Below are 56,004 nucleotides of genomic sequence, written 5' to 3' on the forward strand. Positions count from 1 at the left end.
CGCTGCGGCGCACCGGATCGAGCAGCCGCTCGGGATCCTCGCCGCCCTCGCCGGTGTTGGATTTGCCGCCCAGCCGGTTCATCGCGATGGCCAGGGTCTCGTGCGCCTCGGCGGAGATCGAGCCGTAGCTCATCGCGCCGGTGGCGAAGCGCTTGACAATCGAGCTGACCGGCTCCACCTCGTCGATGGGGATCGGGGTGATGGACTCGGTGTTGAACTTCAGCAGCCCGCGCAGGGTTTTCAGCTCGGAGGCCTGGTCGTCGACGGCCTTGGTGTACTCCTTGAACACGTCGTAGCGGCGGGTCCGGGTGGAGTGCTGCAGGCGGAACACGGTCTGCGGGTCGAACAGGTGCGGCGGTCCTTCGCGGCGCCACTGGTATTCCCCGCCTACCTCCAGCTCGTTGGGCTGGCTCGCCCCGGAGTGCTCCGGATAGGCGCGGGAATGGCGGGCCGCGGCCTCGGCGGCGACAACGTCCAGCTCGATGCCCGAGAGCTTGGTGGTGGTTCCGGTGAAGTACTGGTCGACCACGCGCTGGGAGAGCCCCACGGCCTCGAAGGTCTGCGCCCCGCAGTAGGAGGACACCGTGGAGATGCCCATCTTGCTCATGATCTTCAGCACCCCCTTGCCCAGGGACTTGATCAGATTCGCGGCGGCGGCCTGCCCGGTGATGCCCGGCAGCGACCCTTCCTCGGCCAGCTGCTCGACGCTTTCCAGCGCGAGGTACGGGTTGATGGCGCTGGCGCCGTAGCCGATGAGCAGCGCGATGTGGTGGACCTCGCGGGCGTCGCCGGACTCGATGATCAGCGACACGCGGGTGCGGGTCGAGCTCTTGAGCAGGTGGTGGTGCACCGCGGAGGTCAGCAGCAGGGATGGGATCGGAGCCCAGGCCGCGGAGGAATCGCGGTCCGAGAGCACGATGTAGCGCACCCCGCGGTTCACCGCCGCGGAGACCTTTTCGCAGATTTCCTGCAGCCGGGCGCGCAGTTCGGACTCGCCGCCGGCCGGGCGGTAGAGCCCGCGGACCTTCAGCGAGTACTTGGCACCCGACGCGTCGCGCAGGTTCACGATCTTCGCGACCTGGTCGTTGGTCAGCACCGGGTAGTCCAGATCGATCTGGGTCTGCGCCACGCGGTCCAGGGAGAGCAGGTTGCCGTCGGGTCCGATGGAGGTGCGCATCGAGGTGACCAGCTCCTCGCGGATTGCATCCAGCGGCGGGTTGGTGACCTGGGCGAAGGACTGCGTGAAGTAGTCGAAGAGCAGCCGCGGGCGCTGCGAGATCGCGGCGATCGGGCTGTCGGTGCCCATGGCGCCCAGCGGCTCGGCGCCGGTGGTGGCCATCGGGGCCAGCAGCATGCGCAGCTCCTCGGCGGTGTAGCCGAAGGTCAGCTGGCGCTGCAGCACGGAGGCCGAATTGTGGCGCACATGCTCCAGGTCCGGGAAGTCCTCCAGGGACTTGATATTCGTCCCGACCCATTCGCGCCACGGCTTCGCGGCGGCGACCTCGGCCTTGATCTCGGCGTCATCCACGATGCGTCCGGCATTCAGGTCCAGGGCGAACATCTTGCCCGGGGCCACGCGGCCCTTGGAGACGATATGCTCCTCGGCGATGTCGATGACGCCGACCTCGCTGGCGAGCACCACCAGGTCATCGTCGGTGACCCACCAGCGCGCCGGGCGCAGCCCGTTGCGGTCCAGCACCGCGCCGGCCAGCTGGCCGTCGGTGAAGCAGACCGCCGCCGGACCGTCCCACGGTTCGATGAGCATCGAGTGGTACTGGTAGAAGGCGCGCAGGTCGGCATCCATCTGGGTATCGTTTTCCCAGGGCTGCGGGATCATCATCATGATCGCCTCGGTGACCTTGCGCCCCGAGAGCATCAGCATCTCCGCGACCTCGTCGAAGCTCGCGGAGTCCGAGGCGCCGGGGGTGCAGATCGGGAAGAGCTCCTCGGGCACCTCGCCGAGCAGCTCGGATTCCAGCGTCGACTGGCGGGCGCGCATCCAGTTGCGGTTGCCCTTGACGGTGTTGATCTCGCCGTTGTGCGCGATGGTGCGGAAGGGCTGGGCCAGCGGCCACGACGGGAAGGTGTTCGTGGAGAAGCGCGAGTGCACGATGGCGCAGCGGCTGGTGAAGCGCTCGTCGGACAGATCCGGGAAGAACGGCTCGAGCTGCGCGGTGGAAACCATGCCCTTGTAGACGATGGACTGCGCGGAGAAGGAGGCGAAGTAGACGCCGATCTTATTGTGCGCGCGGCGGCGGATGCGCCAGGCCGCCGCGTCCAGGGCCCGGGAGTCGAGCTCGCCGGAGGCCGCGCTGGAGGCGACGAAGAATTGGGTGATATGCGGCATGACCGCACGGGCGGAGGCGCCGAGCACTTCCGGATTCACCGGGACGGTGCGCCAGCCGAGCACGGTCAGCGACTCTTCGGCGGCGAGCTCTTCGAGTTCGGCCTTGGCGAACTCCAGCTCGTTCTGCGCCGCGGGGAGGAAGCCCATGCCGACCGCGTAGCGCCCGGGGGCGGGCAGCTCGAATTCGGTGACGGCGCGCAGGAAGGCATCGGGCAGGTGCAGCAGGATGCCCGCTCCGTCGCCGGTCCCCTCGTCGGCGCCGATGGCCCCGCGGTGTTCCAGGCGGCGCAGCGCGGTCAGCGCGTGGCTGACGATCTCATGAGTTGGGTGGTTCTTCAGCGATGCAATCATCGCCAGTCCGCAGGCATCCTTTTCGGCGCTCGGGTCGTATAGACCCTGCGCCGGCGGAATTGCCGCGAATCGGGTATAGGGCGAGGGGGCGGCCTCGCCAAATCCGGGCGAGGCGTTCAACTGGACTCCGGTCATGCTCATGAGCGTGCCTTTCGTGGTTCATGCGGCGGAAAAAGGCGAACCGGGTCCCACCTTGGGGATTCTCGAAGGTGCGTCAGCCACCGGTCGCCTTAACCTCGTGGCCAGCTGCGCCGCCGGCGGGGTATGGCCGAGCGGGTGCGCTGCTTCGAAGGTTGAAGGATCCACCGCGTTGTGGTTCCTGCGCCTCGCCCGGGTCATGGGGTGTGGACTCCCGGAGAGGTGCGTAGATTCACCTTACGCCCCCTATGTTTCCCGCTTTCGCGCGGTTTTGTTTCGAAAATGTTAAAACGGTCACGCGCAGCGCCAGCTAAAAAGCAGGTTTATTCGCGGCGGCGCTGGCCGTTTCCATGGTTTCGTCCGGGGTTGTGCCGATTTTAAATGTTTCGCGCAGATTGCGTACCGCCCGCCCAAGGGGCAAAAAAGTCCTGCGTTAACGCCGAAACGGGGACCGAAAAAACACGCGCTGGTGTTTTTCGATCCCCGTTTCAGGTGCGGATGCAGCTCCGCGATCAGCCCGGCGGGTGCTCGTCGTCCTTCGTGATCTGCTGCTCTGAGTTGCTCTGCGACGTGCCGTTCGACGGAGCGTCGGTGCCCGCCGCCGCGGCGCGGGCCGCCGGCTCGCGCCCGGGCAGGAAGAGCGAATCCTTGCCTTCGCCACGCAGCTTCGCCAGCACGTAGGCCAGCGCCAGGGAGCCGAAGACGACCAGGGCGATGGCCAGCCACTGGTGGATGCGCAGGGACAGCGGGCCGATGCTGATGATCTCCGCCGCGTCCAGGCGCAGCGACTCGGTGAAGGTCCGGCCGATGCCGTACCAAATCACATAGCAGCAGAACAACGCTGTGCGGCGCAGCGCGAACTTCTTATCCAAGGCCAGCAGCACCACCACGCCCAGCAGGTTCCACAGCGACTCATAGAGGAAGGTCGGGTGGAAGAGCGTCTCGGCGGGCAGCGAGGCCGGGAAATTGTAGTGCTCCGGGTCGATCTCAAGTCCCCAGGGCAGGGTGGTCGGCGCGCCGAAGAGCTCCTGGTTGAACCAGTTGCCCCAGCGGCCCACGGCTTGGGCCAGCAGCACGCCGGGGGCGACGGCGTCGATGAAGGCCGAGAGCCGCACCCCGGTCCGCCGGCAGCCGATCCAGGCGCCGACGATGCCCAGCGAGACCGCACCCATAATGCCCAGTCCGCCCAGCCACAGCTGCGGGATCTCGGCGAAGTGCGATTGCTGCCCGCCGAGCCCGAAGTAGTACATCGGGTCGGTGATCAGCACATGGTAGAGCCGGCCGCCGACGATGCCGAAAGGGATCGCCCAGATGACGATGTCCCAGAGCATGTCCGAGTCGCCGCCACGGGCACGCATGCGCCGCCCGGTGAGCCACAGCGCCAGTACGATGCCCAGCAAAATGCACAGCGCGTAGGCGTGGATGGTCAGCGGGCCCAGGGAGAGCTTGGAAAATTCCTCGGGCGGAGACGGGATGGAGACCGGGAGCATGCCTAGGCCCGTCCGCTCAGCTCCGCGGCGAGGCGGCCCACGGCGGGCACTCCCCCGTCACGCAGCGCGGCGACCAGCGCGGTGCCCACGATGACCCCGTCGGCGTAGCCGCCGATCTCGGTGACGTGTTCGCGGCGCGAAACGCCGAGTCCGACGCAGGCGTTCGCGGCGCCGGCGGCATGGGCGGCGTCCACCACTGCCTGCGCGGCGGAGGAAACCTCGCTGCGCGCACCGGTGACACCCATCAGCGAAACGCAGTAGACGAACCCGGAGGAGGCCGCGACGGTTTGCTTCACGCGCGCCTCGGTGGAGCTCGGTGCGATCAGGAACACCCGTTCCAGGTCGTACTTCTCGCTTGCGGCCTGCCATTCGGCGGCCTCATCGGGCACCAGGTCCGGGGTGATCAGCCCGGCCCCGCCGGCCTCGGCGAAGCGCCGGGCGAACTCGTCCACGCCCAGGCGCAGCACCGGGTTCCAGTAGGTCATCACCATCACCGCGGCGTCGGTGCGTTCGGTGATTCCGCGCACGATGTCGAAGATCTGCGCGACGCGGAAGCCATTGGCCAGCGCGTGGTTGGTCGCTTCCTGGATGACCAGCCCGTCCATCACCGGGTCCGAGTAGGGGATGCCCATCTCGATGACATCCACCCCGTTTTCGGCCAGCGCGACGGCCGCCTCGATGCTGGTTTCCACGTCCGGGAAGCCCGCGGGCAGGTAGCCGATCAGCGCCGGGCGGCCTTCGGCACGCGCCGCGGCGATCTTTTCTGCACTAGTGACACGCGACATTTACTTGCCCTCCGGGGTGTTCTCGGCGGCCTCGGAATCGAGCATGCCGAACCATTGCGCGGCGGTGGACACGTCTTTGTCCCCACGGCCGGACAGGTTTGCGATGATGATGGTTTCCTCGGGGACCGCGCCCGCTGCGAGCTTGCGCGCAGCCAGGCGGATGGTTCCGGCCAGCGCGTGCGCGGATTCGATCGCCGGCAGGATGCCCTCGGTGCGGCACAGGATCTTGAACGCATCCATGGCCTCGGTGTCGGTGACCGGTTCGTAGCGCACGCGGCCGATGTCGGCCAGGTAGGCGTGCTCCGGGCCGACGCCCGGGTAGTCCAGGCCCGCGGAGATCGAGTGCGACTCGATGGTCTGCCCATCGTCGTCCTGCATCAGGTAGCTCTTCGCCCCGTGCAGCACCCCGGGCTTGCCCAGCGTGATGGTCGCCGCGTGGCGGTCGGTGTCCACGCCGTCGCCGCCGGCCTCGAAACCGTAGAGCTCCACCTCCTTGTCGTCCAGGAAGCCGTGGAAGATGCCGATGGCGTTCGATCCGCCGCCGATGCACGCGGTGACCGCATCGGGCAGGCGCCCGGCCTGCGCGATGATCTGCTCGCGGGCTTCCTCGCCGATGACCTCATGGAAGTAGCGCACCATGGCAGGGAACGGTGCCCCGCCGGCGGCGGTGCCCAGCAGGTAGTGCGTATTGCCCACGTTGGCGACCCAGTCGCGCAGCGCCTCGTTGATCGCGTCCTTCAGGGTCTGGGAGCCGACGGTCACCGGGATCACCGTGGCGCCGAGCAGCTGCATGCGCGCGACGTTCAGCGCCTGCCGGCGGGTGTCTTCGGCGCCCATGTAGACTACGCATTCCAGGCCCATCAGGGCCGCGGCGGTGGCCGAGGCGACGCCGTGCTGGCCGGCTCCGGTCTCCGCGATGATGCGGGTCTTGCCCATGCGCTTGGCCAGCAGCGCCTGGCCGAGCACGTTGTTGATCTTGTGGCTGCCGGTGTGGTTCAGGTCCTCGCGCTTGAGGAACACGCGCACCCCGCCGCAGGCTTCGGTGGAGAAGCGCTTCGCCTCGGTCAGCAGCGAGGGGCGGCCCGAGTAGCTGCGGTTCAGCTCCTTGACCTCTTCGATGAACGCCGGGTCGGCCTTGGCCGCCTCGAAAGTCTCGTTCAGCTCGTCCATGGCCGCCATAAGCGATTCGGGCATCCAGCGTCCACCGTACTGCCCAAAGTACGGTCCGCTGGCATGTTTCAGCGAGTCATCCGATGCGTTCATCGATTCCCTCTTCTCTTGAATTTTTTAGCGGTGCCCGGCCAGGAAGCAGACCCTGGCCGGGCACCGAAGATCTGGGTCCGGTTCGCCTAGCGCGCCGGCTTGGCTGCGGTACCCGCCGCGATGAACTCCGCGACGGTGGCTTGCGGGTCGGCGTGCTTGACCAGCGCCTCTCCGACGAGGATCGCGTCCGCCCCGGCCGCAGCGTAGATTTCCACCTGTTCGGCCGATTCGACACCCGACTCGGCAATGAGCACCGCGTCGCTTGGCAGCAACGGGGCCAACGCGCCGAAGGTAGCCACGTCCACCTCGAGGGTCTTCAGGTTGCGCACGTTCACTCCGATGATCTTCGCCCCGGCCTTCACGGCCCGCGCGATTTCTTCCTCGGTGTGCGTCTCCACCAGCGCGTTCATTCCCAGCTTGTGGGTCAATTCTAGGAAAGCGGAGAGCGTTTGATCATCCAGCGCCGCAACAATGAGCAATACGAGGTCCGCGCCGTGCGCCCGGGCCTCATAGATCTGGTACTCGTCGACGGTGAAATCCTTGCGCAGCAGCGGAATCGAGACCGCCTCGCGGACCGCGTCCAAATCGGCCAGCGAACCGCCGAAGCGCCGCTGTTCGGTGAGCACGGAGATCACCGAGGCGCCGCCGGCGGCGTACTCAGCGGCGAGCACCGCAGGTTCGGGGATCTGCGCCAGCGCGCCCTTGGACGGGGACTTGCGCTTCACCTCGGAGATCACCCGCAGCGTGGTGTCGCGCGCGGCGGAACCGGCCTGGCCGCCGAGGGCCGCGAAGCCATCGCGAGCCTCCGGCATGGCGGCCGCGGCGGCCTTGACCTGCGCGAGGCTGGTGATGGCGCGACGGGCGCCCAGGTCTTCCCGGACGCCCGCGATGATGTCATCAAGAACAGTCAATTTAGTGTGCTGCTCCGCTGCGCGAACCGCCCACGCCGAAGCCGGCCTTCTTCATGATCCAGCCGACGATCAGGCCGAGCACCATAATGCCCGCGCCCGCGTAGACGATGGCCGCGTTGTGGAACGCGAAGGCGACGCCGCCGACGATCGAACCGACGATCATGGTGCCGACGCAGGCCCAGGCTGCGATCGAGTTGCCGTGGCCGATTTCTTCGTTGTAGACCGGGTCGATCTCGGTGTTCTGCGACATTGCTGGATGTCTCCCTTTTGCTCTTCAGGTTGCGCGCCGCCCCGGCGGACCGGTCGGCGCGATGGACTTCGCTTACTATTCTGCCACTTGGACTTGATGATGGCCTATTCCACGGCGCTTCGTTGCGTCCCGGTGGGCCGAATCACCTATTGCTGGCCGCTGGTGGGATCCTCACCCTTGGAGAGCTGCTCCCAGTCGGAGATCCCGCGCGATTGCGCGTCCTTGGCCGCGGGGGCCACGGAGACCTCCCGGTCGTACTTCGAGTTCTTCTTCCACCCGCCGCAATAGATCAGCACCAAAATTCCCTGCAGCACGATGATCGCCCCGGCCACCACGGTCAGCGAAGGCCAGAGCGAAACGGTGTACTGCCCGGCGCCGCTGGTCAGCCCGGTGGCCTCGGCCACCGCGCCGGCGGCCGCCGCCTGCGGGTTGGTGACCGCATTGACTCCGGCGGCGATCACCGCGATGCCGGCCAGGAGGGTGATCAGCCCGATCAGGTAGCGGGCGATCTTCCCGGCGATCAGCAGCGCAAGCGCCCCGGCGAGCACCGCCACGCAGAGCGCGGTGACCGAGGCGGCGGCGGTGGACCCGTCGACGATGATCTCCGGGACCTGCACGGTGCCGGATTCGACCTGGACCACCACCCAGGTGCGGGTGGCAGTCCACAGCCCGGCCAGGGCCCCGAGGATGCCGAGCAGTGCGGTATTGCGGGCGGTGAGATGTTTTTTCACTTGGTTCCACCAGTTTCGGTATTGGCTGGGCGCATCGAGCCGGCGGCCCACACCGCGCGCAGCGGGGCGGCGGCCTTGTTGACGGTTTCCAGGGCTTCGTCGGCGAAATTCGAATCGTTCACGATGCCGCCGCCAGCCTGGACGTAGGCGCGGTGATCCTTGAGCAGCGCGGAGCGGATCGCGATGGCCATGTCCATGTCCCCGGCGAAGTCCAGGTAGCCCACCACGCCGCCGTACACCCCGCGGCGGTAGGGCTCGTACTCATCGAGCAGCTGCAGCGCCCGGGGTTTGGGCGCCCCGGAGAGCGTGCCGGCCGGGAAGGTGGAGGCGAGCACATCGTAGGCGTCGACGTCCTCCCGGGCCTTGCCGACCACGTTGGAGACCAGGTGCATGATGTGGCTGAAGCGCTCCACCTCCATGAACTGGGTGACCTCCACGGTGCCGGCCTGGCACACGCGGGAGAGGTCGTTGCGCGAGAGGTCCACCAGCATCAGGTGCTCGGCGCGTTCCTTCTCGTCGGCCAGCAGCGACTTCTCGTGCAGCTGGTCTTCCTCGTAGTTCGCCCCGCGCGGGCGGGAGCCGGCGATCGGGTGGGTGACCACATGCGAATCGTTGACCGTGACCAGCGCCTCCGGGGAGGAGCCGACGATCTGGAAGGGTTCGCCGTCCTCGTTCTCGAAGTTGAACAGGTACATGTAGGGGCTCGGGTTGGTCGCGCGCAGCACCCGGTAGACGTCCAGCGCATCCGCCTTGGTCTCCAGCTCGAAGCGGCGCGAAACGACGATCTGGAAGACCTCGCCGTCGACGATGGCCACCTTCGCCTTCGCCAGCGCCTCCAAATACTCGTTTTCGGCCCAGGAATGGCTGACCGCTTCCATCAGCGTCTCGCGCGGCACGTCGGTGCCCTGCAGGGTGATGGCCGTCGAGTCCAGCGGGGTGCCGAGCTGGTCGAGCATCTTCTGCAGGCGTTCCACCGCGGCATCGTAGGCCGCCTCGGCGTGCTCTTCGCGGCCATCGAAGTTGATCGCATTGGCGATCAGCGTCACGGTGCCCTCGGTGGCATCGTGCGCGGCCATGTCGGCGACCAGGTTCATGCTCAGTTCGGGGATGTTCAGGTCATCAACCGGCGGATTGGGCAGGCGCTCCCAGTGGCGCACGCACTCCCAGCCGACGAAGCCGACCATGCCCCCGGTCAGCGGCGGCATGCCCGGGACCGGTTCGGTATGCAGCGCGCGCACGGTGTCGCGCAGGACATCCACGCTCACCCCGCCGGTGGGCAGCCCCTCGGGCACATGGCCCTGCCAGTAGGCCTCTCCCCCGCGGGTGCTCAGCGTCGCGGGCGAGTTCACCCCCACGAACGAGTACCGGCTCCACACCCCGCCGGGGGCGGCGGACTCCATCAGGAAGGTGCCGGGGCGGCCGCCGGCCAGCGAACGGTACAAGCCGATCGGGGTCAGCGAATCGGCCAGCACCGAGATGGTGACCGGAATGACGCGGCGGTTGGGTGCCATGGCCAAAAAGGCCTCGCGGGACGGGGAAATCTTGCCTAGGGTTTTCATTCAGCTTCTTTTCAAACGCGTAAACTTTGCGGACGCCCGATGCTTGCCGGGGCGCTCGTGGGCTGCGAGCCCGGACTATTCGGGACGGTGGCCGACGGTGGCGGGCAGCTGGCGGTCGGTAAAGCAGGACTCGGTGCCGGTATGGCAGGCGGCTCCCACCTGGTCGACCATCAGCAGCAGCGCGTCGCCGTCGCAGTCCAGGGCGGCGGACTTCAGGTACTGCCCATGCCCCGAGGTATCTCCCTTGCGCCAGTATTCCTGGCGGGAGCGCGAGTAGAAGGTGACTCGCCCGGTGGACAGCGTGCGGCGCAGCGCCTCGTCGTCCATCCAGCCGAGCATGAGCACCAGTCCGGTGTCATGCTGCTGCACGATCGCGGCGAATAACCCGTTCGCATCGCGCTTCAAGCGCTGCGCGATCTGCGGGTCGAGATTTTCTGATTCGGGGCTCGGATTCGAGCCGCTCTGAGAAGTAGACATCCCCTTTAGCATACTGGGTATCCCGCCTTCATCTCCCGAGCGTGACGCACCGCTTAGAGCCAATCGCAACCGCTTGGCGACACCCGCAGATGATTGCACCCATCAATCGCCGACCCGTGCTAGTTTCAGAGGTGATGCACCTAGTACAAGCTTCCAGATTGGCGTTGGCCGAGACCCTGCTAGCAGCGGGCCCCACCGCCGACACTCTGTGCGCCGGTTGGCAGACCCGCCACCTCGCCGCGCACTTGGTCCTCCGCGAAAATTCTCTGCTCAGTGCCGGTGTCGTGCTGAAGCCGCTCGCTTCGAAACTCGATGTGCGTCTGCAAGAGCTCGCCGAGGACGCGCAAACCCCCGAACGGTATGCGGCCGTGGTGCGCCGTTTCCGTGCCGGACCCAAGGGCTACTCCCCTTTTTCCTTCGAAAAGCTGGACAAAGCGCTGAACCTGAACGAGTTCTTCATCCACACCGAAGACGTGCGCCGCGCGCGCACCCAGTGGGCGCCCCGGGTACTGGACAAGGAGTACACGGAGCTGCTGTGGCAATCGCTGATCAAGACCTCGCGCCTGTTCTTCCGCAAGGCCCCCGTAGGCATCATCCTGTGCCGTCCGGATGGGCAACGCCATGTGGCGAAGAAGGCTCCAAACGCCGTCTCCATCAATGGCCCGGTCACCGAGCTGATGATGTACGCCTCCGGACGCACCGATGAAGCCCTGGTCACCTTCGAAGCCGGTCAAAGCGCGCTGCAGATTATCCGCGGCTACCACCCTTCGATCTAGCGCTCGGCACCACTCTGGGCTCAGCCTGACGGCCTCGGGTTATCCACACATTTCGCGCATACCCCTCCCAATAACGGCGCGAGGGGTCTAGGATATCGCTCAAACGCGATCCTCGACATGCTCGGAGAGTTCTCATGAACACTCGGAAAAATGCAGTGGCACAATCTGTCGTTTTGGCTTGTGCATTGACGGTTACGGCCTGCGCGGGCGGCGCCTCCCCGCCGGACCCCACGGAGTCTTCTAGCCCGGTGGTGCAAGAATCGAAAACCACCACGCCAAGCCCGTCGCCGACGAAGCCGGAATACGAGCCGGCAACCGCAAAAGGGCCCGCGAAAAATGTTCCGAAACCGCAGATGCCAGAGCTGGCCAAAAAGCAAAATGAAGAAGGCGCCATTGCTTTCGTCAACCACTACTTCGAGGTAATGAACTATTCACTGGAGACATACACAGTCGATGAATTGATTGAGATTACGATGCGTTCATGTCAACTTTGCGGTGATAATTTTATTGATCCCGTTCGGAGTCACGCGAAAAAGAAATACTGGCAAGTTTCAGGTGACTACGAAACCAATGTGTACGGCGTAAAACTTACAGTGACGGACGAGGCCCTAGTCGAGTTCGGAGCAAAAACAAACAGTGTCAAGGTATATTCCTCAACGAATAATATCATTGCGGAGAGCCCAGCAATGGAGGACGAAAGTCTAGGTATAGCTACACTTCATTGGAAAGATCGTTGGATGATGAATGACGTTACCTTTTCCGAGTGATACGCAATGAAAAACACTACACTATTGATTCTTACACTCTTTGCTGCACAACTATTAAGTGGAGTTCCACAAGTTACAACAGCGAAAAGTGCATGCTCTGACTTGATAAAATTCATAAAAGACCACGGCGAAACTATTGAAAATACATGCCCCGAAACAATCCCCGAAAAAGATCGTTTTTACGTCAACGACGACGATAGACAAAAGCGGATAAACAACCGACCTAAGCCGTTGTACGAGATTGAATATCTAGATCCATGCTCTTTCGGGCTTGAACGTTTCCGGGGATGTCGTCAAAATCCAGATGCCCTGCCTTGTGAAGATGGTTCCTCTCCCTATACTCGAATCATTCGCTTTGTCGAGGGCCCAAGGAATGGCGAACAGATAATTACCAATGGACTATGCCCGGAACAAGAGACGCCTCCTGACCTTCCCAATGCAGAATTAAGGGAGCAGCAAATCATAGTCACCCCTTCAAAATTTAGAAGTTTCCCAATAGCTGCGTCAATGCTGAAAAGTGAACCCACCAAATTTTCGCTACGTAACGGGCACTCACACTTTTGGGCAGTCTCTGGCGTTCAAAATTTCCGCATAAACATGAGCGGGCGTCCCGTCGCAGTAAAAGCAATTCCCGTCAGATGGAATTGGAATTATGGTGATGGAGAAACCCGGAACCTGGATTTCCCAGGCGAGCCAGCACCGGAGCATACTCTTCGAGATGAAACACCGACGAGCCATTCCTACACGGAAACTGGCACCTACGGTGTCGGGCTCACCACGTTGTTCCGCGGGGAATTCAGCGTCGATGGCGGCCCGTGGCAGGCGATCCCGGGACAAGCCGCAGTGCCCAGCGACCCTATCGAAATTGACGTCTGGCGAACCAAGAAGCAACTCATCGCTACGGATTAGCGTTTGCCGAGGCTGCGATCTTGCGGGTACAAAAATGGGCCAGTTCAAAATGAACTGACCCATTAGTTGTCTAAAATGCCTAGCGTACCGGATAGCCCGCTTCGCGGATCTTCTCCTTGACCTTGGCGATCATGTCGGTGGGACCGAAGTGGAAGATCGAAGCAGCCAACACCGCATCGGCTCCGGCTTCGATTGCCGGCGGGAAGTCCTCCGGCTTTCCTGCACCGCCGGAGGCGATCAGCGGAACCTTCACGGCCGCGCGGACGGCGCGAATCATTTCCAGATCGAACCCGTCCTTGGTGCCGTCGGCATCGATCGAGTTCAGCAGGATCTCGCCTACGCCGCGTTCGGCTGCATCCTTGGCCCACGCAACCGCGCACATGCCGGTGCCCGTGCGTCCACCATGCGTGGTGACCTCATAGCCCGAAGCGATCGACGGGTCGTTGGTCCGACGGGCGTCCAGGGAAAGCACCAAGACCTGTGAACCGAAGCGTTCGGTAATCTCGTTGATCACGTCTGGCCGAGCCACTGCCGCGGTGTTGATCGATGCCTTGTCTGCGCCGTTGCGCAGCAGACGATCAACATCCTCCGCCGCGCGCACGCCGCCGCCAACGGTCAACGGGATGAAAACCTCTTCGGCCGTATGGCGAACAACCTCGAAGGTTGTCTCCCGGTCCGAGCTGGAAGCGGTCACGTCGAGGAAGGTGAGTTCATCGGCGCCAGCCAAGTTGTAACGCCGGGCAAGTTCCACCGGGTCCCCGGCATCGCGAAGGCCCTCGAAATTAACGCCCTTGACGACGCGTCCGGCATCGACGTCGAGGCATGGAATAACACGGATTGCTACGCTCATGAGCTATATCTCCTAGGTTGGCGTAACTAGATGCGGCAGGCGTGGATCTGGCTGACCAGAATCGCGCGAGCGCCAACGTCGTACAGCTCATCCATGATGTTGTTGGTTTGCGACTTCTTGACCATCGCGCGCACGGCGCACCAGTCCGAGTTCGCCAGGTCGGAAACAGTTGGAGATTCCAGCCCGGGAGTCAGCGCGCAGGCCTCTTCAACCTGAACGCGGCGAATGTCGTAGTCAAGCATGACGTACTGGCGGGCGACCAGCACGCCGGACAGGCGGCGGATCAGCAGGTCGAGACCGGCAGGCTTGTGGCCGACTCGTCCGATGAGCACCGCTTCGGACTGGAGAAGGACGTCGCCGAAGATTTCCATCCCGGCGGCCTTGATGGTGTTTCCGGTTTCAACCACATCGGCGATCGCATCGGCCACACCGAGACGCACTGAGGACTCCACCGCACCATCCAGGCGGACGACGCTCGCATCGATCCCCTGCTTCTTCAGGTAGTGGTCCAGGAGAATGTCATAGCTGGTGGCGATGCGCTTGCCATTGAGCTCTTCAACGGAGTTGAACGCTCCGACCGGGGCCGCAAAGCGGAAGGCGGACTTGCCGATGCCAAGGGATAGCTGCTCCTCGACGTCGTCGTCGACGTCTGCGTCGAGGTACAGGTCACGACCGGTGATTCCGACGTCAAGGATGCCGCGGCCTACATAGACGGCGATATCGCGCGGACGCAGGTAGAAGAATTCAACGTTGTTCTCTTCATCGACCAGCACCAGTTCGCGGGTGTCTCGGCGCTGGAGATAGCCGGCTTCCTTGAACATGGTGGAGGCGATTTCGGAGAGGGCGCCTTTGTTGGGCAGGGCTACGCGTAGCATTTATTTACTCGTTTCATGAGTGTGGCGCCGGGCGATAAGCCAAAAACAAGCGCCAAGGATTTGATTGGCCGTTGTTACTGCCGCCGAGCGGTGCCTGCGACCGGGTACGGTGACCCGGTCGCAGCAGCGCGACGGCTATAGATGCTTGTAAACGTCGGCCAAGGACAGACCCTTGGCAATCATCAAAACCTGCAAGTGGTAGAGCAGCTGGGAGATTTCCTCGGCTGTTTCCTCGTCACTTTCGTACTCGGCGGCCATCCAAACTTCGGCGGCCTCCTCGACAACTTTCTTGCCGATGCCGTGGACACCGGAATCAAGTTCGGTGATGGTACGAGAGCCTTCCGGGCGGGTTTGGGCCTTGAGCGACAGTTCGCTGAAGAGCTCGTCAAAAGTTTTCACGTCTACAAGACTAGCGTTTTTCCGGCCGACGCCCGAATTTTCCACGCCGATTGTGACGTCCGAAGCGGCCATTAGCGCAGTGCTGCGACGGTCATCACAGCGGCCGAGAAGGCTTCGTAGCCCTTATCCTCGCTGGAGTCTTCCAGGCCGGCGCGGTCCAGCGCCTGCTGCTCGTCGTCGCAGGTGAGTACGCCGAAACCTACCGGCACGCCGGTGTTCACCGAAACGTCGGTCAGCCCGTTGGTTGCGGCCAGGCAGACATAGTCGAAGTGCGGGGTTCCGCCGCGAATCACCACGCCGAGGGCGATGATCGCATCGTAGGACTTGGCCAGTGCGCTGGCGGCCACCGGAAGTTCGAAGGTGCCTGGCACGCGGACCAGGCGCGGATTCTCGATCCCCGCGTCGCGCGCGGCACGCTGTGCGCCGTCGATCAGGCCGTTCATGATGACCTCGTGCCAGCTGGCGGCAACGATCGCGACCTTCAGTCCGGACAGGTTCAGCGCCTTGAGCTCGTCGGCGACGTTTGTCGGGGCTCCATGCTTGCTCATGTGATATTCCTTAAGGTTTGCGTTGCAGTTCTAGAAGCTGGTTTTGGTGTTCGGCAGTTGCAGGTCATGGCCGAACCGCGCCTGCTTGGTGCGCAGGTAGCTTTCGTTTTCGCTGCGTGGGGCGATGCGGCTGGGCACCAATTCGGTAACCTCCACCCCGGCCTGGGCGAGCTTGGCCTGCTTGTCCGGGTTGTTGCTCAGCAGGCGGATCTCATCGATCCCCAGATGCTTCAGGATCGCGGCGACCGCGAAGTATTCGCGCGCATCCGCGGGGAAGCCCAGGTGGAGGTTGGCGTCGAGGGTGTCCACGCCGGTTTCCTGCAGCGCGTAGGTGCGCAGCTTGTTGAACAGGCCAATGCCGCGGCCTTCGTGGCCGCGCACGTACACCAGGTGCCCGCCTTCGGTGGCGATCTGCTCCAGCGCCGCATGCAGCTGTTCGCCGCAATCGCAACGGTAGGACCCGAAGACATCCCCGGTGAGGCATTCGGAGTGGATGCGCACCAGGTTCGTGGCCCCCTCCAGGGTGGGGGCCGGGTGGCTGAGCACGATGTGCTCGTGGCCCTCCACGCTGGCGGCCCGCGCGCTGAAGGTGCCAAAGGGGGTAGGCAGCGAGACGGCTTCGGTCAGCGAGATTTCGTCGTTGACGCGGCGCCAGCGAGCCAGATCGTCGATGCTGACCAGCGGCAGCTCGTGGGTTGCGGCGAAGTCACGCAGGGCATCGAGGCGCATCATCGAGCCGTCGTCGTTGACGATCTCGCCGATCACGCCCACCGGTTCCAGATCAGCACCGCGGCAGAGGTCCACCGCGGCTTCGGTGTGGCCGCGGCGTTCCAGCACGCCTCCGGCAGCGGCGCGCAGCGGGAAGATATGCCCCGGGCGGCTGAGCTGAGCGGCCTCGGCGGCGGGATCTGCCAGCAGCCGGGAGGTGACGGCCCGGTCCGCGGCGGAAATTCCGGTGCTGATTCCGCTGACCGCGTCGCAGGAGACGGTGAATGCGGTGCCTTTGGAATCCTGGTTGATGCCGACCATCGGGGCCAGGCCCAGCTCGTCGGCGCGCTGCGCTTCCAGCGGCACGCAGATGACCCCGGAGGTGTAGCGGATGGTGAAGCCCATCAGCTCGGGGGTGGCAAATTGCGCGGCGAATATGATGTCGCCCTCGTTTTCGCGGTCTTCATCGTCCACCACCACCACGGCCTTGCCTGCGGCCAGGGCGGCCAGCGCGGTGGGGATCGAGTCCAGTTCCTTGCGGGCCATTACTTGCCGCCTCCAAATGCGTTCAGCCGGGCCACGTATTTTGCGAGCACGTCCACCTCGATATTGATGGCGTCGCCGACCTGGCGGGAACCCATGGTCGTTTCCTCCAGCGTGATCGGGATGATGCCGACCTCCACCCAATGGGCTCCGGTGGCGGATGCCGCGGAAACGGCGGTGATGGTCAGCGAGATGCCGTCCAGTGCGATGGAGCCCTTTTCCGCGGTGAGCGGGGCGTATTCATCGGGCAGCGCAATGCGGAAGGTGGTCCACTGGCCGTGGTCTTCGCGGGCCAGCACCGTGCCGACGGTATCAACGTGGCCCTGCACGACGTGGCCGTCGAGCCGGCCGCCGGCCGGGGTGCAGCGTTCCAGGTTCACGATCGAGCCGGCGCGCAGCTGACCGGTGCTGGTGCGGCGCAGGGTTTCGCCCATCACGTCCACGCTCAGCGTTTCGCCCTCCAGTTCGGTGGCGGTCAGGCAGACGCCGTTGACCGCCAGCGAGCCGCCCAGGCCCAGCGCCTCGGTGTGGCCGGGCGCCTTCAAGGTGAGCACGGCAAGGTCTTCGTTCGGGTGGTTTTCGATGCCCAGCACCGTGCCGGTGCCGGTGATGATTCCGGTAAACATTTTTTGGGTCCTTTAAAGTGTGTGGGGTGTGCGCTCGGGCAGCGGTTCCAGATGCATCAGCACATCCGCGCCGAGGCGGGTGAGCGCGTCGGGCTGGTGGGCGTCGAGCCTGAACTGGCGGGCCTGGGACAGGGTGGTCACCGAATCGATATTCACCGAGGTGCCGCCGGCACCGATGATCACCGGTGCCTGGTAGCAGTAGATCTCATCGGCCAGGTCGGCCTCGATGAACGCCGAGGCGATGACCGCACCTCCCTCGATGAGCAGGTGGTTGAAGCCCAGTTCGGTGGCGCGGTGGATCAGGTCGTGGACCTCGTGGGTGCGCAGCTGCTCCCAGCGATCGTCGTAGGCCAAGGCCAGGTCCTCGGGCAATTCCCGGTTGCCCAGCACGAATCGGTAGGGCTGCTGCTCGTGCAGTCCCCCGGCGGCGGTGCGCGCGGTCAGCCGCGGGTCGTCGGCGATGACGGTGTTCGTGCCCACGACGATCGCGTCCACCCGGGAGCGCAGCCCATGCGAATGGTTGCGCGAGGCGTCGCCGGTGATCCACTGGCTGCTGCCGTCGGGGGCGTTGATCCGCCCGTCCAGGGACTGCGCGGTTTTCACGGTGATGAACGGGCGGCCCTGCGCCTTGGCGCGGAACCAGCGGTGATTCAATTCCCAGGCGGCCAGATGCTGCTCGCTTTGGCTGACGGCGACCCCGCGCGAGCGCAGGTAGTCCGCTCCCCCGCTGGCGGTGGCGGTTTCATCGCTCATCGCGTAGTGCACCTGTCCGATGCCGGCGTTGGCGATGGCCTGCGCGCAGGGGCCGGTGCGCCCGCGGTGGTTGCAGGGCTCCAGGGTGACCACCATGGTCAGCTCCGCCGCCTGGCTGCGGTCCATGCGGCCCAGCCTGCGCAGCGCATCGATCTCCGCGTGCGGGTTGCCGGCGCCCAGGTGGAAGCCGGTGGCGATCACGCGTCCGGCCCCGTCGAGCACGCACGCGCCGACCAGCGGATTCGCGCCGCGGGCTCCGCGTTGTGCTGCTTCCAGTGCGGTGCGCAGCGCCTGGTCCAGTTCTCCTTGGCCGATCATGGTTGCCTTCCTTTGATCGTAGGGTCCAGCATTTCGGTTTCGATCTGCGGTTTTTCATCCTTTTTCGCCCTCATCCAGACGAAGAAGCCGACGATGGTGAAACCGCCGTAGAACAGGTACATGAAGGCGCTGGCGTAGTAGCCGGCGGAGAAGAGCAGCGGTACGCCGACCGCGTCCACAGCCACCCAGATGAGCCAGAATTCGACCCAGCCCTTGGCCATGCCATAGGTGGCCAGCAGCGATCCGACGAAGGTCCATGCGTCGGCCCATACCGGATCGTAGGATCCGAGCATCCTGAACAGCGGGGTCACCGCGATGGTGCCGACGATGAGCACGGCGATCATGCCAATGCGTTCATTGCTGGTAGCCCATTTCGGGGTGACCGCGTGGCCGCCGTCCACCCCGTCGCGGGCCTGCTTCCAGCGCACCCAGCCGTAGAAGGAGACCGCGATGAACATGATCTGGCGGCCGGCTTGGCCCCACAGATTGGCGGTGTAGCCGGTGTCGAAGATGCTGCCCAAAAAGACCGTCAGGAGCAGCAGGTTGCCGATAATGCCGACTGGCCAGGCCCAGACCTTGCGGCGCATGCCGCCTAGCGCGCTGGCCAGGCCAAAGATATTGCCCACGACCTCGCGCACCAGAAGTGCCGAGGAGCCGATCGCAATTTGTGAATTAAAAGCTTCAATGAGCCACCGCAGAATATCCATCATTCACCCTTCTCGAAGCGGCGGCTCCGGGGGTGTGCAGTTGATGGGCCTATGGCTAGGCGTTCGTTCGGCTCGCTCGAGCGGAACGGTTGGCTAGGCCATGGCAAATCAAACCCGTGCTTCTCCCATCCAGACTTTAACTGTCGGTACCGGAATTTCACCGGCTCAACCGCTTCCTTGGCTTGTGGCCTTGGTTGCGGGTCGCGGACTATAACCGCCGGTTCGGACTTACACCGACCCCGGAGCACGTATTCGTGTTTACTAGTGACTAGTTTGGCATATTTTAATGGGCGATGCGTGCAAGATTTCTTAATGCGTCGATTTCTGCCGCCGGTTCCGGCGCGGAGTAGACGGCCGAACCGGCGACAAACACATCGGCCCCGGCTTCGGCGGCGCGCAGAATCGTCTCCCGCGAGATGCCCCCATCCACCTGGAGCGCGATCGGCTTGCCGGTTCCGGCGATGGCCGCACGGGTGCGCTTGATCTTGGGCAGCACCAGATCGAGGAACTTCTGCCCGCCGAAACCCGGCTCCACGGTCATCAGCAGCACCATGTCCAGCTCGCCGAGCATATCCAGGTACGGTTCGATGGGGGTGGCCGGGCGCAGGGCCATCGCCGCCTTCGAACCGGCGGCGCGCAGCTCGCGGGCCAAGCGGATCGGCGCCGCGGAGGCCTCCGCATGGAAGGTGACCGAGTCCACCCCCAGCTGGGCGTATTCCGGAGCCCAGCGGTCGGCGTCCTCGATCATCAGGTGCACGTCGATGGGCAGGTCGCTGACCTTTTCAAGCGCATCGACCACGGGCAGCCCGAGGGTCAGATTCGGCACGAAGTGATTGTCCATCACGTCCACGTGCACCGCATCGGCGGTGTGGATGCGCGCCAGTTCGCTGGCTAGGTTCGCGAAGTCAGCGGACAAGATCGACGGATTGATACGCGGGTTGCTCATCGGTGCTCCTTGGGATGGGACGCTGGATTTCGGTGCGCGGGCTACGCGCTTTTGGTGATGATCGCCATGAACATGGCGTCGGTGCCGTGGATATGCGGCCACAGCTGGGCGGTGCTGCCGCCGGCCAGCTCGTGCCCGGCGGCGGGAGTGCCGTCCAGGGCCACGGCGGACACCGCGGCTCCGGTGTCCAGCAGCGTGGCGGCGGGATTCGACTTGAGGAAATCTTCGACCACCAGCCGGGTTTCGGCCATATGCGGCGAGCAGGTCACAAATCCGATGACCCCGCCGACGCGGACCGCGTTGAAGGCGGCGGCAAGCAGTTCGCCTTGCAGGCTGGTCAGCTCCGGGATGTCCCGTGGCTGTTTGCGCCAACGCGATTCCGGGCGGCGGCGCAGCGCACCGAGCCCGGAGCAGGGGGCATCGACCATGATCCGGTCGTAGTCTCCGGCGAAGTCGGCGGTGCCGAACTCGCGGCCGTCCTTGGTGGTGACCATCCAGTAGTCCCCGGGAACCGCGGACATCGACTGCTCGACCAGCCGTGCACGGTGTTCGGTGGGTTCGTTCGCCGTCAGCCGCGCGTCGCGCTGCACCGCCAGCGCGCCGAGCAGCGCGGCCTTGCCGCCGGGGCCGGCGCACAGATCCAGCCAGTACTTGTCTTCGCCGGCCACCGGGAGCTCCACCGCGGCCAGTGCGCGGGCCACCAGCTGGCTTCCGGCGTCCTGCACGCGCACGGTTCCTTCGCGCACTCCGGGCACGCGGGCCACGTCCCCGTGCTTGTAGGTGGCCGAGTCCTCGACCACGGTGCCCGGCTCGGCGCCGGCTTCGAGGGCGGCCTCCAGGGTGCCCAGCCCGGGCAGCGCGACCAGGTTGACCACCGGAGCCAGGTTATCCGCCTGGAGCAGCTCGGGCAGCTCGGCGGCATCCCGGCCGTGGGCGATGAGCGCGCCGCGCAGGGCGCGGACGATCCAGTCCGGGTGGGAATGCTCGATCGACAGCTTTTCGGACTCGCTGCCCGCTGCGGCGGTCAGCAGCGCGATCCACTCTTCGGGTTCTTTCACGCTCACCTTGCGCAGCACCGCGTTGATCAGCCCGGAGGGCCCGGCGCCGATCTGTGCGCGGGCCAGCGACACGGTCTCATCGAGCGCAGCATGCTTGGGCACGCGCATGGCCAGCAGCTGGTGGGCGCCCAGGCGCAGGGCGTCGAGGATCGCCGGGTCCAGCTCGGCCAGCGGGCGGTCCACCAGGGTGGCGAGGATTGCGTCGTAGAAGCCCTGGGAGCGCAGCGCGCCGTAGGCCAATTCGGTGGCGAAACCCGCATCGCGCTTTTCCAGCTGGTGCTCGCGGATCATCTTGGGCAGGACCAGGTTGGCATAGGCGTCCTTGGCGGAGACCTCGCGCAATACCTTGAAGGCCACCAGCCGGGCCGGATCGGCCGCGCGCTTGCGCTGGCCGGGGGCGGACTGGCTGTACTGGCGCGGGCGGTCGCCCTGGCCGCGGTTGCGGGTGCGTCCGGCCTCGTTGCGTCGTGGTTCGTTTATTGGTTCGTGCCCGCTCATGCGAAGCTCACTTTCGTTCCCTGGGTCAATACGCCGCGAGCCCAGTCGGAGGCGTTCATCATTTTTTTGCCTGGAGGCTGGATAGTTGAAAGTTCCAGCGCCCAGGTGCTGGTGCCCACGTAGACCACCGGGTGCTTGCCCGGTTCGATGTGCACCTCGCCGGGTGCCAGCTCGGTCATCTCGCGCCGCTCCCGCAGCGGGCCGAATTTGTAGCGTGCCTGATCCGCGATGGCCCAGGCGCCCGGAAAGGGACTGGTGCCATGGGCGCGGCGCCGGATTTCGGTGGCCGTGCGGGTGAAGTCCAGCTGCGCGTCGACGTCGGTGATTTTCGGTGCGTAGGTGTGCGAGCCGCTTTGCGGTATCGCCAGTCCCTGGCCCGCGTCAAGGGCCTGCAGGGTCTGCACCAGCAAGGTGGAACCGGATTCGCTGAGCCGATCGAGCATGATCCCGGCGGTGTCCAGCTCGCCGATCCGCTCGGTGACCTGCCCGAAGACCGGTCCGGTATCCAGCCCGGTTTCCAGCTGGAAGGTCACCGCGCCGGTGATGTCATCGCCATGGATGATCGAGTGCTGCACCGGGGCGGCACCGCGCCAATCGGGCAGCAGCGAGAAGTGCAGATTGATCCAACCGTGTTTGGGCACGTTCAGCGCGGCGGCCGGAACCAGCCCGCCGAAGGCGACGATGGCTGCGGCGTCCAGGTTGAGCTCCGCCAGCTGCCCGGTGACCTCGGCGTCGATCTTATTCGATTTGATCGTGGGCAGGCCCAGCTGCTCGGCGCGGGCGGCGACCGGCGAGGCGGTGAGCACGCGTTTGCGCCCCAGCGGGGCGTCGGGGCGGGTCAGCACGGCGGCGATGTCGAAACCGGCCGCGTGCAGGTGGCCCAGCGAGGTGACGGCAACCTGCGGGGTGCCGGCGAAGAGGATGCGCATGGGTTAGTTCCCCATTCCGGCGCCGAAGCTGGATCCGAGGAATCCTGCGCGTTGCGCCACGGTGGCGGTGGCTGTCTGTTCGTAGTTGCCGGCGCGCAAGGTGCGCCAGGCGGCTTTCTTCTCTTCGGGGGCCAAGCGGTCCAGGAAGAGGATGCCGTCGAGGTGATCGGTCTCATGCTGTACGCAGCGCGCCAGCATCCCTTCGCCGGCGATGCGGACCGGTTTTCCGAACTTGTCCAAGCCGGTGGCAACCACCTGGCGGCGGCGCGGCACCGGAGCGGAAATACCCGGGATCGAGAGGCAGCCTTCGATTTCGTCGGGCTGGAAGTCCTCGCTCAGTTCGAGCACCGGATTGATGATATGTCCGCGCTGCTTGCCGATTTGGTAGGTGAACACGCGCAGCGAGACCCCGACCTGAGGCGCGGCTAGGCCTGCACCGTCAACGTTTTCCATGGTCTGATCCATGTCGTCGACCAGCTTTTGGATTTCCGGTCCAAACTCGGTCACCTCCTGCGCTGGTGTGCGTAGAACGGGATCGCCGATGATCCGAATTCCCAAAATCGCCATGGTACGTGTGGCTCCCTCTCGGTTGGTCAACTATCGTTCAGTCTCGGGCGGACCGACACTAACCACACCAGTCTACGGTGCGCCGGGCTTCTAGGCATGAGGTGGCGGGGTGATCTCGACCAGCGCGGCTCGTGCCTTGGAGATTTTGAACTGCGCCTCCCAATTGCGGCGCAGCGCATAGAACTTGGACCAATAATCGGGCAAGGCGGCCGGAGGCGCCATGAAAGTCCGGGTACCGCCCTGCCCGAGGGCCACCGCGAGAAGCATCGAATCGGTGCCGTAGGGCCAGGGCTCCCAGCTGCCCGCCTCGGCATCCACCACGTGCTCTTCGGCTTTGGCCGCGGCAGCAAGTTGCATGATGACTTTGTCGTCCGGGGTTTTCACCAACCCCTGGCGATCGGTGCCCTTCGTTTTGTAATCCAGCAGGCACACCTTGCCACCGATGCGGGCGACCAGGTCGATGGTTCCGGCATAACCTACGCTTTCGTTCCAGACGGTCACCTCGGTTGCCAGCGGTTCCACCTGGTATTGCTCCCACCATTTTTCGAAATGCGCCGCGAAGCCCAGCTCGTCGTTGGTCTCGAGGGCCGAGCGCGCAGCAGCTAGCTCATCGGACTTGCCCAGCGCGCGCAACGCAAAATGTTCGGCGTAGTTATGCACGCGGTCCCCACGGTCGGCGGCGGCATCGCGATAGCGTTCTGCGGCGGCCGCGGAGTCGCGCACCAGGGAACGCATCTTGCCCGGTTGCGACAACGCATCGGACAAACGCTGATCTTCGGAGAGGGACTTGGCGGCCATATATCCGGCCCAACCAGAAAGATCCATTTTGTCCATGCCGATCACCGTGGTGATCGACGGGACTGTGGCTTCTGCTCCCACCTGACGGCTGTACATTCGTCCTAGATCGGTTTGAATCGCAAGTTTTGGTGACGTCATGCACACGATCATGGCACGGGCGGCGGACGCTTTGCTCCTAGTCCGCACGAGAATAACTAATTTTCCGCGTAGTTCCGCGGGTTTCCGGGCTTGTGAACCAGATCTCACGCTCTCGATTTGGCAGCTTGCGGAAACTCGTATAGAGTTTTTACTCGTTGGAGCGAACGGAAACGGCGCGAAAACAAGCACTTTTTGCGGACATAGCTCAGCTGGTAGAGCGCAACCTTGCCAAGGTTGAGGTCGCGAGTTCGAACCTCGTTGTCCGCTCGCAGAAAGATTCATCGACTAAGTAAAATTAGTCAGCTCGGCTTCGGCCGAGTATGGTGGGGTGGCCGAGAGGCGAGGCAGCGGCCTGCAAAGCCGTTTACGCGGGTTCGAATCCCGTCCCCACCTCGCAAAGAGGTAAAAATCTTTTTGCGCGATTGGCGCAGCGGTAGCGCGCTTCCCTGACACGGAAGAGGTCACTGGTTCGATCCCAGTATCGCGCACGGAGTTCTGGTTTTCGGACCAAAACTCAAATATGCGGACATAGCTCAGCTGGTAGAGCGCAACCTTGCCAAGGTTGAGGTCGCGAGTTCGAACCTCGTTGTCCGCTCTGAGAAATCAGAGTTTCACTTTGTTTTCTGTCGAGATTCTTCGGAATCCTTCGGCGCGATTGGCGCAGCGGTAGCGCGCTTCCCTGACACGGAAGAGGTCACTGGTTCGATCCCAGTATCGCGCACTGAATATTGGTTTTTACCGGTATTCATGCGGTCATAGCTCAGCTGGTAGAGCGCAACCTTGCCAAGGTTGAGGTCGCGAGTTCGAACCTCGTTGACCGCTCCATAAAAAATGGGAATCACTCCAAGTGATTCCCATTTTTGTTTAACTTCCAGATGAACAACACGCCCGGGAATACCCCAACTCTTCCCTGAGCGGGAATTTCGTTTTAGTGTGGAGACCAGTTGTGGAGCTAAAGGGGTTCCCACCGTCGAATGGAGGTGCAGCATGGCAGGATTTGATGATCTGCGTGGCAAGGCAGAGGAATTCGCAAAGCAGAACCCGGATCAGGTTTCCGAAGGCATCGAAAAGGCCGGCGACTTTGTCGACGACAAGACCGGTGGCAAGTTCGCTGATCAGGTTGACGGGGTCCAGCAGGGCGCCGGAGACTTCCTAGGTGGACTCGGTGGCAACGCCGGGGAAAACGAAGGCGAGAACAACGAGGGCTAATCCCCTTGTGATTTTGCTTTGGCCTTGCCCGAGCATCCTTGAAAGGCACCGGCCGCTGGTCGGTGCCTTTCTGGTTTTAACGTCATCTGCGGGCCGTGACGTGCGGCGATTACCGCAGGGGCAGCCGCAGCCTGTAGAAAATGAGTATGACTCGAAGCACAGCGGCCCATGCCGACGGCATCACCCAGGCGATCATCGCCGGTTTGATCACCACCATGGTGGGATTTGTTGCGTCCTTCGCGGTGGTGCTGGCGGGGTTATTCCAGGTGGGCGCAACCGTTGGGCAGGCGGCCTCCGGTTTGCTGATCCTCTGCCTGTGCGTGGGCCTGAGCACCATCGTGCTGTCCTTGCGCCACCGCGTGCCGATCAGCATTGCGTGGTCCACCCCCGGTGCGGCGATGCTCGCGGCGCTGGCTCCCGGGGCCTTCGGCTTTGCCCAGGCGGTGGGCGCGTTCATCGTCGGCGGCGTGATGATCATGCTCTCCGGGCTGGTTCCGGTGCTGCATCGGCTGCTCACGCGCATTCCGGTGCCGATCGCGCAAGGCATGCTCGCCGGCGTGCTGATTCCGCTGTGCCTGACGCCTTTTACCGCCCTGGGCACGATTCCGGTCCCGGCGCTGGGAATCCTGCTGGTGTTTTTCCTCGGGCTGCGGCTGCTGCCCAAGTTCGCCGTCGCGCTGAGCATGCTGGCCGCGCTCGGCTTCGGGCTGTGGCATATCGCACGCACCGGCTTGTGGGGCCAGCTTGAGCTGCTGCCGCACCTGCAGTGGGTCTCCCCCGAATTCTCCTGGCAGGCGATCGCGAGCATCAGCGTGCCGCTGTTTATCGTGACCATGGCCTCGCAGAATATTCCGGGGGTCGCGGTGCTCGGGTCCTTCGGCTATGCCTTGCCCTGGCGCTCCTCGATGCTGGTCACCGGGGCAGGTTCCTCGCTCGGCGCCTTCTTTGGCGGGCATGCAATTAATCTGGCGGCGATTACCGCGGCGCTCGCGGCGGGCGAGCAGGCCGGAGCGGATGCCTCGCGGCGCTGGCGGGCGGCCACCAGTTCCGGGGTGTTCTATCTCATTTTCGCGGCGCTCAGCGCGCTGATCGTCTCCGTGGCCAGCGCCTCTCCGGAGGGGCTGTTCCAGGCGGCGGCGGGCTTGGCCCTGCTGGCCACGCTGGGCAATTCGCTCCTCGGGGCGGTGGCCGATCCGACCTGGCGGCTGAGCGCACTGGTCACCGTCCTGGTGGCCGCCGGCAATCTCACGCTCTTCGGCATCGGCGGCGCATTTTGGGCGCTGGTGGCCGGGCTGTTAACGCACTTCATCGTCGAGCGCGAGGCTCGACGATGAAGTTGCTGGCGCTGCGCTAGGCCTAGAGGGCCGGCTCGCCGGCCTGCCCCTCGCGGGCCAGGGCGGTCAGCCGGGAGACCGCGCGGTAGTACTTCTTCTGGTAGCCGCCGGACATCATTTCGTCGGTGAACAGCTCGCTGAACGGCTTGCCCGAGGCGATGATCGGCACGTCCTTGTCATACAGCCGGTCCGCGAGCACCACGAAGCGCAGCGCCACCGACTGATCGGTGATGGTGTCCACATTGTGCAGCACCAGCGCGTCGGTTTCCGCCAGCAGCTGGCGGTAGCGCGAGGGGTGGACCTTGTGCAGGTGGGCGACCAGCTCGGCGAAGTCATCAACCGCGAGGGTCTGATCCGCATAGCGTTCGGCCGCGAAGTCCTCGATGGTCTCGTCTTCCAACGGCGCCGGCGCATCGGGCAGGCCACGGTGGCGGAAATCCACCCCGTCCACGCGGTGCACGTCGAACTGCTCGGAGAGGGTCTTTATTTCGCGCTGGAAGTCGACCGCGGCGAAGCGGCCCTCGCCGAGGGCCCCGGGCAGGGTGTTGGAGGTGGCGGCGAGCTTCACTCCGGCATCGGAGAGCTCGCGCATCAGCCGGGACATCAGCACGGTGTCCCCCGGATCGTCGAGCTCGAATTCATCGATGCACACCAGCTTGTACTCGCTGAGCACGTCGACGGTGCGGCGGAAGGAAAGCGCGCCGACCAGATTGGTGTATTCCACGAAGGTGCCGAAGGCCTTCGGGCCGGGGCTGGCATGCCAGAGCGAGGCGAGCAGGTGGGTTTTGCCCACTCCGAAGCCGCCGTCGAGGTAGTAGCCGTTCTTGGTGGCCGTTTTCTTGCCGAAGAGCTTGGAGAACAGGCCGCCGCCGTTGTTCTTGCCCACGGTTTGGGCGAAGTTGCTCAACTTGGTGACCGCTTCGGCCTGCGAGGGCTGGTTCGGGTCCGGGCGGTAGGTATCGAAGGACACCTCGCCGAAACGGTAGGACGGGTGGAAGCCGGCCAGCAGTTCATCGACCGAAAGGTTCGGTGTGGTCTGTGTCAGGTGGATGATCTTGGCCATGCGTTCGAAGGTGTCCTTTAGGTTGGCGTGCGGGTGATCATGCGGGGCCGCTGCCTTGGCCCATCGGCCAGTTTACCTTGGCGGGGGCGCGAAAATGGAGAAGAATGTCGCACCCCACACGAATGCGCAGCCACGGGGACTAGGCTAGAAGGTGAGAATGCGGCCGCCGCTTCGCGCGTCGGCCGGAAACCGAACTATGAGGAACGTGATCGCGCATGTCGCTGCCTGTTGAGCACAACCCAAGTTACGCACAGTATGCCCACCCCGAACGGCTGGTCTCCACCGGTTGGCTGGCCGAGAATCTGGGGGCCGAGAACCTGGTGGTGCTCGAATCCAACGAAGACATCTTGCTGTATTCCACCGGCCATATCCCCGGCGCCCTGAAGATCGATTGGTTCACCGAGCTGAACGATGAGGTCACCCGCGACTACGTCGAAGGCGAGGACTTTGCCGCGCTGATGTCGGCGAAGGGCATTGGCCGCGAGACCACGGTGGTGCTCTACGGCGACAAGTCCAACTGGTGGGCTGCCTACGCCTTGTGGGTCTTCACCCTCTTCGGCCACGAAGACGTGCGCCTGCTCGATGGCGGCCGCGATAAGTGGATCGCCGAGGGCCGGGAGCTTTCCACCGGCAAGCCCGCGGTGGTGGCCACCGACTACCCGGTGGTCGAACGCGACGATTCGGTGATTCGCGCCTACCTGCCGCAGGTCCTGGAGCACCTGGGCAACCCGCTGATCGACGTGCGCTCCCCGGAGGAATACACCGGCGAACGCACCCACATGCCCAACTACCCCGAAGAGGGCGCAATGCGTGGCGGGCATATCCCGACCGCCGCCTCGGTGCCTTGGGGCAGGGCCGCGGCGGCCGATGGCACCTTCAAGCCGCGCGCGGAGCTGGAAGCCATCTATCTGGACGAGGCCGGCTTGAAGCCGGGCGATGAGGTGGTTGCGTACTGCCGCATCGGTGAGCGTTCGAGCCACACCTGGTTCGTGCTCAAGCACCTGCTGGGCTTTGAGACCGTGCGCAACTATGACGGTTCGTGGACCGAGTGGGGCAACGCGGTGGGCGTGCCGATCGTTCGCGGCGAAGCTGGTGGCGCACTACCTGCCAAGCGCGGGGCCCGCGCATGAGCGCGCTGACTCCGGCGCTGGCCGAGATCGTCGAGGAGTTCACCGAGGTCCCGGAGGCCGATCGGCTGGAACTGCTGCTGGACTTCTCCCGCGAGCTGCCCGAGCTGCCAACGCGTCTGGCCGAGCACCCGGAACTGTTCGAGCAGGTGGTGGAGTGCCAGTCGCCGCTGTTCCTGATCGTCGAGGTGGACGCCGACCGGGTGGTGAACCTGTTCTTCTCCGCGCCGCCGGAGGCGCCGACCACCCGCGGGTTCGCCTCGGTGCTGGCTGCCGGCCTGGATGGCTGCCCGGCCGCCGAGATCCTGGCGGTTCCCGAGGATATGCCGGCGCTGCTGGGCCTGTCCCGGGCGTTGTCGCCGTTGCGGATGCGTGGGATGACCGCGATGCTCGCCCGGATCAAGCGCCAGGTCTCCGAGCAGCTGGCCGCGTAGCCGCGCGGGGCTCGGCGCGCAGCGAAAGACAGGAAAATGGCGAAGAAATCGAAGGGGGCCTCCACCCCGGCAACGCTCGCGCTGGACGCGGCGGGCATCAGCTATGTGGCGCACAGCTACAGCCCGGGCGATTCGGCCGAGGGCTATGGCGCGCAGGCCGCCGCGGCGCTGGGCGTCGGCGGGGATCGGGTGTTCAAAACGCTGATGGTCTCCACCGGCGCGAATGCCAGCTTGGAGTTGGCGGTGGCGATCGTGCCGGTGGATGCGGCCTTGGATCTGAAGGCGGTCGGCGCGGCGCTGGGCAAGAAGAAGGCGCAGATGGCCGATAAGGCGGCCGCGCAGCGCCGTTCGGGCTATGTGCTGGGCGGGATTTCCCCCTTCGGCCAGCGGCAGAGCTCGCCGACCGTGCTCGACGCCGGTGCGCAGCGGTTCGAGAGCATCTTCATTTCCGGCGGGCGGCGCGGCTTCAGCCTGCAGCTGCGCCCGCAGGATGCGGTGAAGGCCCTCGGCGCGCTGCTGGCGCCGATCTCCACTCAGCGCTGAGCGGCCAGGCGTTCGGTGAGGAATTCGCGGATCGCGGCGGCAAATCCCTGTGGGTCGCTATTGGGCTCGCGGGTATGCCCGGCCCCGGAGAAGACCCGCAGGGTGACCAGGTCCGGGCGCAGCGCAGCCAGTTTCAGGCTAGGTCCGTAGGGGACGAATTGGTCGTCCTGGCTGTGCATGATCAGCGTCGGGTGCTTCAGTTCGCTGGCCCGCTCCACCCAATTCAGCCGCTTGAGGTTCACCGGCGCCGCGAGCCCGGTGACCCAGCGCCCGGCCCGGTTGGTCAGCAGCCAGCCGGCAAAGAGCCCCACCGTCTGCGGGATCTTATTGAGCCGCGCCTGGTGGGAGATCACGTCCACCCAGTTGATCACCGGGCCGACGAGCATCAGCGAATCGATGCACTGGGCCAGCTCGGAGCGGTCCGCGGTTTGCAGGCTGATCGCCCCGCCCATGGACCAGCCGAGCAAGACGATCTGCGTGGCCCCGTGCTCGCGGGCGTAATGCACGGCGGTTTGCACGTCGTGCCATTCGGTATCCCCCAGCCCATAGCGGCCATCGGCCGCATTCGGGGCGAGCCCGTCGTTGCGGTAGCTCATCAGCAGGACCGTGGCGCCGATCTCGGTGAGCACCGGCAGCGCGCGGATGGTTTCGTTGCGCCGTGCCCCGCGCCCGTGCACCCCGATCACCCAGAGGTTCTTGTGGCTGGTGCCCGGCACCAGCCAGGCCGGTCCCGGGCCGCCTTCCAGCGCCAGTTCGATATCCTGCGCGGCGATGCCGAGGTCTTCGGGGTGTTCGTAGATCGCCCCGGAGAGGTAGCCGCGGCGCACCCCGTCCAGGCTCCCGCGGTAGATATGCTCCAGCTTGCGGGCGATCAGCCGCGGTTTGCCGGGCACCGCGCGGGGTGCCGAGAGCCGGGCGGCACAGGTATCGGCCTCGGAGATCAGCGTGCACCCGCCGGGATCGGCGGTGTCCGCATCTTTGAGGAAGTGCAGCCAAAGCTGGCCTTCCGCGTCGGTCACGATCTCGCGGATCACCGCGTTGCCGGTGCGGCGTTCTTCGGGAGTGACCACGCGCCGGGCAAAATACCCGGCCAGCGCGGAAACGCTCGCGGCCAGCAGCGAGCCGGCGGCAACGCCTAGGCCCACGCCGATCAGCGTCGCGGGCACCGTTTTGCGCGGTTCTAAGGTTTCAACAATGTTCCGGGCCATGATTCCATACTCTCAAATGCGGTCTCGGGAATCATCTCGCGACGCAATTCGTTTGCATCAGTATGAGCGAAGAATCGAAGAAGACCGAAATCGACTGGCAGCAGATCCTCTCCCCGCAGGAGTTCCATGTCTTGCGCCAGGCCGGAACCGAACGACCCTTTACGGGTGAATACTGGGATACCACGACCGAGGGCGTGTATGCCTGCCGCGCCTGCGGGGCGGAGCTGTTCGCCAGCAGCACGAAGTTCGATGCCAGCTGCGGGTGGCCCTCATTTTATGCGCCGCTGGCCGAGGATCGGGTGCGCTACATAACCGACGAGTCGATGGGCATGAAACGCGTTGAGGTGCGTTGCGCGAATTGCGATTCGCATATGGGCCACGTGTTCGAGGGGGAAGGTTTTAAGACGCCAACGGACCTGCGCTTCTGCATGAATTCGTTGAGCCTGACCCTGCGGGAAACGGAGGGCTAAAAGCTCTGACTGTCGTGGGTCGCACCTCACACTAAGCATTAGGAATGCTTAGTCATGATTGGCCGAGCAACACTAATTCTGTTCTTTGGGCGTAGCGTGATAGCTAAGCAACGCAAACGACCAAAGAACTTGAAGAGGTGCCCCACGATGACCCAGATCTCCCACAGCCCACAGGCAACCGCACAGATGCTGACCACCCATGAGGCATGGCTGGCGCTGAAGGCGTCAGCCAGTGAATTCCAGACGCTGCAGTCCAAGGACGGCTCCCTCGCCGAGGCCGCGATGCAGCCACGCGCGGGCGAACTGATCGGCACCATCGTCGAGGCCATCGATGACCTGCTGCCGCATTTCGCCCATGACGCGAACTACCTGCAGGCGCTGGTCGCAGATCTGAAAAAGTGGGAGGCCAGCGGCTTCGGCGCGCCGGACTTCTTGGATGCGCTGCTCGAATTCCAGCCGCAGACCCAGCGTGAAGACGGGCTCCTGCACCTGGTGCTCTTCCCGATGTACACGCAGAACGGTTCGACCAACCGGCACCTCGAAGCCGTGCTGGTGCAGGTCATGTGGCCTGACTTCATCGCGCAGCTGGAGGAGGGCAGCTACTCCAACGCGCTGTTCGTGCCGCTGCGCTTCATCGATTTCACCGCCGGCTACGATACCAATTCCGCGGTGCTCTTCCCCGAATCGGTCGCCATCCGCGAAACCCCCTCCTTCACCTGGGGCGCCATCTTCCAGGACCGCGAGGCGGCCCGCTTCCGCAAGGTGCTCAAGGAAGCCGCGGCGATCACCAACCTGCAGCTGCCCGCCGATGCGGCGCAGCTGCTCACCGACCAGCAGCTGACCGAAGAAACCTTCATCATGTGGGACCTGATCCACGATCGCACGCACATGCGCGGGGACCTGCCCTTCGACCCGTTCATGATCAAGCAGCGCATGCCGTTCTTCCTCTACTCGCTCGAAGAGCTGCGCTGCGACCTGACGGCTTTCCGCGAATCCATGAAGATCGCCGCGGACCCGGCTAGCGATCCGAAGGCAGCACAGACCGCGAAGCTGGTGCAGTACGCGGTCATCTTCGACCGGATCTTCCGCTTCGCGATTACCGGCTCGCGGGTGCGCAACTACGACGGGCTGGGCGGGCAGCTGCTCTTCGCCTGGATGCACCAGCACCACGTCCTGCACTGGACCGACACCAAGCTGAGCATCGACTGGGATCAGGTGCCCGAGGTGGTTGCGGCCTTGGGGGATGCGATCGACGATCTGTACTGGAAGTCCATTGACCGCCCGAAGCTCGCCCATTGGCTGGCGGCCTATGAGCTGGTCTCCGCCACCGTCACCCCGAACCCGGCCTCGGCGTGGGCCAAGGGCCCCGAAGCCTTGCCGCTGAACGCGCCACTGCGCGAAATCACCGATCAGGTGCTGGACGATGAGTTCCCCCTGTCGATGTTCTACGAGGCGTTGAACAAAAAAATGGCGGCGGTGATCGAGTCCACCCGCGGCATGACCGGCGCCACCAGCATCTAGGATCGATACCGTGAGCAAAGTACAGAAAAATCAGCTGGTTCTGATCGCCGGGGCCACCTCGGCCGCCGGGGTCGCAACGGCCCGCCAACTCCTCAACGCCGGGGCGCGAGTGCTGGTGGTCGGCAGCAACGCCGCACGCCTGGACGAACGCCTTGGATTCGCCACCGCACGCTACGAATGCGACCTGGCCGACCGCCAAGCGGTCAACGACTTGGCCGAGCAGGTCCATGCACAGCACGGCCAGATCGATGTGCTGCTGCATCTGGTCGGCGGCTGGCGCGGCGGCAAGTCGATCACCGGGCAGACAGACTCCGACTGGGACTTCTTGCACACCAACGTGTTGACCACGCTGCGCAACACCACCCGCGCCTTCGTTGATGACCTGGTGGCTTCGGAGGCCGGACGGCTGGCCATCATCAGCGCCCAGGCGGTGACGAATCCGACCCCGTCGAACGCGAACTACGGTGCGGTGAAGGCCGCCGCCGAGCACTGGATCAATGCGATCGCCCGGCTATTCAGCAAGCAGGCCCCGCAGGCAGCCGCCGTGAGTTGGGTTGTCAAGGCACTGAGCGACAAGTCTGTCGGTGAGATTCCGACAGGGCATACCGCCGTCGACACCGTCGCCCAGGCAGCGGTGCAGCTTCTGGACGCCGCGGCGCTCGGGCACAACGGACAGCGACTACCGCTGGCCCAGGCCTAAACGCGATTTGGCGCAGCTGGTGTAGCGTTTTCCACTGGGCACATCACCTCCTCAGTACCATTACGAAGGACCAAAAATCTCATGACTTTTAGCCACGACCCTGCGGTGCGCGGATTCGCCTCCGACAACTACTCCGGGGTGCACCCACGCATCCTCCAGGCAATTACCCGCGCCAATGGCGGGCACCAGAGCGCCTACGGAGATGACGAATACACCGCCGCGCTGGACGCGATGGCGGGAGAACTGTTCGGTGCGCAGGCTGCGATCTTCCCGGTCTTCAACGGCACCGGCGCAAATGTCACCGCCCTGCAGTCCCTGCTGCCCCGCTGGGGTGCGGTGATCTGCGCGAGCACCGCGCATATCAATGTTGATGAGAACGGCGCGCCGGAACGCATCGGCGGTTTTAAGCTGTTGCAGGTCGACTCCGCCGATGGCAAGCTCACCGCCGAACTGATCGATCAGGAGGCCTGGGGTTGGGGCGATGAGCACCGGGCACAGCCGCTGGCGGTATCGATCACCCAGGGCACCGAATTAGGCACGATCTACACCCCGGATGAAATTCGAGCCATCACCGAGCACGCCCACAAACTGGGCATGAAAGTCCACCTGGATGGTTCACGCCTAGGCAACGCGGCTGCCGCGCTCGGTGTCGAGTTGCGGGAGCTGACCACCGACGTCGGGGTCGACATCGTCTCGCTCGGCGGCACCAAGAACGGGTTGCTGCTTGGCGAAGGGATCTTGACCCTTGATCCCGCGTTGGCCCAAGATCTGAAGTACCTGCGCAAGATGAACATGCAGCTTGGCAGCAAGATGCGTTTCATCTCAGCGCAATTGCTCGAACTCTACGGGACCGGGCTGTGGCGCGAATTGGCCGGGCATTCAAATGCGATGGCTGCAAAGCTGGCTTCCGCCGTCGAAGAGATCGACGGCGTAGAACTGGTTTACCCGCCCCAGGCCAACGGAGTTTTCGCGCAGTTGCCCACCGAGGTTTCCGATCAGCTGCGTGAGCACTTCCGCTTCTACGATTGGGACCGCTCAGCAGGCCATGTGCGTTGGATGTGCTCCTTCGACACCACCGAGGAAGATGTCAGCGCATTCACCGCAAAACTTCGCGAGTTGCTGGCTGCCTACCGCGCCGCTTGAGCCGCCTCGGCGCGCCGTACCGCCACCGCGGTGCGGCGCGTTTTAGACTCGACCTGTGACCAACGATCGTGCAACTGCAGCTATCCCACCGGCGTTTTCCAAGGCCCTGGGCGAACTTTCGCATGCCGCCGTTCGCAAGGAATTGAAGATCACCGAAATCCCCGCACCAGCACGGCTGGCACCGTTCGCCTTGGCGCTCAGCGGTGATGTGCTCGAAGGCTCTGGGCCCGGCCACGGAGAACACGGCCAGGAGTACACGCGCACCCCATTTTTGCAGCCCGAAGCCCCGCTGGCGACCGGACGCTTCGTGTTGCTCTTCGACCCTGCGGGCCAGGAATTATGGGGCGGCCAGTTCCGCGTCGTGAGCTACATCCGGGCACGCCTGGATCACGAAATGGGCCAGGACTCGATGCTGGCCTCGGTTGCCTGGAGCTGGCTTGAAGATGCCTTGCGTGAACGCCAGGCATCCCACCATTCGGCCGGTGGCACCGCCACGCGGGTCATCTCAGAATCCTTTGGCAATTTGGAAGGCGAGCAAGACCATATCGACATCGAACTGCGCGCTTCTTGGACCCCGCAACAGAGCGAGGAGCTCGGGGCGCACCTGAGCGCTTGGGCCGATATGGTGTGCACTTTTGCCGGCATGCCGCCGCTTCCCGAGGGCGTGCAGCAGCTGCCGCACCGTCGCCTAAGCTAAAATTACGCGCCATCGGTCCTAGAATAGAAGGACCATGACTACTTCAGAGCCAGCCGCAGACCAGCCAACCCTGACCCCACTGACCGCCCCGAGAGACGGCATTCCGGAAGTCATCAACACCGCGGCGGCGCTGAATCGAGCGGTGCGCGCACTGCGCGCCGGCACCGGGGACCTGGCAGTCGATACCGAACGCTCCAGCGGATTCCGCTATGGACGACGCGCCTTCCTCATCCAGATCCGCCGCGAAGGCGCAAGCACCTGGCTGATCGACCCGGAGAGCCTCGACTCGCTGGACCCGCTGCTGGAACTCATGAACGAACTGCCGTGGATCCTGCACGCGGCCACCCAAGATCTGCCCTGCCTGCACGACGCGGGCCTCTACCCCACCGGTCTGTTCGACACCGAACTGGCCGGACGCTTAGCCGGCTTCCCCCGCGTGGCCCTGGGTACCATGGTCGGCGAACTGCTTGGACTGCAGCTGGCCAAGGAGCACTCGGCGGTGGACTGGTCCACCCGGCCGCTGCCGGAGTCTTGGCTGAATTACGCGGCGCTGGACGTCGAGGTGCTCTTCGAACTGCGCGAAAAGATTTCCGAGCTGCTTGAGGAGCAGGGCAAGCTGGAATTCGCCGCCCAGGAATTCGAGTACGTCCGCCAGCTGCCGGACCCGGTGGCCCCACCGGAAGCTTGGCGCAAGCTCTCCGGAATCCATAAGATCAAAAACCGGCGCAATCTCGCGGTGGCTCGTGAGCTGTGGCAGTCCCGCGAGACCCTGGCCCAATCCCGTGATGTGGCTCCGGGCCGCTTGCTGCCAGACTCTGCGATTATGGCAGCCGTCGACCACCGGCCGAACAGCGTCCCCGCATTGCTGCAGATTTCCGGCTTCCACGGACGCAGCGCCAAGCGCGACGCCCCGCGCTGGCTGGATGCGATGCAGCGTGGGCGAAATTCCACGGACCTCCCAGACCTGCGGTCCGGCGGTTCGGAACTGCCGAATGCGCGCCTGTGGGGCGAGAAGAACCCGCAGGCCGCGATCCGGCTGACGGCTGCTCGAGAAGTGCTTTCGGAAGTCAGCGAAGAATGGAACATTCCGGGAGAAAATCTTCTGACCCCGAAGTTCTTGCGTGCGCTGTGCTGGAATCCCCCGGCCATATACAGCGCCGGATCGATCGATGCCGCGTTGGAAGAACTCGGTGCGCGCCCCTGGCAACGCGATCTGCTCAGCGCAAAACTCGCCCAGGCGCTGCGCGGCTAGCGCAAAATAGCACTAGCGGGCCCCGGAGGGTGGAACCAGCACTTGCACTTCAAGTTACTCATGAGTAACGTATGGTTTAGGTCACAGTGATGCTGGCCACTGCCCCGGTTCTCGGGGCAGCCTGAAACTACCCCAAGGAGCCCGACGGTGAGTGTCAACACCTCGACCGTGCCCGGAAACGCGCACACCTCGCTCGACGACCGCGATGTCGTCTTCATCGACGGGGTACGCACCCCCTTCGGCAAGGCAGGCGAGAAGGGAATCTACCACGGCACCCGCGCCGATGACCTCGCGGTCAAGGCGGTCCGTGGCCTCCTTCGCCGCAACCCGGAAATTCCCGCCGAGAAGATCGATGAGATCGCCATGGCGGCCACCACCCAGACCGGCGACCAGGGACTGACCATCGGGCGCACCGTGGGCCTGCTCTCCGGGATCCCCAAGTCGGTGCCCGGATTCGCCATCGACCGGATGTGCGCGGGCGCCATGACGGCGGTGACCTCGCTGGCCGGCGGCATCGCCTTCGGCTCCTACGACGTGGCCATCGCCGGCGGCGTCGAACATATGGGAAACCACCCCATGGGTGAGGGCGCGGATCCGAACCCGCGCTTCCTCTCCGAGAAGATCGTCGATCCGCAGGCCCTGAACATGGGCAACACCGCGGAGAACCTGCACGACCGCTTTCCGGAAATCACCAAGGAACGCGCCGACAGCTACGCGGTAGCCTCGCAAAACAAACTGGCTCGCGCCTATGAGAACAACCAGATCCAGCCGGATCTCGTGGCGGTCTCCGCGAAGCGGCCGGGCGAAGGCTGGGCGGTCAACACCGTTGATGAACCACCGCGGCCGGGCACCAGCTTGGAATCGCTAGCCGAACTGCGCACCCCATTCCGTGCCCACGGCCGGGTGACCGCCGGCAACGCGGCGGGACTGAACGACGGCGCCACCGCGGCTATGCTCGCCAGCGGCGCGGCGGTGCGTGAGCTGGGACTGACCCCGAAGATGCGCATGGTTTCCTTCGCCTTCGCCGGGGTGGAGCCCGATGTCATGGGATACGGCCCCGTTCCGGCCACCGAAAAGGCGCTGGCCAAGGCCGGCTTGGGCATCACCGATATCGGACTGTTCGAAATCAACGAGGCCTTCGCCGTGCAGGTGCTCTCCTTCCTCGACTTCTACAACATCGCACAAGACGATGAGCGGGTGAACCGCTACGGCGGGGCGATCGCCGTTGGCCATCCGCTGGCTTCCTCGGGCGTGCGCCTGATGACTCAGTTGGCCCGCCAGTTCGAAGAGGACCACACGGTGCGTTACGGAATTACCACCATGTGCATCGGCCTCGGCATGGGTGGCACGGTGATTTGGGAGAATCCAAACCACCCAGAATTTGGCGCAAAGGCTTAGGGAGCAAGAAATGACTCAGGACTTTTCGGCCGTAGCCGAACTCATGCACGATGAAACGATCACCCACTCGTTCACCAAGGATGTAGCCCTACCGAGCGGCAAAACCCTGGTACTGCTCACCCTGGACAACGGGTTGGACCATAAGAAACCCACCACGCTGGGCCCCAACGGCCTGCTGGAGCTGCACGCCGCGCTCGAAAAGCAGGCGGCCCGCGCCAAGTCCGGGGAAATCCACGGACTGGCCATCACCGGCAAACCCTACTTCCTCATCGCCGGCGCCGACCTCTCGGCGGTCACCCGGCTCTCCGCACCGGAGCAGGCGACCGCGATGGCGACCCTCGGACACCGAGCCTACGCATTGCTCGCAGATCTAGGCGTGCCGACCTTTGCGTTCACCAACGGGCTTGCCCTAGGTGGCGGCCTGGAAATCGCGCTGGCCTGCACCTACCGCACGGTGAGCACCGCAGCCGGAGCGCTGGGGCTGCCCGAAGCTTTCCTGGGCCTGATCCCTGGATGGGCCGGCGTCTACCGACTGCCGCGGCTCATCGGACCAGAAAACGCGTTGAAGGTCATGGTGGAGAACCCGCTGAACAACAACCGCACGCTCTCCGGCCCGGCGGCCTACAAACTCGGTGTGGCCGATGCATTATTCGAGCCCGCCGACTTCATCGAGCGCTCGGTCGCGTTCGCAGACGGAGTGCTCAGCGGCGACATCGAGGTCAAACGAGAGAATTCGGTAGACCCCAGCGATCCAGAGGTAGCCCGACGCTGGCTGCAGGCGGCAGACAAGGCCGAACAGTTTGTCGACGCGAAGCTTTCCGGGGCCGCCCCCGCGCCCTACAAGGTGCTCGAAGTCTTCCGCCAGGGGTTGACGCTCACCCAAAAGGAATCGGCCGAGCTGGAAATCCAGGCGCTCACCGAGCTGATGGCCACCAACCAGTTCAAAAACACCGTGTATGCCTTCCTCGAGCTGGTGCAAAAGCGTGGCAAGCGTCCGGCCGGAGCGCCCGATGCCAAGCTCGCCCGACCGGTTACCAAGGTCGGCGTGGTCGGTGCGGGCCTCATGGCAAGCCAACTGGCATTGCTCTTCGTGCGCAAGTTGGGCGTTCCGGTGATCATCACCGATCTGGATCAGTCACGCATCGACAAGGGCTTGGCCTACATCCACGGTGAGATCGACAGGTTGCACGCCAAGGGACGGATGAGCCAGGACGCGGTCAACCGCGCCAAGGCCTTGGTCTCCGGTTCGGTCACCAAGGAGGTGTTCGCCGATGCAGACTTCGTCATCGAGGCGGTCTTCGAGGAACTCACTGTCAAGAAGCAGGTCTTCGCCGAGGTGGAAGCGGTAGTCTCCCCCGAATGCATCCTGGCCACGAACACCTCCTCGCTCTCGGTCACCGATATGGGACGGGACCTATTGCATCCCGAACGCCTTGTCGGTTTCCACTTCTTCAACCCGGTAGCGGTGATGCCGTTGCTGGAAATCGCGGCGACGCAGTGGACGAATGAAACCACCGTAGCCACCGCCTTCGCCCTGGGCAAGAACCTGCGCAAGACGACGGTGCGCACCAAGGACGCCACGGCATTTGTGGTGAACCGCGTGCTCTTGCGGCTGATGAGCGAGGTCCAGGCCGCGTTCGACGAAGGCACCGACGCGCAGACCGCGGATACCGCGCTGGCTCCCATGGGCCTGCCGATGACGCCGTTCACGCTTCTGTCCATGGTTGGCCTGCCCGTCGCGCAGCACGTCAACGAATCGCTCAACGCGTCCTTCGGGGATCGATTCGCGGTGTCCGAGAACCTGGGCAAACTGGTCGACGCGAAGATCGCCACCTTATGGGCCAAGGACGGCAACGGCCAGCCGATGCTGGACCCCGCGGCCCAGGCGCTGCTGAGCTTCGGCGGCAAGCCGTCGACCAAGGATCAGATCCTCACCCGGGTGCAGGATGCGCTGGCTGAAGAAATCGGCCTGCTGCTTTCCGAAGGCGTGGTCGCCGAGGCCGCCGACGTTGATCTGTGCATGATCACCGGTGCGGGTTGGCCGATGCATCTGGGCGGGATCACCCCGTATCTGGATCAGGTCGGAGCCTCCGAGCGGGTGAACGGGAAGAAATTCAATTCCTAGCACTCCGGCAGTTCACGCCCCGTGTTGCTGACTCCCCCAAGGAGTCATTGGCAACACGGGGCGTTGTCCTTGCCGGACGCAATCGGCGCTGACTAGAGACGAGAGAAATCTTCGGCTTAGCTATGGCACAGGTTCATCTGAGAGAATCCCGGTATGACCGAATTTGCACGCCCAGCCCGCCGCACGGTGATGTGCGCCTCCGCGCTGCTAGGATCCAGCGCCCTGCTCGCCGCCTGCGGCAACGGAGAATCTGCCGCCCCGAATCCGACGCCCGAGCAAGTGCCCGAACCAGCCGGCGAAGCGCAGAACGTCTTGCCATTGGCGGACCTTCCCGAGAAATCCCGCGCTCAGGTCGTGGCGAAGGACCCGGCTACCGGTGAAGAAATAGGCGTCTTGCTTTTCCGCCAGGATGCGAAGACCGTGCATGCCTACTCGAATATCTGCACTCATCAAGGATGTGCGGTGACTACGAAATCTTCCAAAGATGACTTCTACTGCGCCTGCCACGGCTCGCGTTTCCAACCCGCCGACGGTGCGGTGTCCGCCGGTCCGGCCATTGCCGCCCTGCCTCGCTATGCCTGCACCATCGAAGATGAGCAGATCGTGGTGTATCTGGGCCAGGCCTAGCGAAGAGCGGCGGGCGAATAAATGCCCTTGGGCTAGTGCCAGCCGGTCCATCGTCTGCAACAATTGGCCTATGAATGGATCTATCCCACCAACGCGCCGCAACTTGCTCGGGGCGGCCGGTGCCGCAGGAACCATCGTTGCGCTCACTGCCTGCAGCGGCGGATCCTCCTCCGAGCCCGCTATCTCGGCGAGCGAGGCGCCCAGCCCCACCGGGGAAGGGCAAATTGTGCTCGGCACGGCAGAATTGCCCGAGAACGGCAAGGCCGAAGTGATCGTGCGCGGTCCAGCAAGCGGCAAGGACCTAGGAGTCTTGCTCTATCGCGCCGACGCGAGCACGGTGCTGGCATACTCGAATATCTGCACCCACCAAGGTTGCGCGGTCGGCACGGACACCGATGAGGCGAACTTCTATTGCCCCTGCCACGGGTCGCGCTATGCCTACCAGGACGGTACCGTGCTCGGTGGGCCGGCCCCGCGTCCGCTAGTTCGCTACGCGGCGGCCATCGAGGGCGAGAATATCCTCGTCTTCCCGCCGCAAGATTCCTGAACCACGGGCAGCTGACAGTTCACGGAGCAAAGGTGCGCCGATCCCTTCTTGGGTCGGCGCACCCTAGCTCCGCGTCTTTGGCGGTGTTCCACTAAAACAGGGCAACCTTTTGCGGGCTAGGGAAGATCGCGTTGATTTCAGCGCTTTCCTCCGTGGTAGGCACCCACCGGATCGCGTGTGCGTTGGCCTTGACCTGCTCCGGACGCGTGGAACCGGCGATCACCGATGCCACCGGCTCTTGTGCAGCCAGCCAGCAGAAGGCCAGCTCGGCCGGTGCCAGATCGCGGTAGGCGGCAAAGGCGGAGAACTTCTCCAGCTGTTCGAAATCGCTGGTTTCCAGTAGCTGCTGGCGGGCATGGGTCAACCGGCTGCCCTGGGGCGCCGAGCCCTTGGCGTACTTTCCGGTGAGCAATCCATTGGCCAGCGGGAAGTAGGGAAGGACTCCGAGCCCGAACTCCTTGGCTGCGGGCAGCACTTCCAGTTCAGCCCGGCGGTCGATCAGATTGTAGTGGTTCTGCGCCGAGATGAATCGCTCCGTTCCCAGCTCGCGGGCCACATATTCTGCCTGGGCGATCTGCCAGCCGGACCGATTGGAATGGCCGAGGTAGCGCACCTTGCCGCTGGTGACCAGGTCATCCAGGGCACGCAAGGTTTCCTCGATCGGGGTCTTCGCATCCGGGGTGTGGAATTGATACAGGTCGATATGGTCGGTGCCAAGCCGGCGCAGCGAGGCTTCCACGGCGTTGACGATATAACGCCGCGAGCCGCGAGCCGCAAAGTCTCGCCCGTTGACGCCTTTCATATCCATGCCGAATTTTGTCGCTAGGACCACGTCCTTGCGGGCGGTGCCCAACGCCTTGCCCAGGCGTTCTTCGGACAATCCGGGTTCGCGCCCATAGGTGTCGGCCACGTCGAAGAGGGTGATTCCTGCATCGAGGGCGGCGTGGATCACCGCATCGGTTCCCTCTTGGGATTCCGTGGCGGTTCCGGGGCGCCCCAAGTTGTTGCAACCGAGTCCGACGACGGAAACACTCAGGCCGCTGTGGCCAAGCTGACGAAATTCCATAAGCACCTCTTTGATTGTTTTCATGGGGCCGCTTCACGCAACGGCTACTTACCCATAGGCTATCGGGTAGGACGGTGTGCGGAACATTTCACGCCTCAATTCACTGTGTTGCATATTTATCCATTAGGATGGAAACATGTCTAAAGTCCTCACCTCTCTCCCTGTAGGCGAACGCGTAGGTATCGCGTTCTCCGGCGGCCTTGATACTTCGGTCGCAGTTGCCTGGATGCGCGACAAGGGCGCCATCCCGTACACCTACACCGGCGATCTCGGCCAGTACGACGAGCCGGATATCGATGCAGTTCCGGACCGCGCCCTGGAATACGGCGCCGAAGCCTCTCGCCTGGTCGATTGCAAGCCAGCTCTGGTCGAAGAAGGCCTCGCCGCGCTTTCCTGCGGTGCCTTCCACATTCGCTCGGGCGGAAAAGCCTACTTCAACACCACCCCGCTGGGCCGTGCGGTCACCGGCACCCTGCTCGTGCGCGCCATGCGCGAAGACGGCGTTGACGTGTGGGGCGATGGTTCGACCTACAAGGGCAACGACATCGAGCGCTTCTACCGCTACGGCCTGATGGCCAACCCGAAGCTGCGCATCTACAAGCCGTGGCTTGACCCGGCATTCGTCGCTCAGCTCGGCGGACGCTCGGAGATGAGCGAATGGCTGCAGGAGCACGGTTTCCCTTACCGCGACTCGGCCGAAAAGGCCTACTCGACCGACGCCAACATCTGGGGTGCAACCCACGAGGCGAAGACCCTGGAACTGCTGGACACCTCCCTCGAGGCCGTCGAGCCGATCATGGGCGTGAAGTACTGGGACGAATCCGTAGAGGTCAAGGCCGAGGATGTTTCGGTCACCTTCTCCGCCGGCCGTCCGGTTGCCATCAATGGCAAGGAGTACACCGATCCGGTGGCCCTGGTCAACGAGGCAAACATCATCGGTGGACGTCACGGACTGGGCATGAGCGACCAGATCGAAAACCGCATCATCGAGGCGAAGTCGCGCGGCATCTACGAGGCTCCGGCCATGGCGCTGCTGCACATCGCCTACGAGCGCCTGGTCAACGCCATCCACAACGAAGACACCGTGGCCAGCTACCACAACGAAGGCCGCCGCCTGGGCCGCCTGATGTACGAAGGCCGCTGGTTGGACCCGCAGGCGCTGATGCTGCGCGAGGCGCTGCAGCGTTGGGTCGGCTCGGCCATCTCCGGTACCGTGACGGTACGTCTGCGCCGCGGCGACGACTACACCATCTTGAACACCGAAGGCGAGAACCTGAGCTACCACCCGGATAAGCTGTCCATGGAGCGCGTAGGCGACGCAGCCTTCGGCCCACTGGATCGCATCGGCCAGCTGACCATGCGCAACCTGGACATCGCCGATTCGCGCGGTCGCCTGGAACAGTACGCTGGCATGGGCCTTGTCGGCGGATCCACCGCAAAGCTCGTTGGCTCGTTGGAGAACGGCGGCGCCAACGATATCGTTGACGCTTCGCCTGTGGATGATTCCGGACGGGCGCAGGACCGCGCCATCGAGTCCGCAGCGTTCGACTCCGGCACCGACTAAGCGTCACGGCAAGCCAAAAGAGCCGGCCGGAACTTTTCCCTTGCGGGATTGTTCCGGCCGGCTCTTGCGCTTTGCGCTGCATGCTAAAACCTGCTGTTGGGGCTAGCTGCCTGCGCTCATGCTTCGATCAGAGCCAGCAGCGGGCTGACGGCGATTGTGAAGCCGATCAGCGAAACCAGGCGCAAGACCAGACGGATCCGCGATCCGGGCTTAGTGGTCGGGGCCGGCAGCCGGAAACCTTGCTCAACGATCCACGCGGCAAGCACCACGAAGACGCCGCCCAGGGCCAGCTGGGCACCGGGAACCTCGCCGAGCAGCGAGGTAATGCCAATACCAACAATCACACCGAGGCAGGCTTGGAACACTAAGTGAAGTGGTGTTCGGGTGGCCCCGATCTGTGATGTTTTGCGCGTGGCTCTGGGGGATTCGTCCCGATCCTCTTGTGGAATCATTTGTCCTTTGTCCTTTGTGCTTAGTGCGGCCGCCATCGGGTGGCGGCCGGCCCTCTGGGGCGATGGCGCAGAAGTCTGGCTTCACCATCGCTTTCGCGGGCGCAGCTACCGCGGGTCAGCGTGCCGCCCCGTCGCTTTTAGCTCAGTGAGAATGGTTTCGCCGGCATCGGGTGAGCCATCTTGACGGCCTCCACGTTGTCATAGGGCGCGATGCCCACGCTCATCTTGGTGAAGTCCAGCTTCGCGTCACGGATGCACACCTTGACCGCCGCGACGGCAAGCTTTGGTGCCGGTGAGAGTACCCGGATATTCAACTTGCGCGGCGCGAAGTCGCTGGATTCCACGGTGCCAAGTCCCCGCCAGGCGAGGTGTCCGGTCAGTGCTTCGGTCGCCTTCTTCTCCATGTAGCGGTCGCGTTCGGTGCCTTCCACCGTCTTCAGCGCGTACTGCACGATTACCCAGCTCTGTTCCTCGGTAGGGATCTCCGAGAAACCGTCCTCCGCGCAGGTGGCCAGGAATCCGGCGAAGAGTTCGTCGGCGCGTTCGGCCTTCACATCTTGGACCTCGTTGGTCTTTGACATGTGGCCGACGGTGCCGTGGTTGATCACGAATTGTCCGAGTTCCTCGTCCTCAAACTGCTGGTACCAGGCTTCGCGGAACTGCAGTTCGTTCTTCTCGTCAAGACGGTAGGTGCGAATGATCGCCATCGTTTTTCCTCTAGGTAGGTTTGGGTGCTGGGTTCAGTGCGGGAGTTCCGCGACCTTGGCCAGCCAGATCTGTCGGTGTGCGTGGGTGAAGGGCGGCAGGTTCTCGGCGACGTCGTGCATTAGCGTGGCACTGATTTCGCGCATCTGGCGCTGCAGTTCCTCGGGATATTTCATGCTGAGCGCATGCTCCGCGAATTCGTCTTCGTCGTCCAGGAACGTGCCGCGGGTGCGCGATCGGATGACGTCGAGGTCCATGTCCACGGAATTCACTTCCCACCCGCCGCGGCGCAGTGGCTGCCAGCCGATGGAGGTAGCCAGATCGATGTAGACATCAAAGTCATCGGACGCATCTGAATACAGGGTCGCTACCCAGTAACCCCGGTGCGGGATCAGGCACAGCGCGTCGGTAGCCGCCAGATGCGCGGTTCCGGGTCTGGCGACCAAGGAACCGGCCGGCTGGTGCAGCCAATGGCCGTGTTCATCGGAGCCCAGGTAAAAACCGGGGACCACCCAGTGGGCGCTGCCGTCGTATTTCCAGGCGCGACTGACAATCAGCGAGCCGAATTTCACCGATTCCGGGTTCCGCGTTAACCCGGTTGGGAATGGCATCGGTCCGCTCACAGCTTGGGAATCTGCCCGGTGGGAAGATCCTGGCCAGGCAGCGGCCGGGCGAAGGGCACCTTCGTGCCGAGCACCTGGGCCAGCGTGTCGCGGGCTACCTGCTTGGCGGTCAACCCCACGCGTTCGAGCACCTGGGCGCGGCTGCCGTGAGCCAGGAACTCGGTGGGCAGGCCAACCTCGTTCAAGGCCGTGTCGACCCCTGCCGCGCGCATTTCGGTGCGCAGCCGGGAACCGACGCCCCCGGCGCGCACGCCATCTTCGATGCAGACCACGATGCGGTGGCGGGCGGCCAGTGAAACCACCGATGCCGGTACCGGCAGCACCCAGCGCGGGTCGACGACGGAGACCGAAATACCTTGGCTGTTCAGCCGGTGTGCGACGTCCAGGGAGAGCTCGCTCATCGCGCCTACCGAGACGATCAACACATCCGGGGCCGCCCGGTCACCGAGTCGGGCCAGCACGTCCACCCCATCTGGCAAGCGGTCGATCGCCTCGACTTCCTCGCCCACCGAGCCCTTGGAGAAACGCACGACGCTCGGCGCGTCGTCGATGGCCAGCGCTTCGCGCAGTTCTTCGCGCAGCCGCGAGGCATCGCGCGGGGCGGCCAGGTGCAGATTCGGAATGATCTGGGTCAGCGCCATATCCCACATGCCGTGGTGGCTTGGACCGTCGGGTCCGGTGACACCGGCCCGGTCCAGCACGATGGTGACCCCGGCCTTGTGCAGCGCCACATCCATCAGCAGCTGGTCGAAGGCCCGGTTCAGGAAGGTCGCGTAGACGCAAACTACCGGGTGCAGGCCGCCAAAGGCCAGTCCCGCTGCCGCCGTCATGGCATGTTGTTCGGCGATTCCCACGTCGATGACGCGCTCGGGGTACTTGTCGGCCATCTTCTTCAGGCCTACCGGCTGCAGCATGGCCCCGGTGATCGCGACGATATCATCGCGTTCATCCGCCACTACGGCGATTTCATCGCCGAAGACACTGGTCCAGCTCTGCGCTCCCCCGCTGGAGACCGGGGTGCCGGTCTCCGGGTCGATCACGCCCACGGCGTGGAACTGATCCGCCACGTCGGCAATGGCCGGCGCATAGCCGTGGCCCTTTTCGGTCATCGCATGCACCAGCACCGGGCCGCCGAACTGCTTGGCCTGGAGCAATGCTTCTTCTACGGCGCCCTGGTTGTGCCCATCGATGGGACCGATGTATTTCAGTCCCAGATCCTCGAATAAGCCCTGCGGAGCCCACCAGTCCTTGATGCCCTTCTTGGTGGCGTGCAGGGACTTGTAGGCAAAGTTTCCTACGGCCCCCGAGTCTTTGAGCCTGCCCTTGAGCTTGCTCATGGCATCTTCGTAATACGGGTGGGTACGGAACTTATCCAGCTGCTGGCGCAGGCCCGAGAGCTGGTTGGCGAGTCCACCGATGGTCGGCGCATAAGAGCGTCCATTGTCGTTGACCACGATGATCGCCTTGCGGTCCTTGTCGGCGGCGATATTGTTGACCGCTTCCCAGGCCATGCCACCGGTCAGCGCGCCGTCCCCGACCAGCGCAATCGCGTAGCGCTCGGTGTTATTGCGCAGCTTGTTGGCCCGCGAGATGCCATCGACCCAAGAGAGCGAGGAGGAGGCATGGGAAGACTCGACGATGTCGTGCTCGGACTCTGCGCGGTCCGGATAACCGGCAAGTCCACCTTGCTGACGCAGGGTGGTGAAGTTTTGGCGACCGGTGACGAGCTTATGCACGTAGGACTGGTGACCGGTATCGAAGACGATCGAGTCGGTGGGAGAGTCGAAGACCCGGTGGATGCCCAAGGTCAGTTCGACCACGCCGAGGTTCGGTCCGAGATGGCCACCGGTACGGGCCACGTTGGCAATGAGGAATGCGCGAATTTCCCCCGCGAGGTCCTCTAACTGTTCCAGGGTAAGCGCCCGCAGATCGCTAGGCTTGTTGATGGTCTCCAACAAAGACACTGTCATCCCCTTTTGCTTGTTCGCCCGCTACGGACCGGTCGATCCATCCGAAACTCTTAGTGTAGCTTTCGCAGGACTATTTACATTATCCGTCACCTTTCGGTGAGGTGCGAATTTACCCGCAATGACCTTGGCTACTGTTAGCGGTAGCCCGAATGGCTGGGGCCACCGCCGGTATTTTCAGAATAGTTCCAACGCGTCGCGCAGCATACGGTGCCCCTGGGTTTCAAAGGCCGTGTCGCCGACCTGAAAGGCCCAAACTGCGGTGCCGATCGCCTCGCGCAGTTGCGTGATAGGCCAGCTACGCGGCTCTCGCGGGTCCGTCCCGTAGCCGTGAAAGAACGCTGTCGCTAATTCAGGATGCTCGCGCCACTGCTGGGCCGAGAGCCTGGCCAAATCGCTCTGAGCGGGCCGCAAGGCGAAGCGGCCAAAGTCGATGACCCGCAGTTTCCCTTGTTCGACCACCCAGTTCCGTGGTTGCCAGTCACCGTGTGTGGGCACAACGACGATGGGCGCAGGGCGATAGCCTGTAAAGATCCGACGGGCGGCGGCCAAGGAGGGCGGATCAATTCGGTGCTCTGCCTCCAGCCAGCTCAATCCGCTGGTTATGAAATTCTTTTCGTATCCGTCATCCATTTTGGCGTATTGCCCGTGCAGCAGGCGCAATGCCCGACCGGCCTGTTCGTGTATATCCGGATTATTGGCGCTGGGAGTCTGCTCGCATAAGACACCGGGTAAATAATCCAGGAGCAGCAGACGCTGCGCCCGGTCTTCATGACGCATCGCGGCAGTCAGCCCGTGTTCCAGCAACGGGGCGGTGTAACCTGTGTGGGCCTTGAATTCTCGGCCGAGATGAAGATTCGCCGATCCGGCCGTCTTGAGGATGTAGTCCCGTCCGAGCGAACGAAGACGCAACACGCGCGTGTCCGTCAGGCCCCACGAAAGATCTTCAATCAGCAGCGGACAGTGCAGCCACTGCTCCACCAATGCCGCCTGCGGGCCGGTGAGCAGTCCGCGATGCCAGTTAGCGCTCATGGGTTCAGCTTAGTTCCTTGCCGGAGGGCATTAAATGCCCGAAGGCCCCAAAGCGTTTGCTTTGGGGCCTTCGGGTTGTTCCAGGAACCGGAACCGACTTCAGGTAGAAACCTTAGTTGGAAGCGGCGATCTGGCGCAGGACGTACTGCAGAATGCCACCGTTGCGGTAGTAGTCTGCCTCGCCTGGGGTATCGATGCGCAGGTCGGCGTCGAACTCGGTGACCTTGCCGTCTTCGGCGGTAGCGGTCACCTTCAGGGTCTTCGGGGTGGTGCCGTTGTTCAGCTCGGTCACGCCGGCAATCGAGAAGCTCTCGGTACCGGTCAGACCCAGCGACTCAGCGGACTCGCCCTGTGGGAACTGCAGTGGCAGAACGCCCATGCCGATCAGGTTCGAGCGGTGGATACGCTCGAAGGACTCGGTGATGACGGCCTTGACACCCAGCAGCGCGGTGCCCTTGGCAGCCCAGTCACGCGAGGAGCCCGAACCGTATTCCTTGCCGCCAAGCACGACCAGCGGGGTGCCGGCAGCCTTGTAGTTCTCCGCTGCGTCGTAGACGTACGACTGTGGAGCGCCGTCCTGGGTGAAGTCGCGGGTGAAGCCACCCTCAACGCCGTCCAGCAGCTGGTTCTTGATGCGGATGTTCGCGAAGGTACCGCGGATCATGACTTCGTGGTTGCCACGGCGTGAGCCGTAGGAGTTGAAGTCCTTGCGATCCACACCGTTTTCGATCAGGTACTGTCCGGCCGGGGTTTCCGACTTGAACGAACCTGCAGGCGAGATGTGGTCGGTGGTGACCGAGTCGCCCAGCTTCAGCAGCACGCGAGCGCCGTCGATGTCGGAGACCGGCTGTGGTTCGGCGGTCATGCCATCGAAGTACGGAGCCTTGCGCGCGTAGGTCGACTTCTCGTCCCACTTGAAGGTTGAACCCTCTGGGGTGTCGAGCGCCTTCCAGCGGTCGTCGCCCTCGAAGACACCTTCGTAGCCCTTGGCGAACATGCCTTCGTCGATCGAGGAATCGATGATTTCCTGGACCTCGACAGGCGATGGCCAGATGTCTTTCAGGAAGACGTCGTTGCCCTCGTTGTCCTTGCCCAGGGAATCGGTTTCGAAGTCGAAGTCCATGGTGCCGGCCAGTGCGTAAGCGATGACCAGTGGCGGGGAAGCCAGGTAGTTCATCTTCACGTCTGGGTTGATGCGGCCTTCGAAGTTTCGGTTACCCGAGAGCACCGCGGTGGCTGCGAGGTCGTTGGCGTTGATGGCCTCGGAGATCTCTGCATCCAGTGGACCGGAGTTACCGATACAAGTTGCGCAACCGTAGCCTACGACGAAGAAGCCGAGCTTCTCCAGGTATGGCATGAGGCCGGACTTCTCGTAGTACTCGGTGACGACCTTCGAGCCTGGGGCGACCGAGGTCTTGACCCATGGCTTGGAGGCAAGGCCCTTTTCGGCGGCGTTGCGTGCAAGCACCGCTGCAGCAAGCATGACCGAAGGGTTCGAGGTGTTGGTGCACGAAGTGATCGAAGCGATCGAAACCAGACCGTGGTCGATGGTGAACTTCTCGCCATCTTCCTTGGTGACCTCAACTGCGGTCGATGGACGGCCAACACCCTGGGTGTCTTCGGCGTTCGATACGTAGTTGTGGATGTCCTTGCGGAACTGTTCCTTCGAGCCCGATAGCTCGATGCGGTCCTGCGGACGCTTCGGGCCGGCGATCGATGGTACGACGGTGGACAGATCCAACTCGAGGTATTCGCTGAAGCGAATCTCGCGGTTTGGATCGTGCCACATGCCCTGTTCCTTGGCGTATGCCTCGACCAGGTCCACGTTCTCCTGGCTGCGGCCGGTCAGGCGCAGGTAGTCCAAGGTGACGTCGTCGATTGGGAACATTGCGGCGGTCGAGCCGAACTCTGGGGACATGTTGCCGATGGTTGCACGGTTAGCCAGCGGCACTGCTGCCACGCCTTCGCCGTAGAACTCAACGAACTTGCCAACCACGCCGTGCTTACGCAGCATTTCGGTGATGGTCAGCACCACGTCGGTTGCGGTTGCGCCGGCTGGGATCGAGCCAGCGAGCTTGAAGCCGACAACGCGAGGGATCAGCATGGACACTGGCTGGCCGAGCATTGCTGCCTCGGCCTCGATGCCGCCAACGCCCCAGCCCAGCACGCCCATGCCATTGACCATGGTGGTGTGCGAGTCGGTGCCGACGCAGGTGTCCGGGTAGGCACGAAGCACGCCGTTGACCTCACGGGTCATCACGGTGCGAGCCAGGAACTCGATGTTGACCTGGTGCACGATACCGGTGCCCGGTGGGACGACCTTGAAGTCGTCAAATGCGGTCTGGCCCCAACGCAGGAACTGGTAACGCTCGCCATTGCGCTGGTATTCGATTTCCATGTTGCGCTCGACGGCGCCGGCGAAACCGAAGGTGTCGATCTGCACGGAGTGGTCGATGACCATTTCGGCAGGTGCCAGCGGGTTCACGCGGGTAGGATCGCCGCCGAGTTCCTGTACGGCTTCACGCATCGTGGCAAGGTCAACGATGCAAGGCACACCGGTGAAGTCCTGCATCAGGACGCGCGCCGGGGTGAACTGGATTTCGGTATTCGGCTGAGCCGATGCATCCCACTGGCCCAGGGCCTTGACGTGATCTGCGGTGATGTTCGCGCCATCTTCGGTGCGAAGCAGGTTCTCCAGAAGAACCTTCAAGCTGTAGGGAAGGCTGTCTGAGCCTTCGACCTTGTTCAGTCGGTAAATTTCGTATTCGGTTCCCTTGACGTCAAGTACGCCTTTGGCACCGAAACTGTCCACTTTACTCATTGGGACTCCTCTCGCCAGACACTCATTCTTTATGCATACGTAAACATAATTCCAGTTAGGCGTTCCTAACTGAGTTAGTCATGCTTGTATCGCTGCAGTGCTAAAAACAGTCTATCCGTTCCTGAAAGAAAATGCCGGATCCGCAGAAAGTTACCCGCAAATTCGTGTTCCAGCGGACGCAAACCATCGTTTAGCGGCGCACAAACAGGCCTATCGATTCCATATGGTGAGTATGCGGGTATAAATCGTGAATCTCCATGTGATCTAATTCGTAGCCACGTGCCATCAAACGAGCCGTATCACGGGCAAAAGCAGCCGGGTCGCAGGAGACGTAACAAATGCGTGGAACACCGCTTGCTGCCAGTTCCGCGGCGGACTGTTTGTCCAAACCGGTGCGCGGAGGATCGAGAACAACCGCACCCAGATCTGCTTCGCGAGCCAGCTGGCGCATCAGCCGTTCCACGCGTCCACGGGTCACCGTCACCTGACGCACCTCGGCCAGGTTCTTTTTCGCATCCGCATGAGTTCCTGGCGCACCTTCGATGCTGAACACTCGTCCGTGCTGACCCACAGCTTCCGCCAGGGGCAGCGAGAACAAGCCCGCACCGGCATAGAGGTCGGCAATGACCTCGCCCGGTTCCGGCTGGGTCAGGTCCAGCACTCGTTCGGTCAATAACGTGGCCGCCTGACGGTGCACCTGCCAGAATCCCTCGCCGGTGATCCGGAAAGTCTTGCCAAGCACCTTTTCGGTCAACCAGCTGTTGCCCACAATGGTCTGCAGCTCGCCCTTGCCATCGGCGGCAGAACCACCGATCTGGCTGAACGCCGCAACGTTCACCCCTTCGGGCAGCTGCTGCGCCACCCGCTTTGCGGCACCCGGACGCAGCTCCGAGAGCAAGACCAGAACGGTTGAGTCATCCTCGCTGGAGACCGCCGCCTCCACCCGGTCAATCCCTGTGAAATCCACCGAATACAAGCCGATGGCCTCGATTCCCGGATGCGCCAAGGGCATTTGGCTGATTGCGGTGAGTTCGTTGCTGCGAAAACCGCTCATCGCCAGCCGCCCGTCTTCGGTGACCGAGTACGACATCCTGGTACGCCAGCCCAGACCGGTGGAGTCGCCCGCAACGGCCTGTACCGCCGGGAAGTTATAGTCTTCCGCCTTCAAGCCGCCTAAGCGAGTCAGCTGTTCGGCAGCCACCTGGGCTTTGAGCTCGCGCTGGTAGTCCAGGGACATATGTCCGAATTCCGCTCCCCCAACCGGGTCACGGTACTTCAACGCGTCGGCCTGTTCCCAGACGTGCGACACCCGGTGCTCGCTCGCTTCGAGCACCTCAACGACGTCGGCACGCCAGAACTTGGCGCTCTCGCCCGAATCGGTCAGGCGTACATTGACCAGTTCGCCGGGGATGCCGTGGCGGACGAAAATTACCCGCCCTTCATGGCGAGCTACGGTGTGTCCACCATGGGCAATCGAACCTAACCGCAGCTGCAGGGTTTCGGTGGCGTTCATAAAAGTTATCCTTCGTGAGGTGTTGAATGCCGGTGTGCCGAGGATTCCTCGGTCGGGCCACCGATCAGTGCTTCGGATGAGCTCAGCAGGCGCCAAGGCACCGAAGCGATGAGCACTCCAGGTTCGTAGTGCAGGCGGTTCTTCACTCGCTGCGCGGTCTGGTTATGCACCAGCTGTTCCCACCAGTGCCCGACCACATATTCGGGAATGTAAACAACGATGAGGTCGCGGGGAGATTCACGCTTGATCGACCGAATATGTTCGATTAGCGGTCCGGCAATTTCGCGATAGGGCGAAGCAAGCGCGGTGATCGGCACGGGAATGCGCAAACGGTCCCAGTCGGCCAACGTATGCTCGGTCTTCTCCGCTTCGATATCCACGATGATCGCTTCTAATTTGGAGGGGCGTGAGGCTCTCGCGAAAGCGAGCGCACGCAGCACCGGTTTGCGCACCGTGGACACCAGCACCAGGGCATGGACTCGGGCTGGCAACGCGGTCGCCGAATGCTCGTCGGAGACCGCCAGTTCGTCGTCAACCTGCTGATAGTGACGCTGCAGGGACTCCATGATCAAGGTCAGCGCCACAATGCCGAGCACCGCAAGCCAGGCGCCGTGAACGAATCGGGTCGCGAGCACAACCACCAGCACCAGCAGCGAAAGAATCAACCCGATCAGGTTCAGCAGGCGCTTGCGTTGCTTTGCGGCGCGTACCTTGCGATCGGTGACGGTGATCAACACGCGAGACCAGTGCTTGAGCATCCCGAGCTGGCTGAGCGTGAAGGAAACGAACACCCCGACCACGTAGAGCTGCACCAGAATCGTCACATCACCGCTGAACAGCAAGATCAGCACGATCGCAGCGGCGCCGAGGGAAAGGATTCCGTTCGAGAAACCCAAGCGGTCGCCACGGGTGCGTAGCTGACGCGGCAGGTAGCCATCGCCAGCCAAATGGCTGGCGAGGTTGGGGAATGAATTAAATGCCTGGTTGCCTGCGAGCAGCAAGACTGCGATGGTCAGCAGGGACACCACAACGGTACCGAGGAAGAAGTCTCCGAAGACGGCTTGGGCCAACTGCCCCAAGACCGGGACTTGCACGTAATTTTGCGAGATTGGCTGGCCGGCGAGCATCAATGAGGCCTGCGGATCGGCGACGACCTTGATTCCCGTGGCTCGCGCGAGCATCAGCGTTCCAAGCGTGAGCACCCCGGAGAGCAGACCCATCACCAACAGAATGCGCCCGGCGTTCCGGGCACGGGGCTTGCGCAGGTGATGCACATTTGAAATGGGCACTTCGATACCGGTCAGCGCCGCCGAACCGGTGGAGAAGGCGCGCAAGATCAGCAAGGCGCCAAATACGCCGTGCATGCCGGTCTCAAATTCCTGTTCCGGAACAATGTTGAACTCCGCGCTCGGCGCCAGCCCCAGGTTTCCGGTCAGCGCCAGAACCCCGCCGATGGCGATCATTGCCAGCATTCCGCCGGCGAATAGGTACACCGGGATGGCCAGGGACCAACGCCCCTGTCCGCGACCGCGGAGGTTCGCGACGACCAAGAATGCCACGATCGCCGAGGCCACCCAGGCCCGATGCTCTTCCAAAGCAGGGAAAACGCCCGAGAGGTACTGTGCGGCCGAAGAGCTGGACACCGCAACGGTGAGCACGAAGTCAACCAGGAGGGCCGAGGCCACGGTCGTCCCGGAGCGCGGCCCGAGGTTTTTCCGGACGATCTCATAGTCGCCGCCGCCCGAGGGGTAGGCCTCCACGGATTGCCGGTAGGACAGCACGAGGACTAGCAGCACGACAAGTACCGCCACGCCTACCGCCGGCGAGAGCATTGTCGCGGCAATGCCCGCCATGGCTAGGGTCAGCAGAATTTCGTCCGGCGCATAAGCCAAAGAAGATAGCGCGCTGGAAGAGAATATCGGCAGGGCGATCTTAGGTGGGAGCGGCTTACGTTTGAGCTGTTCGGTGCTAAACGGCCGGCCCACGAGGATCCTTTTAAGACCATCAAATAAAGCAGGCACGAGATAACGTTATCGCAGGGCGCGCCATAGGCAGTACCCTCGTCTCAGGCGCGTGGTTCGCGGCGCGCTATTGTTACTTGCGTGGCTGTGAACTGCGCAGCACGCAGAAGTTGCACTGGTGGCAAGGAAACAAGGAGTTGGCGGTGGCGCACTTTGTGATCATGGGTTGCGGACGCGTAGGCGTTGCGCTGGCCCATACGCTAGACGAAGCCGGACATTCGGTGGCGGTCATCGACCAGAATCCTGAGGCTTTCCGCCGGCTGGGACAAGAATTCTCGGGAACCAAGGTTGTCGGATTGGGCTTTGACCGGGACACCCTGGTGGAGGCGAAAATTGACGAGGCCTATGCCTTTGCGGCCGTTTCCAGCGGTGATAATTCCAACATTCTCGCCACTCGCGTGGCCCGGGAAAGCTACAACGTGCCGCATGTGGTGGCGCGAATCTACGACCCGGGACGCGCCGAGATCTATCAACGCTTGGGAATCCCCACGGTGGCAGCGGTCCGCTGGAGCACCGATCAGGTCCTGCGGCGCATCCTTCCCGAGTATTCCATCCGTGGCGATTACCGCGAGCCCTCGGGACGACTGATGCTTACCGAAGTGGCCTTGCATCGAGGCTGGTACGGGCACCTGGTCAAGGAGCTCGAAGAAGCGGCCGGGGTTCGGGTCGCCTACCTGACCCGTTTCGGCGAAGGAACCATCCCAGAAAGCCGCACACGGCTCCAAGGCGGTGACTTGGTCCATGTCATGATGCGCCTTGAAAAAAGCAAAGATGTGGAAAAAGTCCTTGCCAACGCGCCGATTCCCGTCAGCGACTGAACGAGAGAG

The 56,004-nt window shown here is 63.7% G+C and carries 53 protein-coding genes, 6 tRNA genes and 1 riboswitch (1 of these 60 only partly in view); of the genes, 26 read left to right on the forward strand and 33 right to left on the reverse strand.

Annotated features, from left to right (window positions below):
- The 9 genes from gltB to hisI all read right to left on the reverse strand — a co-directional run.
- Window positions 1-2,839, reverse strand: partial view of a glutamate synthase large subunit gene (gene gltB / locus ACT3UA_RS00820; RefSeq protein ID WP_444615321.1) — the 5' portion only. 1,775 nt of this gene lie to the left of the window's left edge; only the first 2,839 of its 4,614 coding nucleotides appear in the window; it begins with the start codon at window positions 2,837-2,839; the stop codon falls past the left edge of the window.
- 509 nt (window positions 2,840-3,348) lie between these two features.
- Window positions 3,349-4,326 carry a prolipoprotein diacylglyceryl transferase gene (gene lgt, locus ACT3UA_RS00825; protein ID WP_096285236.1) on the reverse strand — a complete coding sequence of 326 codons (978 nt, stop codon included), beginning with the start codon at window positions 4,324-4,326 and terminating at the stop codon, window positions 3,349-3,351.
- Between the two features lie 2 nt (window positions 4,327-4,328).
- Complete coding sequence (trpA, locus tag ACT3UA_RS00830; RefSeq protein ID WP_096285238.1) at window positions 4,329-5,111, reverse strand: tryptophan synthase subunit alpha; 783 nt, start codon at window positions 5,109-5,111, stop codon at window positions 4,329-4,331.
- Complete coding sequence (gene trpB, locus ACT3UA_RS00835; protein ID WP_096285240.1) at window positions 5,112-6,374, reverse strand: tryptophan synthase subunit beta; 1,263 nt, start codon at window positions 6,372-6,374, stop codon at window positions 5,112-5,114. It abuts the gene before it with no gap.
- An 86-nt stretch (window positions 6,375-6,460) separates the two neighbouring features.
- Window positions 6,461-7,285, reverse strand: a complete 825-nt coding sequence (gene trpC / locus ACT3UA_RS00840; protein WP_096285242.1) for an indole-3-glycerol phosphate synthase TrpC — start codon at window positions 7,283-7,285, stop codon at window positions 6,461-6,463.
- A gap of 1 nt (window position 7,286) precedes the next feature.
- Window positions 7,287-7,535 (reverse strand): HGxxPAAW family protein, encoded by a 249-nt coding sequence (locus ACT3UA_RS00845; RefSeq protein WP_096285244.1) that lies wholly within the window; start codon window positions 7,533-7,535, stop codon window positions 7,287-7,289.
- 146 nt (window positions 7,536-7,681) lie between these two features.
- Window positions 7,682-8,266, reverse strand: a complete 585-nt coding sequence (locus ACT3UA_RS00850; RefSeq protein ID WP_176484134.1) for a Trp biosynthesis-associated membrane protein — start codon at window positions 8,264-8,266, stop codon at window positions 7,682-7,684.
- Window positions 8,263-9,825, reverse strand: coding sequence for an anthranilate synthase component I (locus ACT3UA_RS00855; protein ID WP_444615322.1), 1,563 nt, complete (start codon window positions 9,823-9,825; stop codon window positions 8,263-8,265). Before ACT3UA_RS00855 ends, ACT3UA_RS00850 begins: the two co-directional genes overlap by 4 nt.
- A gap of 75 nt (window positions 9,826-9,900) precedes the next feature.
- Entirely contained in the window at window positions 9,901-10,302 is a 402-nt protein-coding gene (hisI, locus tag ACT3UA_RS00860) for a phosphoribosyl-AMP cyclohydrolase (RefSeq protein WP_444615323.1), read from the reverse strand.
- A 134-nt stretch (window positions 10,303-10,436) separates the two neighbouring features.
- Here hisI and ACT3UA_RS00865 point away from each other — a divergent pair, with 134 nt between their 5' ends.
- The 3 genes from ACT3UA_RS00865 (at window position 10,437) to ACT3UA_RS00875 (ending at window position 12,754) form a co-directional block, all read left to right on the forward strand.
- The gene (locus tag ACT3UA_RS00865; RefSeq protein ID WP_444615324.1) at window positions 10,437-11,078 is read left to right on the forward strand and encodes a TIGR03085 family metal-binding protein; all 642 of its coding nucleotides are present in this window, start codon (window positions 10,437-10,439) and stop codon (window positions 11,076-11,078) included.
- A 134-nt stretch (window positions 11,079-11,212) separates the two neighbouring features.
- On the forward strand, window positions 11,213-11,845 hold the full coding sequence (locus ACT3UA_RS00870; RefSeq protein WP_444615325.1) for a DUF6318 family protein: 633 nt from the start codon (window positions 11,213-11,215) through the stop codon (window positions 11,843-11,845).
- Window positions 11,846-11,851: 6 nt separating this feature from the next.
- Window positions 11,852-12,754: a PKD domain-containing protein gene (locus ACT3UA_RS00875; protein WP_444615326.1), complete on the forward strand. Its 903-nt coding sequence runs from the start codon at window positions 11,852-11,854 to the stop codon at window positions 12,752-12,754.
- A gap of 79 nt (window positions 12,755-12,833) precedes the next feature.
- Here the strand turns inward: ACT3UA_RS00875 and hisF are convergent, their stop codons facing one another.
- The 13 genes from hisF to ACT3UA_RS00940 all read right to left on the reverse strand — a co-directional run bounded on the left by hisF (window position 12,834) and on the right by ACT3UA_RS00940 (window position 24,015).
- Window positions 12,834-13,604, reverse strand: coding sequence for an imidazole glycerol phosphate synthase subunit HisF (gene hisF / locus ACT3UA_RS00880; protein WP_096285255.1), 771 nt, complete (start codon window positions 13,602-13,604; stop codon window positions 12,834-12,836).
- 26 nt (window positions 13,605-13,630) lie between these two features.
- Window positions 13,631-14,479 carry an ATP phosphoribosyltransferase gene (gene hisG, locus ACT3UA_RS00885; RefSeq protein WP_096285257.1) on the reverse strand — a complete coding sequence of 283 codons (849 nt, stop codon included), beginning with the start codon at window positions 14,477-14,479 and terminating at the stop codon, window positions 13,631-13,633.
- Window positions 14,480-14,614: 135 nt separating this feature from the next.
- Complete coding sequence (locus tag ACT3UA_RS00890; protein ID WP_096285317.1) at window positions 14,615-14,878, reverse strand: phosphoribosyl-ATP diphosphatase; 264 nt, start codon at window positions 14,876-14,878, stop codon at window positions 14,615-14,617.
- A 71-nt stretch (window positions 14,879-14,949) separates the two neighbouring features.
- Window positions 14,950-15,426, reverse strand: coding sequence for a 6,7-dimethyl-8-ribityllumazine synthase (gene ribH / locus ACT3UA_RS00895; protein WP_444615327.1), 477 nt, complete (start codon window positions 15,424-15,426; stop codon window positions 14,950-14,952).
- A 30-nt stretch (window positions 15,427-15,456) separates the two neighbouring features.
- Window positions 15,457-16,680 carry a 3,4-dihydroxy-2-butanone-4-phosphate synthase gene (ribB, locus tag ACT3UA_RS00900; RefSeq protein WP_444615328.1) on the reverse strand — a complete coding sequence of 408 codons (1,224 nt, stop codon included), beginning with the start codon at window positions 16,678-16,680 and terminating at the stop codon, window positions 15,457-15,459.
- Window positions 16,680-17,303: a riboflavin synthase gene (locus ACT3UA_RS00905; protein ID WP_096285263.1), complete on the reverse strand. Its 624-nt coding sequence runs from the start codon at window positions 17,301-17,303 to the stop codon at window positions 16,680-16,682. Before ACT3UA_RS00905 ends, ribB begins: the two co-directional genes overlap by 1 nt.
- Window positions 17,304-17,315: 12 nt before the next feature.
- Window positions 17,316-18,374, reverse strand: a complete 1,059-nt coding sequence (ribD, locus tag ACT3UA_RS00910) for a bifunctional diaminohydroxyphosphoribosylaminopyrimidine deaminase/5-amino-6-(5-phosphoribosylamino)uracil reductase RibD (protein ID WP_444615329.1) — start codon at window positions 18,372-18,374, stop codon at window positions 17,316-17,318.
- Complete coding sequence (gene pnuC, locus ACT3UA_RS00915) at window positions 18,371-19,081, reverse strand: nicotinamide riboside transporter PnuC (RefSeq protein ID WP_096285319.1); 711 nt, start codon at window positions 19,079-19,081, stop codon at window positions 18,371-18,373. The genes ribD and pnuC overlap by 4 nt, the downstream gene beginning before the upstream one ends.
- A gap of 113 nt (window positions 19,082-19,194) precedes the next feature.
- Window positions 19,195-19,332, reverse strand: a riboswitch (FMN riboswitch).
- A 32-nt stretch (window positions 19,333-19,364) separates the two neighbouring features.
- A complete protein-coding gene (gene rpe, locus ACT3UA_RS00920; RefSeq protein ID WP_096285267.1) occupies window positions 19,365-20,027 on the reverse strand; it encodes a ribulose-phosphate 3-epimerase in 663 nt (220 codons plus the stop codon).
- Between the two features lie 41 nt (window positions 20,028-20,068).
- Window positions 20,069-21,583, reverse strand: a complete 1,515-nt coding sequence (locus tag ACT3UA_RS00925; RefSeq protein ID WP_444615331.1) for an RsmB/NOP family class I SAM-dependent RNA methyltransferase — start codon at window positions 21,581-21,583, stop codon at window positions 20,069-20,071.
- Window positions 21,580-22,512 (reverse strand): methionyl-tRNA formyltransferase, encoded by a 933-nt coding sequence (fmt, locus tag ACT3UA_RS00930; protein ID WP_444615332.1) that lies wholly within the window; start codon window positions 22,510-22,512, stop codon window positions 21,580-21,582. Before fmt ends, ACT3UA_RS00925 begins: the two co-directional genes overlap by 4 nt.
- A 3-nt stretch (window positions 22,513-22,515) precedes the next feature.
- Complete coding sequence (gene def / locus ACT3UA_RS00935) at window positions 22,516-23,079, reverse strand: peptide deformylase (RefSeq protein WP_096285273.1); 564 nt, start codon at window positions 23,077-23,079, stop codon at window positions 22,516-22,518.
- 90 nt (window positions 23,080-23,169) lie between these two features.
- Entirely contained in the window at window positions 23,170-24,015 is an 846-nt protein-coding gene (locus ACT3UA_RS00940; RefSeq protein WP_141393510.1) for a PD-(D/E)XK nuclease family protein, read from the reverse strand.
- Between the two features lie 194 nt (window positions 24,016-24,209).
- Between ACT3UA_RS00940 and ACT3UA_RS00945 the strand changes: the two genes are divergently transcribed.
- From ACT3UA_RS00945 to ACT3UA_RS00980, 8 genes are all read left to right on the forward strand, one after another.
- A tRNA-Gly gene (locus ACT3UA_RS00945) sits at window positions 24,210-24,282 on the forward strand.
- 55 nt (window positions 24,283-24,337) lie between these two features.
- Window positions 24,338-24,408: transfer RNA gene (locus tag ACT3UA_RS00950), tRNA-Cys, on the forward strand.
- A 23-nt stretch (window positions 24,409-24,431) separates the two neighbouring features.
- A tRNA-Val gene (locus ACT3UA_RS00955) sits at window positions 24,432-24,503 on the forward strand.
- Between the two features lie 34 nt (window positions 24,504-24,537).
- Window positions 24,538-24,610: transfer RNA gene (locus tag ACT3UA_RS00960), tRNA-Gly, on the forward strand.
- Between the two features lie 54 nt (window positions 24,611-24,664).
- Window positions 24,665-24,736, forward strand: a tRNA-Val gene (locus tag ACT3UA_RS00965).
- Between the two features lie 28 nt (window positions 24,737-24,764).
- Window positions 24,765-24,840, forward strand: a tRNA-Gly gene (locus ACT3UA_RS00970).
- A 162-nt stretch (window positions 24,841-25,002) separates the two neighbouring features.
- Window positions 25,003-25,224 carry an antitoxin gene (locus ACT3UA_RS00975; RefSeq protein ID WP_096286341.1) on the forward strand — a complete coding sequence of 74 codons (222 nt, stop codon included), beginning with the start codon at window positions 25,003-25,005 and terminating at the stop codon, window positions 25,222-25,224.
- 146 nt (window positions 25,225-25,370) lie between these two features.
- The gene (locus ACT3UA_RS00980; RefSeq protein WP_096286343.1) at window positions 25,371-26,558 is read left to right on the forward strand and encodes a benzoate/H(+) symporter BenE family transporter; all 1,188 of its coding nucleotides are present in this window, start codon (window positions 25,371-25,373) and stop codon (window positions 26,556-26,558) included.
- Window positions 26,559-26,580: 22 nt separating this feature from the next.
- Here the strand turns inward: ACT3UA_RS00980 and zapE are convergent, their stop codons facing one another.
- On the reverse strand, window positions 26,581-27,621 hold the full coding sequence (zapE, locus tag ACT3UA_RS00985) for a cell division protein ZapE (protein WP_096286345.1): 1,041 nt from the start codon (window positions 27,619-27,621) through the stop codon (window positions 26,581-26,583).
- A gap of 215 nt (window positions 27,622-27,836) precedes the next feature.
- On the opposite strand from zapE, the gene ACT3UA_RS00990 reads away from it, so the two are divergent.
- Genes ACT3UA_RS00990 through ybaK form a run of 3 tightly spaced genes read left to right on the forward strand, consistent with a single transcriptional unit; the run spans window position 27,837 to window position 29,725 of the window.
- Window positions 27,837-28,751 carry a sulfurtransferase gene (locus tag ACT3UA_RS00990; RefSeq protein ID WP_096286347.1) on the forward strand — a complete coding sequence of 305 codons (915 nt, stop codon included), beginning with the start codon at window positions 27,837-27,839 and terminating at the stop codon, window positions 28,749-28,751.
- Window positions 28,748-29,182 carry a SufE family protein gene (locus ACT3UA_RS00995; protein WP_096286349.1) on the forward strand — a complete coding sequence of 145 codons (435 nt, stop codon included), beginning with the start codon at window positions 28,748-28,750 and terminating at the stop codon, window positions 29,180-29,182. The genes ACT3UA_RS00990 and ACT3UA_RS00995 overlap by 4 nt, the downstream gene beginning before the upstream one ends.
- 36 nt (window positions 29,183-29,218) lie before the next feature.
- Complete coding sequence (gene ybaK, locus ACT3UA_RS01000) at window positions 29,219-29,725, forward strand: Cys-tRNA(Pro) deacylase (RefSeq protein WP_096286351.1); 507 nt, start codon at window positions 29,219-29,221, stop codon at window positions 29,723-29,725.
- Here the strand turns inward: ybaK and ACT3UA_RS01005 are convergent.
- Window positions 29,716-30,933, reverse strand: coding sequence for an alpha/beta hydrolase family protein (locus ACT3UA_RS01005; protein ID WP_096286353.1), 1,218 nt, complete (start codon window positions 30,931-30,933; stop codon window positions 29,716-29,718). The two genes, ybaK and ACT3UA_RS01005, sit on opposite strands and share 10 nt — an antisense overlap.
- 62 nt (window positions 30,934-30,995) lie before the next feature.
- Between ACT3UA_RS01005 and msrB the strand changes: the two genes are divergently transcribed.
- From msrB to ACT3UA_RS01055, 10 genes are all read left to right on the forward strand, one after another.
- On the forward strand, window positions 30,996-31,403 hold the full coding sequence (msrB, locus tag ACT3UA_RS01010; RefSeq protein ID WP_096286355.1) for a peptide-methionine (R)-S-oxide reductase MsrB: 408 nt from the start codon (window positions 30,996-30,998) through the stop codon (window positions 31,401-31,403).
- Between the two features lie 147 nt (window positions 31,404-31,550).
- A complete protein-coding gene (locus ACT3UA_RS01015; RefSeq protein WP_096286357.1) occupies window positions 31,551-32,924 on the forward strand; it encodes a DUF6421 family protein in 1,374 nt (457 codons plus the stop codon).
- A gap of 10 nt (window positions 32,925-32,934) precedes the next feature.
- Entirely contained in the window at window positions 32,935-33,624 is a 690-nt protein-coding gene (locus ACT3UA_RS01020) for an SDR family NAD(P)-dependent oxidoreductase (RefSeq protein WP_096286359.1), read from the forward strand.
- Between the two features lie 81 nt (window positions 33,625-33,705).
- Window positions 33,706-34,767 (forward strand): threonine aldolase family protein, encoded by a 1,062-nt coding sequence (locus ACT3UA_RS01025; protein ID WP_096286361.1) that lies wholly within the window; start codon window positions 33,706-33,708, stop codon window positions 34,765-34,767.
- Window positions 34,768-34,822: 55 nt separating this feature from the next.
- Window positions 34,823-35,464 (forward strand): DUF3000 domain-containing protein, encoded by a 642-nt coding sequence (locus tag ACT3UA_RS01030; RefSeq protein WP_096286363.1) that lies wholly within the window; start codon window positions 34,823-34,825, stop codon window positions 35,462-35,464.
- A gap of 34 nt (window positions 35,465-35,498) precedes the next feature.
- Window positions 35,499-36,716: a ribonuclease D gene (locus ACT3UA_RS01035; RefSeq protein WP_096286365.1), complete on the forward strand. Its 1,218-nt coding sequence runs from the start codon at window positions 35,499-35,501 to the stop codon at window positions 36,714-36,716.
- 147 nt (window positions 36,717-36,863) lie between these two features.
- Window positions 36,864-38,114: a thiolase family protein gene (locus ACT3UA_RS01040; protein WP_096286367.1), complete on the forward strand. Its 1,251-nt coding sequence runs from the start codon at window positions 36,864-36,866 to the stop codon at window positions 38,112-38,114.
- Window positions 38,115-38,124: 10 nt separating this feature from the next.
- Complete coding sequence (locus ACT3UA_RS01045; protein WP_096286369.1) at window positions 38,125-40,239, forward strand: 3-hydroxyacyl-CoA dehydrogenase NAD-binding domain-containing protein; 2,115 nt, start codon at window positions 38,125-38,127, stop codon at window positions 40,237-40,239.
- A gap of 153 nt (window positions 40,240-40,392) precedes the next feature.
- A complete protein-coding gene (locus ACT3UA_RS01050) occupies window positions 40,393-40,866 on the forward strand; it encodes a Rieske (2Fe-2S) protein (protein WP_096286371.1) in 474 nt (157 codons plus the stop codon).
- A 70-nt stretch (window positions 40,867-40,936) separates the two neighbouring features.
- Window positions 40,937-41,413 (forward strand): QcrA and Rieske domain-containing protein, encoded by a 477-nt coding sequence (locus ACT3UA_RS01055; protein WP_444615333.1) that lies wholly within the window; start codon window positions 40,937-40,939, stop codon window positions 41,411-41,413.
- 91 nt (window positions 41,414-41,504) lie between these two features.
- Here the strand turns inward: ACT3UA_RS01055 and ACT3UA_RS01060 are convergent, their stop codons facing one another.
- Entirely contained in the window at window positions 41,505-42,479 is a 975-nt protein-coding gene (locus ACT3UA_RS01060) for an aldo/keto reductase (RefSeq protein WP_096286509.1), read from the reverse strand.
- A gap of 136 nt (window positions 42,480-42,615) precedes the next feature.
- Between ACT3UA_RS01060 and argG the strand changes: the two genes are divergently transcribed.
- Window positions 42,616-44,043 (forward strand): argininosuccinate synthase, encoded by a 1,428-nt coding sequence (gene argG, locus ACT3UA_RS01065; protein WP_096286375.1) that lies wholly within the window; start codon window positions 42,616-42,618, stop codon window positions 44,041-44,043.
- A gap of 116 nt (window positions 44,044-44,159) precedes the next feature.
- On the opposite strand, the gene ACT3UA_RS01070 is transcribed toward argG, so the two are convergent.
- From ACT3UA_RS01070 to ACT3UA_RS01105, 8 genes are all read right to left on the reverse strand, one after another.
- Window positions 44,160-44,387 carry a hypothetical protein gene (locus ACT3UA_RS01070; RefSeq protein WP_141393533.1) on the reverse strand — a complete coding sequence of 76 codons (228 nt, stop codon included), beginning with the start codon at window positions 44,385-44,387 and terminating at the stop codon, window positions 44,160-44,162.
- A 245-nt stretch (window positions 44,388-44,632) separates the two neighbouring features.
- Window positions 44,633-45,202, reverse strand: coding sequence for a hypothetical protein (locus ACT3UA_RS01075; protein ID WP_096286379.1), 570 nt, complete (start codon window positions 45,200-45,202; stop codon window positions 44,633-44,635).
- Between the two features lie 33 nt (window positions 45,203-45,235).
- Complete coding sequence (locus ACT3UA_RS01080; RefSeq protein ID WP_096286511.1) at window positions 45,236-45,811, reverse strand: DUF402 domain-containing protein; 576 nt, start codon at window positions 45,809-45,811, stop codon at window positions 45,236-45,238.
- Between the two features lie 8 nt (window positions 45,812-45,819).
- Complete coding sequence (gene dxs, locus ACT3UA_RS01085; protein ID WP_096286513.1) at window positions 45,820-47,787, reverse strand: 1-deoxy-D-xylulose-5-phosphate synthase; 1,968 nt, start codon at window positions 47,785-47,787, stop codon at window positions 45,820-45,822.
- 180 nt (window positions 47,788-47,967) lie between these two features.
- Window positions 47,968-48,822, reverse strand: a complete 855-nt coding sequence (locus ACT3UA_RS01090) for a phosphotransferase (protein WP_096286381.1) — start codon at window positions 48,820-48,822, stop codon at window positions 47,968-47,970.
- Between the two features lie 112 nt (window positions 48,823-48,934).
- On the reverse strand, window positions 48,935-51,643 hold the full coding sequence (acnA, locus tag ACT3UA_RS01095; protein ID WP_096286383.1) for an aconitate hydratase AcnA: 2,709 nt from the start codon (window positions 51,641-51,643) through the stop codon (window positions 48,935-48,937).
- Between the two features lie 190 nt (window positions 51,644-51,833).
- Window positions 51,834-53,156, reverse strand: coding sequence for a class I SAM-dependent RNA methyltransferase (locus ACT3UA_RS01100; protein ID WP_096286385.1), 1,323 nt, complete (start codon window positions 53,154-53,156; stop codon window positions 51,834-51,836).
- 5 nt (window positions 53,157-53,161) lie between these two features.
- Complete coding sequence (locus ACT3UA_RS01105) at window positions 53,162-55,177, reverse strand: APC family permease (RefSeq protein ID WP_176484181.1); 2,016 nt, start codon at window positions 55,175-55,177, stop codon at window positions 53,162-53,164.
- Between the two features lie 143 nt (window positions 55,178-55,320).
- Between ACT3UA_RS01105 and ACT3UA_RS01110 the strand changes: the two genes are divergently transcribed.
- A complete protein-coding gene (locus ACT3UA_RS01110; protein ID WP_096286517.1) occupies window positions 55,321-55,995 on the forward strand; it encodes a potassium channel family protein in 675 nt (224 codons plus the stop codon).
- Window positions 55,996-56,004 lie beyond the last annotated feature (9 nt).

This window comes from Glutamicibacter sp. 363 (assembly GCF_052379505.1).
GTDB lineage: Bacteria > Actinomycetota > Actinomycetes > Actinomycetales > Micrococcaceae > Glutamicibacter.

What these genes read in the sequence shown, in the direction of transcription:
- ACT3UA_RS01090 (WP_096286381.1), bottom strand. Translation starts at nt 48,822, where the DNA reads ATGAGCGCTAACTGGCATCGCGGACTGCTCACCGGCCCGCAGGCGGCA.
- ACT3UA_RS00875 (WP_444615326.1), top strand. Translation starts at nt 11,852, where the DNA reads ATGAAAAACACTACACTATTGATTCTTACACTCTTTGCTGCACAACTA.
- ACT3UA_RS00975 (WP_096286341.1), top strand. Translation starts at nt 25,003, where the DNA reads ATGGCAGGATTTGATGATCTGCGTGGCAAGGCAGAGGAATTCGCAAAG.
- pnuC (WP_096285319.1), bottom strand. Translation starts at nt 19,081, where the DNA reads ATGGATATTCTGCGGTGGCTCATTGAAGCTTTTAATTCACAAATTGCG.
- ACT3UA_RS01055 (WP_444615333.1), top strand. Translation starts at nt 40,937, where the DNA reads ATGAATGGATCTATCCCACCAACGCGCCGCAACTTGCTCGGGGCGGCC.
- def (WP_096285273.1), bottom strand. Translation starts at nt 23,079, where the DNA reads ATGGCGATTTTGGGAATTCGGATCATCGGCGATCCCGTTCTACGCACA.
- ACT3UA_RS01045 (WP_096286369.1), top strand. Translation starts at nt 38,125, where the DNA reads ATGACTCAGGACTTTTCGGCCGTAGCCGAACTCATGCACGATGAAACG.
- fmt (WP_444615332.1), bottom strand. Translation starts at nt 22,512, where the DNA reads ATGCGCATCCTCTTCGCCGGCACCCCGCAGGTTGCCGTCACCTCGCTG.
- lgt (WP_096285236.1), bottom strand. Translation starts at nt 4,326, where the DNA reads ATGCTCCCGGTCTCCATCCCGTCTCCGCCCGAGGAATTTTCCAAGCTC.
- acnA (WP_096286383.1), bottom strand. Translation starts at nt 51,643, where the DNA reads ATGAGTAAAGTGGACAGTTTCGGTGCCAAAGGCGTACTTGACGTCAAG.
- ribH (WP_444615327.1), bottom strand. Translation starts at nt 15,426, where the DNA reads ATGAGCAAGCATGGAGCCCCGACAAACGTCGCCGACGAGCTCAAGGCG.
- ACT3UA_RS00865 (WP_444615324.1), top strand. Translation starts at nt 10,437, where the DNA reads ATGCACCTAGTACAAGCTTCCAGATTGGCGTTGGCCGAGACCCTGCTA.
- msrB (WP_096286355.1), top strand. Translation starts at nt 30,996, where the DNA reads ATGAGCGAAGAATCGAAGAAGACCGAAATCGACTGGCAGCAGATCCTC.
- ACT3UA_RS01100 (WP_096286385.1), bottom strand. Translation starts at nt 53,156, where the DNA reads ATGAACGCCACCGAAACCCTGCAGCTGCGGTTAGGTTCGATTGCCCAT.
- hisI (WP_444615323.1), bottom strand. Translation starts at nt 10,302, where the DNA reads ATGTCTACTTCTCAGAGCGGCTCGAATCCGAGCCCCGAATCAGAAAAT.
- ACT3UA_RS01035 (WP_096286365.1), top strand. Translation starts at nt 35,499, where the DNA reads ATGACTACTTCAGAGCCAGCCGCAGACCAGCCAACCCTGACCCCACTG.
- ACT3UA_RS00940 (WP_141393510.1), bottom strand. Translation starts at nt 24,015, where the DNA reads ATGACGTCACCAAAACTTGCGATTCAAACCGATCTAGGACGAATGTAC.
- ribB (WP_444615328.1), bottom strand. Translation starts at nt 16,680, where the DNA reads ATGGCCCGCAAGGAACTGGACTCGATCCCCACCGCGCTGGCCGCCCTG.
- ybaK (WP_096286351.1), top strand. Translation starts at nt 29,219, where the DNA reads ATGGCGAAGAAATCGAAGGGGGCCTCCACCCCGGCAACGCTCGCGCTG.
- trpB (WP_096285240.1), bottom strand. Translation starts at nt 6,374, where the DNA reads ATGAACGCATCGGATGACTCGCTGAAACATGCCAGCGGACCGTACTTT.
- ACT3UA_RS00980 (WP_096286343.1), top strand. Translation starts at nt 25,371, where the DNA reads ATGACTCGAAGCACAGCGGCCCATGCCGACGGCATCACCCAGGCGATC.
- ACT3UA_RS00855 (WP_444615322.1), bottom strand. Translation starts at nt 9,825, where the DNA reads ATGAAAACCCTAGGCAAGATTTCCCCGTCCCGCGAGGCCTTTTTGGCC.
- ACT3UA_RS01075 (WP_096286379.1), bottom strand. Translation starts at nt 45,202, where the DNA reads ATGGCGATCATTCGCACCTACCGTCTTGACGAGAAGAACGAACTGCAG.
- rpe (WP_096285267.1), bottom strand. Translation starts at nt 20,027, where the DNA reads ATGAGCAACCCGCGTATCAATCCGTCGATCTTGTCCGCTGACTTCGCG.
- ACT3UA_RS01015 (WP_096286357.1), top strand. Translation starts at nt 31,551, where the DNA reads ATGACCCAGATCTCCCACAGCCCACAGGCAACCGCACAGATGCTGACC.
- hisG (WP_096285257.1), bottom strand. Translation starts at nt 14,479, where the DNA reads ATGCTACGCGTAGCCCTGCCCAACAAAGGCGCCCTCTCCGAAATCGCC.
- ACT3UA_RS01080 (WP_096286511.1), bottom strand. Translation starts at nt 45,811, where the DNA reads ATGCCATTCCCAACCGGGTTAACGCGGAACCCGGAATCGGTGAAATTC.
- hisF (WP_096285255.1), bottom strand. Translation starts at nt 13,604, where the DNA reads ATGAGCGTAGCAATCCGTGTTATTCCATGCCTCGACGTCGATGCCGGA.
- ACT3UA_RS00870 (WP_444615325.1), top strand. Translation starts at nt 11,213, where the DNA reads ATGAACACTCGGAAAAATGCAGTGGCACAATCTGTCGTTTTGGCTTGT.
- argG (WP_096286375.1), top strand. Translation starts at nt 42,616, where the DNA reads ATGTCTAAAGTCCTCACCTCTCTCCCTGTAGGCGAACGCGTAGGTATC.
- ACT3UA_RS00905 (WP_096285263.1), bottom strand. Translation starts at nt 17,303, where the DNA reads ATGTTTACCGGAATCATCACCGGCACCGGCACGGTGCTGGGCATCGAA.
- ACT3UA_RS00845 (WP_096285244.1), bottom strand. Translation starts at nt 7,535, where the DNA reads ATGTCGCAGAACACCGAGATCGACCCGGTCTACAACGAAGAAATCGGC.
- ACT3UA_RS01025 (WP_096286361.1), top strand. Translation starts at nt 33,706, where the DNA reads ATGACTTTTAGCCACGACCCTGCGGTGCGCGGATTCGCCTCCGACAAC.
- ribD (WP_444615329.1), bottom strand. Translation starts at nt 18,374, where the DNA reads ATGATCGGCCAAGGAGAACTGGACCAGGCGCTGCGCACCGCACTGGAA.
- ACT3UA_RS01005 (WP_096286353.1), bottom strand. Translation starts at nt 30,933, where the DNA reads ATGGCCCGGAACATTGTTGAAACCTTAGAACCGCGCAAAACGGTGCCC.
- ACT3UA_RS01060 (WP_096286509.1), bottom strand. Translation starts at nt 42,479, where the DNA reads ATGGAATTTCGTCAGCTTGGCCACAGCGGCCTGAGTGTTTCCGTCGTC.
- ACT3UA_RS01050 (WP_096286371.1), top strand. Translation starts at nt 40,393, where the DNA reads ATGACCGAATTTGCACGCCCAGCCCGCCGCACGGTGATGTGCGCCTCC.
- ACT3UA_RS00990 (WP_096286347.1), top strand. Translation starts at nt 27,837, where the DNA reads ATGTCGCTGCCTGTTGAGCACAACCCAAGTTACGCACAGTATGCCCAC.
- ACT3UA_RS00995 (WP_096286349.1), top strand. Translation starts at nt 28,748, where the DNA reads ATGAGCGCGCTGACTCCGGCGCTGGCCGAGATCGTCGAGGAGTTCACC.
- zapE (WP_096286345.1), bottom strand. Translation starts at nt 27,621, where the DNA reads ATGGCCAAGATCATCCACCTGACACAGACCACACCGAACCTTTCGGTC.
- trpA (WP_096285238.1), bottom strand. Translation starts at nt 5,111, where the DNA reads ATGTCGCGTGTCACTAGTGCAGAAAAGATCGCCGCGGCGCGTGCCGAA.
- ACT3UA_RS00925 (WP_444615331.1), bottom strand. Translation starts at nt 21,583, where the DNA reads ATGAGCGGGCACGAACCAATAAACGAACCACGACGCAACGAGGCCGGA.